General features: G+C 63.5%; 50 protein-coding genes and 4 pseudogenes (1 of these 54 running past the window's edge). 40 read left to right on the top strand and 14 right to left on the bottom strand.

Annotated features, from left to right (window positions below; genetic code table 11):
* From ACI2KG_RS17215 to ACI2KG_RS17205, 3 genes are all read left to right on the top strand, one after another.
* Positions 1–558: the 3' end of an MFS transporter gene (locus ACI2KG_RS17215; protein WP_404662683.1), read on the top strand. Its footprint begins 792 nt before the window's first position; 558 of the gene's 1,350 nt are visible here — the last part of the coding sequence; the start codon falls outside the window, past its left edge; its stop codon occupies positions 556–558.
* Between the two features lie 22 nt (positions 559–580).
* Positions 581–1,843 (top strand): gallate dioxygenase, encoded by a 1,263-nt coding sequence (locus ACI2KG_RS17210; RefSeq protein ID WP_404662682.1) that lies wholly within the window; start codon positions 581–583, stop codon positions 1,841–1,843.
* A 229-nt stretch (positions 1,844–2,072) separates the two neighbouring features.
* The gene (locus tag ACI2KG_RS17205; protein ID WP_404662681.1) at positions 2,073–3,320 is read left to right on the top strand and encodes an OprD family porin; all 1,248 of its coding nucleotides are present in this window, start codon (positions 2,073–2,075) and stop codon (positions 3,318–3,320) included.
* 6 nt (positions 3,321–3,326) lie between these two features.
* Here the strand turns inward: ACI2KG_RS17205 and ACI2KG_RS17200 are convergent, their stop codons facing one another.
* Complete coding sequence (locus ACI2KG_RS17200) at positions 3,327–4,529, bottom strand: LysR family transcriptional regulator (RefSeq protein ID WP_404662680.1); 1,203 nt, start codon at positions 4,527–4,529, stop codon at positions 3,327–3,329.
* Between the two features lie 155 nt (positions 4,530–4,684).
* On the opposite strand from ACI2KG_RS17200, the gene galB reads away from it, so the two are divergent.
* From galB to ACI2KG_RS17185, 3 genes are read left to right on the top strand one after another with little or no spacing between them, the layout of a single operon-like run.
* Positions 4,685–5,419: a 4-oxalmesaconate hydratase gene (gene galB, locus ACI2KG_RS17195; RefSeq protein WP_404662679.1), complete on the top strand. Its 735-nt coding sequence runs from the start codon at positions 4,685–4,687 to the stop codon at positions 5,417–5,419.
* Positions 5,416–6,132 carry a 4-carboxy-4-hydroxy-2-oxoadipate aldolase/oxaloacetate decarboxylase gene (locus ACI2KG_RS17190; protein ID WP_404662678.1) on the top strand — a complete coding sequence of 239 codons (717 nt, stop codon included), beginning with the start codon at positions 5,416–5,418 and terminating at the stop codon, positions 6,130–6,132. Before galB ends, ACI2KG_RS17190 begins: the two co-directional genes overlap by 4 nt.
* Before the next feature lie 2 nt (positions 6,133–6,134).
* On the top strand, positions 6,135–7,217 hold the full coding sequence (locus ACI2KG_RS17185; protein ID WP_404662677.1) for a 4-oxalomesaconate tautomerase: 1,083 nt from the start codon (positions 6,135–6,137) through the stop codon (positions 7,215–7,217).
* A gap of 74 nt (positions 7,218–7,291) precedes the next feature.
* On the opposite strand, the gene ACI2KG_RS17180 is transcribed toward ACI2KG_RS17185, so the two are convergent.
* A complete protein-coding gene (locus tag ACI2KG_RS17180) occupies positions 7,292–7,597 on the bottom strand; it encodes a hypothetical protein (protein ID WP_404662676.1) in 306 nt (101 codons plus the stop codon).
* A 153-nt stretch (positions 7,598–7,750) separates the two neighbouring features.
* Between ACI2KG_RS17180 and ACI2KG_RS17175 the strand changes: the two genes are divergently transcribed.
* Complete coding sequence (locus ACI2KG_RS17175; RefSeq protein ID WP_404662675.1) at positions 7,751–8,092, top strand: hypothetical protein; 342 nt, start codon at positions 7,751–7,753, stop codon at positions 8,090–8,092.
* Positions 8,093–8,221: 129 nt separating this feature from the next.
* On the opposite strand, the gene ACI2KG_RS17170 is transcribed toward ACI2KG_RS17175, so the two are convergent.
* On the bottom strand, positions 8,222–8,455 hold the full coding sequence (locus tag ACI2KG_RS17170) for a DUF3077 domain-containing protein (RefSeq protein WP_404662730.1): 234 nt from the start codon (positions 8,453–8,455) through the stop codon (positions 8,222–8,224).
* On the opposite strand from ACI2KG_RS17170, the pseudogene ACI2KG_RS17165 reads away from it, so the two are divergent.
* Positions 8,402–8,716: pseudogene (locus ACI2KG_RS17165) on the top strand (TonB-dependent receptor); the annotation flags it as partial. The gene ACI2KG_RS17170 and the pseudogene ACI2KG_RS17165 sit on opposite strands and share 54 nt — an antisense overlap.
* 501 nt (positions 8,717–9,217) lie before the next feature.
* Here ACI2KG_RS17165 and ACI2KG_RS17160 read toward each other — a convergent pair.
* Both ACI2KG_RS17160 and ACI2KG_RS17155 read right to left on the bottom strand, forming a co-directional pair.
* Positions 9,218–10,174: an aliphatic sulfonate ABC transporter substrate-binding protein gene (locus tag ACI2KG_RS17160; RefSeq protein WP_404662674.1), complete on the bottom strand. Its 957-nt coding sequence runs from the start codon at positions 10,172–10,174 to the stop codon at positions 9,218–9,220.
* A gap of 16 nt (positions 10,175–10,190) precedes the next feature.
* Complete coding sequence (locus ACI2KG_RS17155) at positions 10,191–11,156, bottom strand: ABC transporter substrate-binding protein (RefSeq protein WP_404662673.1); 966 nt, start codon at positions 11,154–11,156, stop codon at positions 10,191–10,193.
* 198 nt (positions 11,157–11,354) lie between these two features.
* On the opposite strand from ACI2KG_RS17155, the gene ACI2KG_RS17150 reads away from it, so the two are divergent.
* From ACI2KG_RS17150 to ACI2KG_RS17075, 16 genes are all read left to right on the top strand, one after another.
* Positions 11,355–12,245, top strand: coding sequence for a LysR family transcriptional regulator (locus ACI2KG_RS17150; RefSeq protein WP_400621780.1), 891 nt, complete (start codon positions 11,355–11,357; stop codon positions 12,243–12,245).
* Positions 12,246–12,415: 170 nt separating this feature from the next.
* A complete protein-coding gene (locus ACI2KG_RS17145; RefSeq protein WP_404662672.1) occupies positions 12,416–13,549 on the top strand; it encodes an acyl-CoA dehydrogenase family protein in 1,134 nt (377 codons plus the stop codon).
* A complete protein-coding gene (locus ACI2KG_RS17140; RefSeq protein ID WP_404662671.1) occupies positions 13,546–14,490 on the top strand; it encodes a D-isomer specific 2-hydroxyacid dehydrogenase family protein in 945 nt (314 codons plus the stop codon). The genes ACI2KG_RS17145 and ACI2KG_RS17140 overlap by 4 nt, the downstream gene beginning before the upstream one ends.
* Positions 14,491–14,507: 17 nt before the next feature.
* Complete coding sequence (locus tag ACI2KG_RS17135; protein WP_404662670.1) at positions 14,508–15,302, top strand: class II aldolase/adducin family protein; 795 nt, start codon at positions 14,508–14,510, stop codon at positions 15,300–15,302.
* A 155-nt stretch (positions 15,303–15,457) separates the two neighbouring features.
* Positions 15,458–17,086 carry an ABC transporter substrate-binding protein gene (locus tag ACI2KG_RS17130; protein ID WP_404662669.1) on the top strand — a complete coding sequence of 543 codons (1,629 nt, stop codon included), beginning with the start codon at positions 15,458–15,460 and terminating at the stop codon, positions 17,084–17,086.
* Positions 17,083–18,033 (top strand): ABC transporter permease, encoded by a 951-nt coding sequence (locus tag ACI2KG_RS17125; RefSeq protein WP_404662668.1) that lies wholly within the window; start codon positions 17,083–17,085, stop codon positions 18,031–18,033. The genes ACI2KG_RS17130 and ACI2KG_RS17125 overlap by 4 nt, the downstream gene beginning before the upstream one ends.
* A 1-nt stretch (position 18,034) precedes the next feature.
* On the top strand, positions 18,035–18,964 hold the full coding sequence (locus ACI2KG_RS17120) for an ABC transporter permease (protein WP_404662667.1): 930 nt from the start codon (positions 18,035–18,037) through the stop codon (positions 18,962–18,964).
* Positions 18,961–20,580 carry a dipeptide ABC transporter ATP-binding protein gene (locus ACI2KG_RS17115; RefSeq protein WP_404662666.1) on the top strand — a complete coding sequence of 540 codons (1,620 nt, stop codon included), beginning with the start codon at positions 18,961–18,963 and terminating at the stop codon, positions 20,578–20,580. The genes ACI2KG_RS17120 and ACI2KG_RS17115 overlap by 4 nt, the downstream gene beginning before the upstream one ends.
* Positions 20,581–20,899: 319 nt before the next feature.
* Positions 20,900–22,234 (top strand): LLM class flavin-dependent oxidoreductase, encoded by a 1,335-nt coding sequence (locus ACI2KG_RS17110; protein ID WP_404662665.1) that lies wholly within the window; start codon positions 20,900–20,902, stop codon positions 22,232–22,234.
* A gap of 32 nt (positions 22,235–22,266) precedes the next feature.
* Complete coding sequence (locus tag ACI2KG_RS17105) at positions 22,267–23,367, top strand: LLM class flavin-dependent oxidoreductase (protein WP_404662664.1); 1,101 nt, start codon at positions 22,267–22,269, stop codon at positions 23,365–23,367.
* Between the two features lie 492 nt (positions 23,368–23,859).
* Complete coding sequence (locus tag ACI2KG_RS17100; protein ID WP_404662663.1) at positions 23,860–25,422, top strand: NAD(P)/FAD-dependent oxidoreductase; 1,563 nt, start codon at positions 23,860–23,862, stop codon at positions 25,420–25,422.
* Positions 25,423–25,440: 18 nt separating this feature from the next.
* Positions 25,441–25,935 (top strand): RidA family protein, encoded by a 495-nt coding sequence (locus ACI2KG_RS17095; RefSeq protein ID WP_404662662.1) that lies wholly within the window; start codon positions 25,441–25,443, stop codon positions 25,933–25,935.
* A gap of 34 nt (positions 25,936–25,969) precedes the next feature.
* Complete coding sequence (locus ACI2KG_RS17090) at positions 25,970–28,381, top strand: TonB-dependent receptor plug domain-containing protein (RefSeq protein ID WP_404662661.1); 2,412 nt, start codon at positions 25,970–25,972, stop codon at positions 28,379–28,381.
* Between the two features lie 223 nt (positions 28,382–28,604).
* Positions 28,605–28,958, top strand: coding sequence for a RidA family protein (locus ACI2KG_RS17085; RefSeq protein WP_201200837.1), 354 nt, complete (start codon positions 28,605–28,607; stop codon positions 28,956–28,958).
* Positions 28,959–29,176: 218 nt separating this feature from the next.
* A complete protein-coding gene (locus ACI2KG_RS17080) occupies positions 29,177–29,341 on the top strand; it encodes a hypothetical protein (RefSeq protein WP_404662660.1) in 165 nt (54 codons plus the stop codon).
* Positions 29,322–29,714, top strand: coding sequence for a dihydrofolate reductase family protein (locus ACI2KG_RS17075; RefSeq protein WP_404662659.1), 393 nt, complete (start codon positions 29,322–29,324; stop codon positions 29,712–29,714). Before ACI2KG_RS17080 ends, ACI2KG_RS17075 begins: the two co-directional genes overlap by 20 nt.
* Here ACI2KG_RS17075 and ACI2KG_RS17070 read toward each other — a convergent pair.
* Positions 29,700–29,888 (bottom strand): annotated as a pseudogene (locus tag ACI2KG_RS17070) (hypothetical protein); the annotation flags it as partial. The gene ACI2KG_RS17075 and the pseudogene ACI2KG_RS17070 overlap by 15 nt on opposite strands.
* On the opposite strand from ACI2KG_RS17070, the pseudogene ACI2KG_RS17065 reads away from it, so the two are divergent.
* Positions 29,879–30,145, top strand: a pseudogene (locus ACI2KG_RS17065) (Lrp/AsnC ligand binding domain-containing protein); the annotation flags it as partial. The pseudogenes ACI2KG_RS17070 and ACI2KG_RS17065 overlap by 10 nt on opposite strands.
* A 403-nt stretch (positions 30,146–30,548) precedes the next feature.
* On the opposite strand, the gene ACI2KG_RS17060 reads toward ACI2KG_RS17065, so the two are convergent.
* Positions 30,549–33,596: an aminotransferase class III-fold pyridoxal phosphate-dependent enzyme gene (locus tag ACI2KG_RS17060; RefSeq protein ID WP_404662658.1), complete on the bottom strand. Its 3,048-nt coding sequence runs from the start codon at positions 33,594–33,596 to the stop codon at positions 30,549–30,551.
* A gap of 144 nt (positions 33,597–33,740) precedes the next feature.
* Between ACI2KG_RS17060 and ACI2KG_RS17055 the strand changes: the two genes are divergently transcribed.
* Positions 33,741–34,181 carry an Lrp/AsnC family transcriptional regulator gene (locus ACI2KG_RS17055; protein ID WP_400621727.1) on the top strand — a complete coding sequence of 147 codons (441 nt, stop codon included), beginning with the start codon at positions 33,741–33,743 and terminating at the stop codon, positions 34,179–34,181.
* 117 nt (positions 34,182–34,298) lie between these two features.
* Here the strand turns inward: ACI2KG_RS17055 and ACI2KG_RS17050 are convergent, their stop codons facing one another.
* Positions 34,299–34,853 carry a nuclear transport factor 2 family protein gene (locus ACI2KG_RS17050; protein WP_404662657.1) on the bottom strand — a complete coding sequence of 185 codons (555 nt, stop codon included), beginning with the start codon at positions 34,851–34,853 and terminating at the stop codon, positions 34,299–34,301.
* Positions 34,854–35,008: 155 nt separating this feature from the next.
* On the opposite strand from ACI2KG_RS17050, the gene ACI2KG_RS17045 reads away from it, so the two are divergent.
* On the top strand, positions 35,009–35,368 hold the full coding sequence (locus ACI2KG_RS17045; protein ID WP_404662656.1) for a LysR substrate-binding domain-containing protein: 360 nt from the start codon (positions 35,009–35,011) through the stop codon (positions 35,366–35,368).
* A 6-nt stretch (positions 35,369–35,374) separates the two neighbouring features.
* Here ACI2KG_RS17045 and ACI2KG_RS17040 read toward each other — a convergent pair whose 3' ends face one another.
* From ACI2KG_RS17040 to ACI2KG_RS17030, 3 genes are all read right to left on the bottom strand, one after another.
* Positions 35,375–35,992 (bottom strand): dTMP kinase, encoded by a 618-nt coding sequence (locus ACI2KG_RS17040; RefSeq protein ID WP_404662655.1) that lies wholly within the window; start codon positions 35,990–35,992, stop codon positions 35,375–35,377.
* Positions 35,993–36,205: 213 nt separating this feature from the next.
* A complete protein-coding gene (locus tag ACI2KG_RS17035; protein WP_404662654.1) occupies positions 36,206–37,309 on the bottom strand; it encodes a P1 family peptidase in 1,104 nt (367 codons plus the stop codon).
* 12 nt (positions 37,310–37,321) lie between these two features.
* Entirely contained in the window at positions 37,322–38,686 is a 1,365-nt protein-coding gene (locus ACI2KG_RS17030) for an APC family permease (protein WP_404662653.1), read from the bottom strand.
* A 224-nt stretch (positions 38,687–38,910) separates the two neighbouring features.
* Here ACI2KG_RS17030 and ACI2KG_RS17025 point away from each other — a divergent pair, with 224 nt between their 5' ends.
* Both ACI2KG_RS17025 and ACI2KG_RS17020 read left to right on the top strand, forming a co-directional pair.
* Positions 38,911–39,699 carry a LuxR C-terminal-related transcriptional regulator gene (locus ACI2KG_RS17025; RefSeq protein WP_404662652.1) on the top strand — a complete coding sequence of 263 codons (789 nt, stop codon included), beginning with the start codon at positions 38,911–38,913 and terminating at the stop codon, positions 39,697–39,699.
* Positions 39,700–39,780: 81 nt separating this feature from the next.
* Complete coding sequence (locus ACI2KG_RS17020) at positions 39,781–42,327, top strand: HWE histidine kinase domain-containing protein (RefSeq protein ID WP_404662651.1); 2,547 nt, start codon at positions 39,781–39,783, stop codon at positions 42,325–42,327.
* Between the two features lie 186 nt (positions 42,328–42,513).
* Here the strand turns inward: ACI2KG_RS17020 and ACI2KG_RS17015 are convergent, their stop codons facing one another.
* The gene (locus ACI2KG_RS17015; RefSeq protein ID WP_404662650.1) at positions 42,514–44,157 is read right to left on the bottom strand and encodes an acetolactate synthase large subunit; all 1,644 of its coding nucleotides are present in this window, start codon (positions 44,155–44,157) and stop codon (positions 42,514–42,516) included.
* Between the two features lie 185 nt (positions 44,158–44,342).
* Between ACI2KG_RS17015 and ACI2KG_RS17010 the strand changes: the two genes are divergently transcribed.
* From ACI2KG_RS17010 to ACI2KG_RS16965, 10 genes are all read left to right on the top strand, one after another.
* Positions 44,343–45,224: a LysR family transcriptional regulator gene (locus tag ACI2KG_RS17010; RefSeq protein WP_400621694.1), complete on the top strand. Its 882-nt coding sequence runs from the start codon at positions 44,343–44,345 to the stop codon at positions 45,222–45,224.
* Positions 45,225–45,439: 215 nt separating this feature from the next.
* Positions 45,440–46,405 carry an amino acid ABC transporter permease gene (locus tag ACI2KG_RS17005; protein WP_404662649.1) on the top strand — a complete coding sequence of 322 codons (966 nt, stop codon included), beginning with the start codon at positions 45,440–45,442 and terminating at the stop codon, positions 46,403–46,405.
* Positions 46,406–46,420: 15 nt separating this feature from the next.
* A complete protein-coding gene (locus ACI2KG_RS17000) occupies positions 46,421–47,185 on the top strand; it encodes an amino acid ABC transporter ATP-binding protein (protein WP_404662648.1) in 765 nt (254 codons plus the stop codon).
* A gap of 60 nt (positions 47,186–47,245) precedes the next feature.
* A complete protein-coding gene (locus ACI2KG_RS16995) occupies positions 47,246–48,085 on the top strand; it encodes an ABC transporter substrate-binding protein (protein ID WP_404662647.1) in 840 nt (279 codons plus the stop codon).
* 96 nt (positions 48,086–48,181) lie between these two features.
* Complete coding sequence (locus ACI2KG_RS16990) at positions 48,182–49,477, top strand: NAD(P)/FAD-dependent oxidoreductase (RefSeq protein WP_404662646.1); 1,296 nt, start codon at positions 48,182–48,184, stop codon at positions 49,475–49,477.
* 19 nt (positions 49,478–49,496) lie between these two features.
* Entirely contained in the window at positions 49,497–49,967 is a 471-nt protein-coding gene (locus ACI2KG_RS16985) for an Lrp/AsnC family transcriptional regulator (RefSeq protein ID WP_404662645.1), read from the top strand.
* A 273-nt stretch (positions 49,968–50,240) separates the two neighbouring features.
* Positions 50,241–50,414, top strand: coding sequence for a hypothetical protein (locus ACI2KG_RS16980; RefSeq protein WP_201207070.1), 174 nt, complete (start codon positions 50,241–50,243; stop codon positions 50,412–50,414).
* 116 nt (positions 50,415–50,530) lie between these two features.
* Positions 50,531–51,715 (top strand): MFS transporter, encoded by a 1,185-nt coding sequence (locus ACI2KG_RS16975; protein WP_404662644.1) that lies wholly within the window; start codon positions 50,531–50,533, stop codon positions 51,713–51,715.
* 465 nt (positions 51,716–52,180) lie between these two features.
* Positions 52,181–53,032 (top strand): LysR family transcriptional regulator, encoded by an 852-nt coding sequence (locus tag ACI2KG_RS16970; RefSeq protein WP_404662643.1) that lies wholly within the window; start codon positions 52,181–52,183, stop codon positions 53,030–53,032.
* A 96-nt stretch (positions 53,033–53,128) separates the two neighbouring features.
* Positions 53,129–54,124 carry an aldo/keto reductase gene (locus ACI2KG_RS16965; protein ID WP_404662642.1) on the top strand — a complete coding sequence of 332 codons (996 nt, stop codon included), beginning with the start codon at positions 53,129–53,131 and terminating at the stop codon, positions 54,122–54,124.
* Here ACI2KG_RS16965 and ACI2KG_RS16960 read toward each other — a convergent pair.
* Both ACI2KG_RS16960 and ACI2KG_RS16955 read right to left on the bottom strand, forming a co-directional pair.
* The gene (locus ACI2KG_RS16960) at positions 54,117–55,382 is read right to left on the bottom strand and encodes an ATP-binding protein (RefSeq protein WP_404662641.1); all 1,266 of its coding nucleotides are present in this window, start codon (positions 55,380–55,382) and stop codon (positions 54,117–54,119) included. The genes ACI2KG_RS16965 and ACI2KG_RS16960 overlap by 8 nt on opposite strands.
* On the bottom strand, positions 55,379–56,080 hold the full coding sequence (locus ACI2KG_RS16955) for a response regulator transcription factor (protein WP_201204069.1): 702 nt from the start codon (positions 56,078–56,080) through the stop codon (positions 55,379–55,381). Before ACI2KG_RS16955 ends, ACI2KG_RS16960 begins: the two co-directional genes overlap by 4 nt.
* Positions 56,081–56,276: 196 nt before the next feature.
* Here ACI2KG_RS16955 and ACI2KG_RS16950 point away from each other — a divergent pair.
* Positions 56,277–56,459, top strand: a pseudogene (locus tag ACI2KG_RS16950) (outer membrane assembly protein); the annotation flags it as partial.

The raw sequence follows: 56,459 nt of genomic DNA, 5'->3' as shown, positions 1-56,459 counted from the left end.
TGGCTGACCTATTTCATGGGCCTGTTGGTCATCTACCTGACCATGGGCTGGCTGCCGACTCTGTTGCGCGATGGCGGGTTGTCGATCGAGCGTGCCGCCACCATCACCGGCCTGTTCCAGATCGGTGGCACAGTGGGTGCCATCGTCGTCGGCTGGATCATGGACCGACGCAATCCGAACCGGGTAATCGCGATCGCTTACGCGTTTGGCGGCTTGTGCATCGTCTCGCTGGGCGCCCTGAGCCTCGAATCAAGCTTGCTGGTGCTGGGCGTGACCGCTGCCGGTTTCTGCATGAGTGGTGCACAGACCGGCCTCAATGCTTTCGCCCCGAGCTACTACCCCACGGACTTCCGCGCCACGGGTGTAAGCTGGATGCTCGGTATCGGCCGTTTCGGCGCTATCTTCGGCTCCCTCATCGGTGGCGCTGTACTCAGCCTTGGCCTGGGTCTACCGCTGCTGTTCACCCTCCTCGGCCTGCCGGCTTTCGCCGCCGCCGTGGCGATCCTGGCCAATGGCCGCGCCCGGCGACGTGTGACCGCAGCAGTGACCGCGCAGTAACCCGCATCAGAGGAACATTCGCATGGCTCGCATTATTGGTGGTCTGGCCGTTTCCCATACCCCTACCATCGGCTTTGCCGTAGACCACGACAAACAGGAAGAGGCCGCCTGGGCCCCGATCTTCCAAAGCTTCGAGCCGATCCGTGTGTGGCTGCAGGAAAAACAGCCGGACGTGCTGTTCTACATCTTCAACGACCATATCACGTCGTTCTTCTTCGACCACTACAGCGCGTTCACCCTGGGCGTTGACGACCAGTATGGCGTGGCCGACGAAGGCGGTAACCCGCGTGACTTGCCGCCTGTTGGCGGCCATGCCGCACTGTCGCGGCACATCGGCCAGAGCCTGATGGCTGATGAGTTCGACATGAGCTTCTTCCGCGACAAGCCGCTGGACCATGGGTTCTTCTCGCCAATGTCGGCATTGCTGCCGTGCGATGAAGGCTGGCCGGTACAGATTGTGCCGCTGCAGGTGGGGGTGTTGCAGCTGCCGATCCCCACGGCACGGCGCTGCTACAAGCTTGGCCAGGCCCTGCGCCGCGCCATCGAGAGCTACCCTGAGGACCTCAAGGTGGCCATCGTCGCCACCGGCGGCGTCTCGCACCAGGTGCACGGCGAGCGTTGCGGTTTCAATAACCCACAGTGGGATGCGCAGTTCCTTGACTTGCTGGTAGACGACCCGCAGCGGCTCACCGAAATGACCTTGGCCGAATACGCGACGCTCGGCGGCATGGAAGGCGCCGAAGTCATTACCTGGCTGATCATGCGTGGCGCGCTGTCGGGCAATGTCGAGCGCAAGCATCAAAGCTACTATCTGCCGTCGATGACTGGCATTGCCACTCTGCTTCTGGAGAACCGCGACCAGGCCCTGCCGGCGCCAGTCAACGAACGCCACCGCCAGCACATGGAGCACCAGCTGGCGGGAGCGGAGCTGCTCGAGGGTACCTATCCCTACACGCTGGAGCGCAGTGCCAAGGGCTACCGGCTGAACAAGTTCCTGCATCGCCTGATCGAGCCACAATGGCGCCAGCGCTTTCTGGCCGAGCCCGAGGCGTTGTACCGCGAGGCGGGCCTGACTGACGAGGAAAGCGACCTGCTGCGCCGTCGTGACTGGCGCGGGCTGATCCATTACGGGGTGATTTTCTTCGTTCTGGAAAAGCTCGGCGCAGTGCTGGGTGTCTCAAACCTGGACATCTACGCCGCCATGCGCGGCCAGAGCATCGATGACTTCATGAAAACGCGTAACCAGCAAGTCCGTTACTCGGTGGCCGGCAAGGCCAGCAACTGATCATGCAATAACCCCCTGGGCCAGCCCGGCCCAGGACGCTTCAGTAATACCGAATTCCACAATAACGTTAAAAAGACGGAATCCGCCCCATGCCCCGATACTCCCCACCTCCTGCCTGACCGCATAGCGGCGCCGCCCGGCGTCGTCACCCCGCTTCCCGTTTCAACCTGCCCAGCGTCGGTCCGCCGCTGGCGGGCAGCGCTTTGCCCAACATTGGAGAACAAAAATAATGAAATCCCGTACGCTGTACCCAATAGTTCCTACCCTCGCCCTGGCGACCAGCCTGCCCCTGGCTGCGTCGGCCGAAGGCTTCATCGACGATGCCAAAGCCGGACTGACGCTGCGCAACTTCTACATGAACCGCGACTACACTGGCACCGCTAGCCAGGGCAAGGCAGAGGAATGGACCCAGAGTTTCATTCTTGATTTCAAGTCGGGCTTCACTCCCGGTGTAGTCGGTTTCGGCGTCGACGTCCTTGGGCTGTACAGCATCAAGCTCGATGGTGGCAAAGGCACCGCGGGCACGCAATTACTGCCGGTCCACGATGACGGGCGCCCGGCGGACGACTTCGGGCGCACAGCAGTCGCTGGCAAGATGCGTATTTCCAGAACCGAACTGAAAGTCGGCGAGTGGTCGCCGGTATTGCCCATCCTGCGTGCCGACGATGGTCGTTCGCTGCCGCAAACCTTCCAAGGTGCGCAGGTGACCTCCAACGAGCTGGCAGGGCTCACCCTTTACGGCGGCCAGTTCCGCCAGAACAGCCCGCGCAACGACGCCAGCATGCAGGACATGAGCCTGTTCACCCGCACCGCGTATACGTCCGACCGATTCGACTTCGCCGGCGGTGAATACCGCTTCAACCAGGAGCGGACCCTCGTCGGCGCCTGGTACGCCCAGCTTGAGGACATCTACCAGCAACGCTACCTGCAGGTACAGCATCAGCAACCGCTGGGCGACTGGGTGCTGGGCGCCAACCTTGGCTATTTCTGGGGTGAGGACGCTGGCAGCGCCAAAGCCGGTGAGCTGGACAACCGCACCGCCTCCGGCCTGTTCTCCGCGAAGATCGGGGGCAACACCTTCTATGTCGGTTTGCAGAAGGTCATGGGTGACGACGAGTGGTTCCGCGTCAATGGCGCCAGCGGCGGTACCTTGGCCAACGATGCCTTCGGCTCGAGCTATGAAAGCGCTCAGGAGCGCTCGTGGCAGGTGCGCCACGACTTCAACTTCGTGGTCCTCGGTATTCCCGGCCTGACATTGATGAACCGCTACATCCACGGCGACAATGTGCACAACGCCAGCACCCGCGACGGCACCGAATGGGGCCGTGAAAGCGAACTGGCCTACGTGATCCAGTCCGGACCGCTGAAATCGCTCAACGTCAAATGGCGCAACTCCAGCCAGCGACGCAACTGGGGCAGCACCAACAGCTTCGACGAAAACCGGTTGATTGTCAGTTATCCGCTGAATCTGCTGTAAGGCGCTTCAGAGGGCATTGGCCTGCTCAACGATCACTTCGCGAATGCAGGCCATCAGCGCAGCCGCCACGGGGGACTGCAGGCATCCAACGCGCTGCATCAGACCAATGGCGCGCTCCGTGCCGTGAAGCGCCAATGGCAGACGTTGCAGCTCACCGGTGACAATCTCGTGGGCCAATTGATGCGCGGAAACGGCAGCAACCATGTCCGAGTTCAGCAGCAGCCCCCGGATAACCGCGAGATCGCCCGTCTCCACTACTGGCCACGGTGCCGCCAGGCCCGCTGCGGCAAAGCAGCTGTCGAGCTGAGCGCGCGCCGGCGAGCCGGCCCTTGGCAACACCCAGCGTGCTTCACTCATGTTGACCAATGCAACAGGCTTGCCCAGCATCGGGTGCCCGCGCCGCGTCAACAGGGCCATCTCCTCGGTAATCAGCGGCTCGCTGGTCAAGTCAGTGGCATAGTCGCTGGGTCGCAGTGCGCCCAGCACAAAGTCGACATCGCCCGCCCGCAATTCGGTTGCCAGGAGGTTAAAGGGGCTTTCATTGGTGAGCACTCGAACCTGCGGATGCGCGCTGGTGAGGCGCAAGATGGCTTCGGGCAGGATGCGTGAGCGGCCCAGCGGGAGCGCACCTACGTGGACCACACCACGCAATGTGCCCTGCATGGCGCTCAAATCAGTTTCAATCTGGCGCAGCTCGTTCAATGCCCGGCGAATGGCAAACAAAATCTCCTGGCTCGCACGGGTTGGCTGCAGCCCCCGGGGTGTACGTTCAAACAGCGTCTGGCCACATCCCCCCTCGAGTACCTTCAATGCCGTGCTGATCGCCGGCTGGCTCAAGCCAAAGTGGCGAGCCACGGACTGCATGTGGCGGGCCTCATATAACTTCACGAAGATTTCCAGACGACGTGCCTGGAACAGGTAGATGGGTTCTGTCTTGGGAAGGCCAAGCAACATCGGTACGCTGTCCAGCTCCGCCAGGACGCGTCGAGCCCTCGGCAGTATGGCCGCTCCGTAGGCTGTCAGGAGCATGCCATTGGCGTGACGTTCGAACATTGGCGCATTCAGACGCGCCTCAAATTCCGAAATAGCCCGGGTAACGACTGATTGAGCGCGATAAAGCTGTTCCGATGCGCGAGAAACGCTACCGATATCTGCGACTTTTACAAAGGCGCGAATCTGCATGAGATTCGGCAGTTCTGCAACATTCATGGCATTTGAGCTGCATTCAGGTCATTACCACGACTATGCCAAGTGCTGGTCCTGCATGGCAATAAATAAAACGTATAGGTCACTAACCTCAACGCATTGGTGCGTATCGGTACCCGATGACATCCTGCAACTCCCCCACGCAGGAGCCAAACACAATGAATTCCTCACAAAAAACCGCCTTGGTGGTCAGCGCCCACTCCGCCGATTTCGTCTGGCGCGCCGGTGGCGCCATCGCCCTGCACGCCGAGCAAGGCTATGCCGTGCACGTAGTCTGCCTGTCGTTCGGTGAGCGTGGCGAATCGGCCAAACTGTGGCGCAAAGGCGAGATGACCGAAACCAAGGTCAAGGACGCGCGACGCGATGAGGCCCTGGCGGCCGCCGAGATTCTTGGCGCGAGCGTTGAATTCTTCGACATCGGCGACTATCCGATGCGCGCTGACAAGGACACCCTGTTCCGCCTGGCCGATGTCTACCGTCGAGTACAGCCGGAATTCGTGCTCAGCCACTCGCTGAAAGACCCGTACAACTACGATCACCCATTGGCCATGAACCTGGCACAGGAAGCACGCATCATCGCTCAAGCCGAAGGCTACAAGCCCGGTGAAAAGATCGTAGGCGCCCCGCCAGTGTATGCGTTCGAACCGCACCAGCCAGAACAGTGCGAATGGCGCCCGGATACGTTCCTCGACATCACCCCGGTGTGGGACAAGAAGTACGCCGCTATCCAATGCATGGCCGGCCAGGAACACCTGTGGGAATACTACACCCGTGTCGCCCTGCAGCGTGGCGTACAGGCCAAGCGTAACGTCGGCATCACCAGCGCCCGCAACATCGTCTACGCCGAAGGCCTGCAGAGCGTGTTCCCGCGGGTGACGGAGAAACTGGCATGAGCACATTGATCGGCAAGACCGGCATCGTTGTCCGTAATATCCCTCGAACCGATGCTCAGGTGGTCGACGCCCTGGGTCGCCTTGGTGTGGCGACGATCCACGAAGCACAGGGCCGCAAAGGGCTCCTGGACCACGGCGTGCGGCCCATCCAGCAGGGCGTGGCCGTAGCCGGCAACGCCGTCACCGTTCTGGTCGCCCCGGGTGATAACTGGATGTTCCATGTTGCCGTGGAGCAGTGCCGTCCCGGTGACATCCTGGTTGTCGCGCCAAGCTCTGCTTGCAGCGATGGCTATTTCGGCGACCTGCTGGCGACCTCGCTGCAGGCTCACGGCGTGCGTGGCCTGATCATCGACGCGGGCATCCGTGACAGTCATACGCTGCGGGAAATGCGCTTCCCTGTGTGGTCGAGGGCGGTCAATGCCCAAGGCACAGTCAAGGAAGTGCTTGGCTCGGTCAACCTGCCGATCGTGTGCGCCGGCCAACTGGTCAACGCCGGTGATATTGTCGTCGCCGACGATGACGGTGTGGCCGTGGTTCGCCACGACGAAGCGCAGGCAGTATTGGTCGCCGCTACCCAGCGTGGCGAACTCGAAGAGCACAAGCGCCAGCGTCTGGCCGCCGGGGAGCTGGGCTTGGACATCTATGAAATGCGTCCGCGCCTGGCTGCCAAAGGCTTGCGTTATGTCGACTCGATAACCGACCTGGACGCCTGACCATGGTACAGACCCGCATACCTTGCATGCTGATGCGCGGCGGCACGTCAAAGGGCGCCTACTTTCTGCGTGACGATCTGCCTGAACCCGGCCCGCTGCGTGATCGCGTGCTGCTGGCAGTGATGGGCTCGCCTGATGCGCGGCAAATTGACGGGATCGGCGGCGCCGATTCGCTGACGAGCAAGGTCGCCATCATCAGCCCGTCAAAACGCGATGATGCCGATGTCGATTATCTGTTTGCCCAAGTGCTGGTTGACGAAGCCCGGGTCGACTACGGCCAGAACTGCGGCAACATACTGGCCGGGGTCGGGCCATTCGCGATCGAGCGTGGCCTGGTCGCGCCCAGCGGGACGGCAACGCCGGTGCGTATCTTCATGGAAAACACCGGCCAACTGGCGGTCGCGCAGGTACCGACCCCCCACGGTGAGGTGGAGTATGCCGGGGATACCCGCATCGATGGTGTTCCGGGGCAGGCTTCAGCGCTGGTCGTGACGTTCGCCGACGTCGCCGGCTCGAGTTGCGGCTCGCTGCTACCCACCGGTAACCCACGCGACCTGGTCGACGATATCGAAGTCACCTGTATCGACAACGGCATGCCGGTGGTGCTGCTACGCGCCGAAGACCTGGGCGTTACGGGCTACGAGTCGTGCGCTGCGCTGGAGGCAGACAGTGCACTCAAGGCGCGGCTGGAAAATATCCGGCTGCAACTGGGGCCCCGCATGAACCTGGGCGACGTGCGACAACGCAACGTACCGAAAATGTGCCTGGTTTCGCCCCCGCGCAACGGCGGTAGCGTCAACACCCGCTCCTTCATCCCGCATCGCTGCCATGCATCCATCGGCGTATTCGGCGCGGTGAGTGTGGCCACTGCGTGCCTGATCGCCGGCTCGGTCGTACAGCCTGTGGCGAGGGTCACTGGTGGAGCGCAGCAGCGCCTTGCAGTCGAGCATCCCTGTGGCGAGTTCACGGTGGAAGTCAGCCTGGAAAATGGCCAGCTCGGCGGCTGCGGCCTGGTACGAACCGCCCGCCTGCTGTTCGATGGCTACGTGTGCATCGCCCCCTCCATCTGGACCGGTCCCGCATAGCAGCTACTCGGAACACCCAGCGCCCTGATCCGGCCGGCTTGGCTGGAAAAGCGGAAATCTATCGTTGCATCGAGCTACTCGATAGCGTCATGCCCAGCAACCAGCTTAAGCAGCTCCGCAATCAACCCTTGCGCATCAAGTTCATACCCCTCACGCCAACGGTACGACCAATCTTCAGGAGATCCGTCCTCTTCCCACTCGGCCAGTGCAAGACCATTGACGATCTCCATCTCAAACCAGAGTACCTGCCCGCCTTCAGCGTCTGACACCAGGTTTGGGTTTTGCCAGACGAATTCAGTCTGCGCCACGAAGTGCGACCAACTCATCAGATTTTGAGGTGCTTCTTGAGCCAGCACCCTTAGCGCCGAGACTGTCAGCACAGGTTTCCTCCAGAGACAACGAAAATACTGCCAGGCATTCTGCCAGAGAACGCACGACATGCGCGTCGACTCACGAGGGCGTTGCGCTTACTGAACCGAACTCACCTAGCGAAATCCAAAACGTCAATGCTCAAAATGGACGGAGCCTCGACTGTGTTGATTAGATTGGCCGCCCTTTCGTTGGCAATACTGCTGACTGCCTGCACTCAGTACCGCTACATCAACCCACAGACACCGGAAGGCCTGGCTTGCCTGAAAAAGCTTGATGCCAAGGTGAATGCCTGTGAAAGCGATGTTAAAAATCAGCAGGACAATTTCGATTCGCTGCACGAGACACAGGCACGTTCCACGCAGCAGTGCGAGCACTTCGATACCGCCAACACGCCTTATGCTTGCCCTCCACCTCCGAGTCCGACCAAGGTAGCCAATTACTGTCGCTCTGGTTATGGCGAGAAGTTTGTGGCGTGCGGCGGCAGGATTGAAAAGGTCGAGTAGAAGCGTCGTCAACCTTCTTGGAACAACTCGAGAACCTCGCTGATCCTCCACGCCTTGCGCGCTCCGCTTGCCGGGAGGACGGAACCATTTCAGGCCAGGGCCATGCATGCCCTGGCCTTGCCGATGAAATCAGTTCATCAATCCCAGCTCAGCATCATCCATCAGCGCTTTCGCTAGCGCGGCCAAGTAATGCGCAGCCCAGATCATCATCGGCTTTTCATCCATCAACCCGACAATCGTCAGTTCCCGCACGTAACCCATCCATTGCGAAGACTGCTCTTGGGCGCTCTTGCAAGGTATGCCGGCCTCAAATGGATACTGGGTGCCAACTGGACCCTCGGCGACTTCGCCGCCAACCTGCAGACCACCCGCTACCGCAAGGTCGAGACCTGGCAACAGAATGCCGCCAATGACCGCTCATTCGGCGCCAAGTGGATCACCGACCTCGATCTGTCTTACCTGCTGTTCGACAGCCTGACGCTCAGCATCGGTGGCACCAACATCTTCAACGTTCGCCCTGACAACAATGGCATCACCCAGGCGGCCTACAAGTACAACTACAATTCCCCGCCTTTCCATCCTGGCGGCGGCTTCTGGTACACCAAACTGGCATACGATTTTTAACGCCCCCCGCAGGTGTTCAAGGCGAATGCCGTAGATGAATTGATCTGCTGCGTGGGCCTCTTCGCGGGTAAACCCGCTCTCATAGAACAAACTCTAACTTATTGATTTGGTGAAACTTGTGGGAGCGGGCTTGTCCCGCGAACACCGGCAAAGCCGGTGCCAGACACCGCGTTGCCTGCTTCGCGGGACAAGCCCGCTCCCACAATGGCCATTGTTCTCTGCGAGACAGCGCAGCCCGCAAGGGCTGGGTAATCTCCCACAGGGACTTGCGCTGGCTTCGAGTTGCCGCCATACCTGTGGGGGGCGGCTTTAGCCGCGAACACCGGCAAAGCCGGTGCCATCCACCGCGCCGCCTGCTTCGCGGGTGAACCCGCTCCTACAATGGACCGTGCAGGCTTCAGGTTCACGCGATCATTGTGGGAGCGGCTTTAGCCGCGAACACCGGCGCAGCCGGTGCCATCCAGGCATCAACACTGATAGCGCGGTGCGGCGCTCGGGCTTTCACTGCCCCTGCGGCTCATACAGGCTCACCGCTTTGGCATCCACGGCCTTGGGCAGCAACCCCTCGCGGTAGAAGGCATCGGCAATGCGTTGCTGTTCAGCCAGGTTCTCCAACCTCACCGGCTGCACGTCGTAACTGCGCCGAGCGTTGGCCTGTTGCACCGTGGCACTGTCCAGGTTGCCCCACAGTGGGCCGAGGATGCGCGCGGCCTCCGCCGGGTTGGCCTTGGTCCAGGTACCGACTTCGCGCAAGGCCAGGTAGACCTGCTGTAACACCTCGGGGTGGGCCTTGGCGTATTCGCTGCCGGCCAGGTAGTAACGCTGGTAGCTGGCCAGCTCGCTGCCATCGGCCAGGATGCGCGCATTCTGCTGGCGCTGGGCACTGGCCACATACGGGTCCCAAGTCACCCAGGCATCGACCTTGTGGTTTTCGAAGGCGGCGCGGCCATCGGCGGGAATCAGGTAGGCGGGGGTGATGTCCTTGAAGGTCAGGCCGGCCTTGGCCAGGGCCTGGATTAGCAAATAATGGCTGCCAGCGGCCTTGGTCACCGCCACGCGCTTGCCTTTGAGGTCGGCCAGGGTCTTGAGCGGCGAGTCCGCAGGCACCAGGATCGCTTGGGCAGTGGGCGATGGTGTCTCGCGGGCGAAGTACGTCAGCCTGGCGCCCGCCGCCTGGGTGAACACCGGCACGGTGTCGGCGACATCTGCCGACAGGTCGACATTGCCCAGGTTCAGCGCTTCCAGCAGCGGCAAGCCGCTGGGAAACTCGTGCCAGCTGACACGAATGCCCTCGGCCTGCAGGCGTTGTTCAAGGCTGCCGCGGGCCTTGAGCAGGGTCAGCAGGGTCGAGGACTTCTGGTAGCCGATACGCAAAGTCTGCTCGGCGTTGGCCAGGCTTGGCAGCAAAGCGCTGGCCAGCAGCGCCAGCGCTAGCTGGCGCAGGGGTTTGAATGGCATGAAAAGGTCTCCGGAGTCAGGGTTGCGCGGCCAGCTTGGCGGCGCCTGGAAGGGTGAAGCCAGTGGCGAAGGTGGGTGCCACGTCGAGGCGTTGGTTCATCAGGCCATGGGCGTGATAGAAGTCGGCGGTTTCCTGCTGTTCGGCCACGGTCTGCGGGTCGATTGCCTGCCAGCGCAGCTGGCGGCGCTCGAACTGCAGGCGGGCGGCGTTTTCGGGGAAGCCGATGATTGCCGCCAGGGTTTTCGAGTAACTGTCCAGGTGCTGGTTGGCCCACACCTGCGCCGCGGCCAGGCGGTTGAGGTAGTCCTGCAGTGCCGCACGCCGCGCAGGTTCGTCCAGCGCCTTGTCATTGGCAGCGAGGAAGCTGTTGCCGCTGGACAAGCCGCGGCCGTTGACCAGTACCCTGCCCTGGCCGCTCAGCTCGGCCAGCGCGGTGTAAGGTTCCCAGGTCGCCCAGGCGTCCACCGAGCCGTTGGCCAGGGCGATCTTGGCGTCCACCGGCCCGAGAAAACGCAGCTCCACGTCTTTTTCGCTCAGCCCAGCCTGGTCCAGTGCCTTGAGCACCAGGTGATGACCAATCGAGCCACGGCCGGTGGCAATGCGCTTGCCCTTGAGTTCGGCCGCACTGTGCAGCGGCGCGTCAGGCTGCACCAACAGCGCTGTACCGTAGGGGTCCGACTTGTCCACGGCGATTGCCTTGACCGGGGCCCCCGAGGCCAGCACGAACAACAGCGGTGCATCACCGATGATGCCGGCATCGATCGCCCCGGCATTCAGCGCCTCGGCGAGCGGCGCGGCCGCAGGGAATTCGGCCCAATGAATGTCGTAGGGCAGGTCGCGCAAGGCGTCGGCAGCCTCCAGCTGGGCGCGCATGTTGCCCTTCTGGTCACCGATGCGCAGGGTCAGGCGCTCGGCGGCGCTGGCTTGGCCCACCAGCAACAGGGCCGCAGCAAGGGTCAACAGTTTCGTTCGAATGGACATGGCGCTCCTCGGTGGCTTGGCGGGCGGCATCATGCGGCCCGGCCAGGCGACTCTAGCGAGAACGGCAAAATAAATTAAATTAGTTTTAGGAATAACCTAATATGCGTTTTCATCCTTAGAAATCATGCAGATGGCATTTCCCGCCATTGCGATTATGCTGATACCTTATTTTTACGTTCCATCCTGTGAGCGCCGATTATGAAGATCGATGATATGGACGCCTTCGTCGCGGTCATTCGTTGCCAGTCAACCAACCTTGCCGCCGAGGCCCTGCAACTGACGCAGCCGGCCATCACCCGTCGGGTGCAGAACTTCGAGGAAGACCTCGGCGCCACCCTGCTCGACCGCAACACCAAACCCCTCAAACCTACCCCCATGGGCCTGCGGGTGTACGAGCAGTGCAAGGCGATCCTGCGTGAGATCGACTCACTGCGCGAACTGGTGGCCAACGATGGCGCACCGTCGGGCACCCTGCGCCTTGGCGTACCGCAGACCCTGGGGGATGTGGTACTGCTGGATGCCCTGGCACAGATCCGTGAGGCCTACCCACAGCTGCGCACCCAGGTCAGCAGTGGCTGGGGCAGCAGCCTGATCGCGCGCATGGAGAACGGCGAACTGGACGCCGCTGCCGCGTTGTTCCCGCCCGGCAAGATCTTCCCCGAGGGCATCGCCAGCCAGTCCATCGCACGCATGCCGCTGAAGGTGGTGGCGGCCAAGGGTAGCGCGGGCAAGCGCAGCTACAAGCTCAAGGACTGCTATACCCGCGGCTGGGTGCTCAACCCCGACGGCTGCGGTTTCCGCGCAGGGCTGCAGCGAGCGCTGAGCGAACAAGGGCTGAGCCTGTCAATCAACCTGGAAACCTTTGGCACCGAGTTGCAACTGGGGCTGGTCGCCAACGGCCAAGGCCTGGGGCTGGTCCCGGAACCGTTGTTGCAAGCCAGCCGGCATCGCGATGCACTGGAGGTGCTGAATGTCAGCGATTTCAAGCCGCATGTGGATCTGTGGTTGTTCCATCCGCGCTACCTGGGCAACTTGCAGGAGCCGGTGGGACTGTTTGGCGAAGTGGCCGGGCACCGGTTGCTGGGCTGAGCCTGCCGGGGCTGCCAGGCAGCTCTGGCGTTAAATGCAAAAAGCGCATAACAGCAAAAACACTAAATATAAAAATCAAATAATTAGCTTAGAACTAAAAAGACTTTTACAGCCTTCATCCATACGAATACGGTCTTAGGCAACACACCGTCATTCAGGGATGAAACCCCATGAGTCACCCCTCCGACAGCGCCCTCGCCGAGCTGACGCAGGCCCTTGCGGCCAATGCCGAACGCTACGACCGCAGCGCCCGGTTCCCCCAGGACAATTTCGACCTGCTGCACCGCCACGGCCTGCTCGCCTTTACCGTGCCGCACGCCCTGGGTGGCGGCGGCGCCGGCCTGGCCAGTGCGCGCCGGGTTATCGGCGCCGTCGGCAAAGGCGACCCGGCCACCGCACTGATCCTGGTCATGCAGTATCTGCAGCACTTTCGCCTGCAGGACGAAGCCCGCTGGCCCGAGCACCTGCGCCAACACGTGGCCCGTGATGCCGTACAGCACGGTGCCCTGATCAATGCCCTGCGCGTCGAGCCTGAACTCGGCACCCCGGCCCGCGGCGGCCTGCCTGCCACCGTGGCACGGCGCACCGCCGAAGGCTGGCGCCTGAGCGGCCGCAAAATCTACTCCACCGGCAGCCACGGCCTGACCTGGTTCCTGGTCTGGGGTCGCAGCGATGACAGCGACCCGTTGCTCGGCGGCTTCCTGGTTCACCGTGATACCCCGGGCATCACCATCATCGACGACTGGGACCACCTGGGCATGCGCGCCACCTGCAGCCACGAAGTGCGCTTCGATGATGTGCTGATCCCCCTCGACCATGCCGTCAGCGCGAGCCCTGCCAGCGCGCCGAAAGCCGAACTCGACGGCGAAAGCCTGCTGTGGATGGCCGTGCTGGTGCCAGCGGTGTATGACGGCGTGGCCCGCGCTGCCCGCGACTGGCTGGCGGGCTTCCTCCAGCAGCGCACGCCCTCCAATCTGGGCGCCCCCCTGGCCAGCCTGCCACGCTTCCAGGAGGTGCTGGGCCGCATCGACACCCTGCTGTTCGCCAACCAAAGCCTGCTCGACTCGGCTGCCGCCGGGCAGGTTGCCCCTGCGCATGCCGGGCAGCTCAAGCACCTGGTCAGTGCCAATGCCATCCAGGCCGTAGAACTGGCCATCGAGGCCGCCGGCAACCCCGGGTTGTCCCGGCGCAATCCGCTGGAGCGGCACTACCGCGATGTGCTCTGCAGCCGTATCCACACGCCCCAGGACGATGTGGTGTTCGGTCAGGTCGGCCGCGCGGCGCTGTCAGAGGTGCAGGCATGAGCCATTCGATCATTGCCAGCCAGCTGGACGCCCAGGTCAACCAGCAATTGCGCGAGCACCTGCCGGACCATGAAGTCATCGACATCGCCTATGGCCAGCTAGCCCTGGAGGTCCCTGCCGACGTGTTCATCCTGCGCCCCATCAACGTGCGCGGGCAGCGCGTCGACACCCCGCCAGCAGGCTGGCCGTGGGGCTTGAAATGGGTGCAACTGGTGTCTTCGGGCATCGACTTCTACCCCGACTGGGTGTTCAAGGGTGCACACGTGACCAGTGGCAAAGGCGCCAATGCCGAGCAAGTGGCCGAGTTTGCCCTGGCCCTGGTGTTTGCCGCCGCCAAGCAGTTGCCCGGGCTGTGGGTCAAGGATGCCGACTGGCGCCTGACCCCGCTGGCACCGCTGCGCGGGCGCACCCTGGGCATTCTCGGCTTTGGCAGTATCGGCCAGAGCCTGGCGCGCAAAGCCGTAGCCCTGGGCATGCGGGTACTGGCCCTGAGCCGCCCCGGCCAGGTCATCGCCGAAGTGCCAGGCGTGGAGCGCGCCGCTGACCTGCGCCAGCTGTTCGCCGGCAGCGACCACCTGGTGCTGGCTGCCCCGCTCACCCCGGCTACCCGTGGCCTGATCGATCGCCAGGTGCTGGCCCATGCCCGCCCCGGCCTGCACCTGATCAACATTGCCCGCGGCGGCCTGCTTGACCAGCAGGCGCTGCTCGAGGCCCTGGACAGCGGCCTGATCGGCCGCGCCAGCCTGGATGTCACCGAGCCCGAGCCATTGCCCGCTGGCCATCCACTGTACCAGCACCCACGGGTATTCCTGTCGCCACACACCTCGGCCATTTCCGAGGATGGCTACCCGGCTTTCCTAGAAGCCTTCATCGCCAACTTCCACCGCTACCGCGAGCAAGCCCCCCTGGCCAACCTGGTCGACACCGCACGCGGCTACTGATTACCGGAGAGCACACCATGAGTTCACTGTCTGCCATCACCCCTCGCTCCGACAATGTGCGTAGCCGGGTCAGCGCCGAGGAATGGGAGGTGCGCGTCAAGCTGGCCGCCGCCTACCGCCTGGCAGCCCTGTTCCGTTGGACCGACCACATCTACACGCACTTCTCCGCCCGCGTGCCGGGACCGGACGAGCACTTCCTGATCAACGCCTTCGGCCTGCTGTTCGACGAAATCACCGCCTCCAACCTGGTCAAGGTGGACGTCGACGGCACGATCATCGACGACCCGCTGGGGCTCGGCATCAACCAGGCCGGTTACGTGATCCATAGCGCCATCCACCGCGCCAGGCCTGACCTCGCAGCCGTGCTGCACACCCACACCCGCGACGGTGCGGCGGTGTCGGCACAGCGCGACGGCCTGCTGCCGATCTCCCAGCACGCCCTGGCTTACTACAGCCGGGTGGCGTACCACGACTACGAAGGCGTGGCGCTGGACCTGGACGAACAGCAGCGGCTGGTGGCCAACCTGGGCGACAGCAATATCCTGATCCTGCGCAACCACGGGCTGCTGACCGGTGGGATCAGCGTCGAGCATGCGTTCCGCGAGCTGCATGGGCTGGAGCGCGCCTGCAACATCCAGGTGGCCGCCCAGGCTGGCGGCAACGAGCAGCTGCTGCATGCGCCCCAGGCGGCGATTGCCAAGGTGCACGAGCAGTCGAAGCGGTTTGCCGATGGTAGGGGCGAAGGTATCCAGCGGCATTGGGATGCGTTGATCCGGCAACTGGACCGGGAGGGCCGGGGTTACCAGGACTGACTGGCCGCTCTTCACTCCTGTAGTGGCCCCTTCGCGGGTAAACCCGCTCCCACAGGTGCTGTGCCGCATTCGGAGCCTGTGTGTTCCATGTGGGAGCGGGTTCACCCGCGAAGAGGCCACCACAGGCAACACACCCCTCACTGAAGGAACGCCCCATGCCCCCATTTCATCTGGCCAGAAACCTGTTGGTCGCAGCTACCCTGGCGTTGAGCCTGGCCGGCTGCTCTCCCTCGGACCAGAGCACCTCCAGCAAAACCCTCAACATCGCCTTCTGGGGCGACAACACCACCCTGGTCAGCGTCGACCCTTTCCAGGTCTACTGGCTGGAGCACCGCGTGCTGCTGCGCAACGTCGCTGAATCGCTGACCGACCAGGACCCGCAGAGCGGCCGCATCATCCCTTGGCTTGCGCAAAGCTGGGAGGTCAGTACCGATGCCCTGAGCTACACCTTCCACCTGCGCCAGGACGTGACCTTCAGCAACGGCGAGCGCTTCGACGCCCACGCGGTGAAAACCGCCTTCGACAGCAACAAGGCCTTCGCCACCCAGCTGCCAGCCACGTTCGGCGCCACCTACCTGGCCGGCTACGACCACGCCGAAGTGCTGGACGATTTCACCGTGCGCCTGGTCCTGGCAAAACCCAATGCCGGCTTCCTGCAGGCCACCTCGACCACCAACCTGGCCATCCTCGCCCCGGCTTCCTACAAGCTGACGGCTCAGGAACGCTCGCTGGGCAAGATCATCGGCACCGGCCCGTTCGTGCTGGAACACTACACGCCGGAAGTCGGCGCGCGGTTGGTCAAGCGCGCCGACTACGCCTGGCCCTCGGCCAACGTACGCAACCAGGGCCCGGCGCACCTGGACGCCGTTGAAATCAGCTATATCGCCGAGGAAAGCGTACGCAACGGCCTGTTCCTGCAGGGCAAGGCCGATATCCTGTGGCCACGCAACCCGTTCTCGGAAGTCGACCTCAAGCTGTTCCAGGCCAAGGGCGCGACCATCCAGAGCCGCTCGTTGCCAGGCCCGGCACTCAACCTCTACCCCAACACACGCAATGACCGCCTGCTCGGTGACCGCCAACTGCGCCTGGCCTTGCAGAAGGCCATCGACCGCACCAGCTACGCGCACACCGTGTACAACGCAGAGTTCCCGGTGGTAAGCGGCGTGTATGACGTGACCACCCCCTACTTCAAGGCCCAGGCCGACAAACTCGCCTACGACCCGCAAGGTGCCGAACGCCTGCTGGACGCCGCCGGCTGGCACAAGGGCGATGACGGTTACCGACACAAGGACGGCAAGCGCCTGACCCTGCGCTACAACCTTACCCCCGCCGAAAGCGCCGGTGATGTACTGGTGCAGGACCAGCTGCGAAAGGTCGGCATCGACCTCAAGCTGAACGTGCTGACCCGCGCCGAGTGGGTGGCGGGCAATGCCTCTGGCAACTACGACCTCACCTCCACCTACATGACCCGCGCCGACCCGATCATCCTGCAGACCATCCTCGACCCGCGCGCCGCCAACAGTGCCACATTGGCCACCAACACCTACGAGCCGCACACCCTGGTAAAAGCGCAAACGCTGTTCGACAACGGCATCACCGCCACCCGCGACGAGCAACGCGCCCAGGCCTACGGCCAGCTACAGGACCTGCTGGTCGACCAAGCCTCGGCGTTCCCGCTGTACGAACGGGTCTGGCAGGCCGCCACCGCGCCGCGGGTCAAGGACTTCCGCTGGACCGCCGAAGGTTTCGCGCTGCTCAGCGACATCCAGGTTGGCCAGCCATGAAACGCTACCTGATAGGCCGCTTCGGCCAGGCGCTGCTGGTGCTGTGGGGCGCCTACACCATCACCTATTTCATCCTTTACCTGCTGCCAGGCGACACCCTGGCGATCATGCTGAGCGCTTCGGGCATGGAAGCCGACGGCCTGTCGCCCGAGGACCTGACCAAGGCCCGTGCCTACTACGGGCTCGACAAAGGCTTGTTCGAGCAGTACGTCGACTTGCTGTGGCGCGCCTTGCACGGTGACCTCGGGCAGTCGCTGTCACTGGGCCGGCCGGTCACTGCGCTGCTGGCCGAGCGCCTGCCGCAGACCCTGGCGCTGGCCGGTACGGCGATCGTGCTGTCGCTGCTGGCGGGGGTCGGCCTGGCCTACCTGACCGCCTACGTCCAATGGCGACCGCTGAAGACCCTGCTGGCGCGCCTGCCTTCGCTGGGCTTTTCGGTGCCGGTGTTCTGGATGGGGCTGCTGCTGATCCAGGTGTTCGCCTTCGCCCTGGGCTGGTTCCCGGCCACGGGCAGCCAGGGCCTGGCCAGCCTGGTACTACCGGCAATCACCCTGGCGATCCCCAGCGCCGCCGTATACGCCCAGGTGCTGCAACGCGGTTTCCAAGGGGTGTGGCAAGAGCCTTACATCACCACCGCCTTCGCCAAGGGCCTGAGCCGGGCGCAGGTGCAGGCGCGCCATGGCTTGCGCAACGCGGCCCTGCCGCTGCTGACCCTGGTCGGCTTGCAGGTGGGCAATACAGTGTCCGGCGCGGTCCTGGTGGAGACCATCTTCTCGCGCAATGGCGTTGGCCGCCTGGCCCAGGAAGCCGTGCTGCGCCAGGACATCCCGGTGGTGCTGGCGATCGTTGCGGTGTCGGCCGCAGCCTTCGTGCTGGTCAACCTGATCGTCGACCTGCTCTACCCCTACCTCGACCCACGCATTACCCACGCCGCCAAGGTGAGCTGAAATGAGCATCGATTTACCCCTGCCCCAGATCGACAGCGCGCCTGGTGGACGCCGGCATGCCAGCGCTGAGGCCAGCCCCGCCAGTAGCTGGAAGCGTCGCACGCGCCTGCAGCGTGCACGCCAGGCGCTGGTGCCGCTGCTGCGCCGCCCCGGCTTCAGCATTGCCCTGCTGATCGTGCTGTTCGCCCTGCTGTGCGCGCTGGTCCCCCACTGGCTGACCAGTTTCGACCCCTATGCCACAGCGCCTGCCGCCAAGCTCAGCGCGCCCGGCGCGGCGCACTGGTTCGGCACCGACGAACTGGGCCGTGACCTGTACACCCGCGTGGTATACGGTGCGCGCCTATCGGTGCTCGCCGCCCTGCTCGCAGTGGCCATTGCCCTGGTCGGCGGCCTCGGCCTGGGCGTACTGGCCGGGTTTGCCGGCGGGCGCGTCGACGCCGCGTTGATGCGCCTGATCGACGTCCTGCTGGCCCTGCCTGGCCTGCTGCTGGCCCTGGCCATCGTCACCGCCATCGGCTTCGGCACGGTACCGGTTGCCGTCGCCGTGGGCGTCGGCATTATTCCGGGGTTCGCCCGTACCACCCGCGCCGAAGTGCTGCGCATCAAGACCCTACCCTATGTCGAGGCCGCGCGGCTGGGCGGTGCCAGTTGGGTGCGCACACTGCTGCGCCATGTGCTGCCCAACGCCTGGGGCCCGGTGGCCGTGCTCGCCACCCTGGACTTCGGCGCGGCGATCCTGGCCACTGCCGGGCTGAGCTTTCTCGGCTTCGGCGCGGCGCCACCGGCCGCGGAATGGGGCACGCTGATCGCCAACGGCCGGCACTTCCTGATCACCGCCCCCTGGGTATCCCTGCTGCCGGGGCTGTTCGTGGTCGCGGTGGTGTTCAGCCTCAACCACCTGGCGCGCAGCGCCGAGGAGCAAGCCCGATGAGCCAGCCTGCGTTGATCGAAGTACGTGACCTGAGTGTCAGCTACGCCTCTGCCGGGCAACGCACGCAAGCGCTGAGGCAGCTGTCGTTCAGCCTGGCCCAGGGCGAGACCCTGGCCATCGTCGGCGAGTCGGGGTCGGGCAAGTCGACCCTGGCCAGCGCCCTGCTCGGCCTGCTGCCGGGCAATGCACGCATCGACCAGGGCCAGCTGTGGGTCAACGGCATCGAGGTGACCCGGGCCAGCGAACGGGCCAAACGCCAGCTGCGCGGGCGCACCATCGGCCTGGTGCCGCAGGACCCGATGGTCAGCCTCAACCCGACCCTGGCGATTGGCAAGCAGATTGCCGAAGCGCTGTCGCTGGCCCATGGCCGGCGTTATTCGCCGGTGGCTGCCGAGGTGCTCGAACTGTTGGCCCAAGTTGGCCTTGACGACCCGGCGCTGCGCGCTCGCCAGTACCCCCACGAGCTGTCCGGGGGCATGCGCCAGCGGGTGCTGATCGCCATCGCCCTGGCCGGCCAGCCGCGGCTGATCATCGCCGACGAGCCGACCAGTGCGCTGGACGTTACCGTGCAGCGGCGCATTCTCGACCACCTGCAACAGCTGGTGGCCGAGCGTGGCATCTCGCTGCTGATCATCACCCACGATCTGGGGATGGCCTGCGACCGTGCTGACCGCCTGCTGGTGATGAAACAGGGCCAGCTGGTGGAACAGGCCTCGCCCCGGCAGATTCTCTGGGGCGCGCAGCAGCCCTATACCCGCGAGCTGCTCAAGGCAGCGCCCGCTTTTGTGCCGCGGCAAAGGCCGGGTGGCCTAACGGACCAGGCGCCGCTGTTGCGCCTGAGCAACGTCGGTAAACGCTTTATCCTGCCTGGGCAGGCTGGCGATTTCACTGCGCTGCACGACGTGAACCTGGCGGTGCAAGCTGGGCAGACTTTGGCCATTGTTGGTGAGTCGGGGTCGGGCAAGAGTACCGCGCTGCGGATTGCCCTGGGGCTGGAGAAACCCAGCCAAGGGCACGTCGAGTTTGCCAGCGAAGATGTCAGCGGCTACAGCTGGCGGCAATTCCGCCCGCTGCGCCGGCGCATTCAGCTGGTGCAACAGAACCCGTTTGCCGCACTCGACCCGCGCTTCACCGTGTTCGACAGCATCGTCGAACCGCTGGTGTCGTTCGGCCTGCTCAAGGGCGAGGCACTGGAACGCAAGGCTCGCGAACTGATTGCCAAGGTGCATTTGCCGGTGCACTTTCTCGACCGCCTGCCGCGGGAATTGTCGGGTGGCCAGCGCCAGCGGGTGGCGATAGCCCGGGCGTTGGCCCTGGAGCCCGAAGTCCTGCTGCTCGACGAGCCGGTGAGTGCGCTGGACGTGTCGGTGCAGGCGCAGATTTTGGCGCTGCTGAACGACCTGCAGCGCGAGCTGGGGATGGCTTACGTGCTGGTCTCTCATGACCTGGCGGTGGTGGCCAGCATGGCTGACCAGGTGTTGGTGCTGCGGCGCGGGCAGGTGGTCGAGCAAGGGCCGGCGGTGCAGGTGTTCAGCGAGCCGGCAAGCGCCTATACGCGGGAGCTGATTGCGGCGATACCGGGGCATTCGCGCAGTGTGCTGCCGGTGGCGGTGTAGCCGGCCAGGTTGCTTGCGCTTTTTTGTAGGAGCGGCCTTGTGTCGCGAAAGGGCCGCAAAGCGGCCCCGGGATTCTTGCATTGATGCTGTATCCCCGGGGCTGCTGCGCAGCCCTTTCGCGACACAAGGCCGCTCCTACAACAGCATAATGCATAAATAGAATATTGATCTTTGCTATATATTTTTATTTGGCATAATTAGCTTAGAACTACAAAGCCTTTCACAACCGCCACCCCCCCGCGCTAACGTCACCCTCAACAGTCCGACCCCACACCTGGCGGAGGCCGTCCACACCGACCGTAACCCACAGGTATTCCCGATGAGCAAGCGACAGATTCACCTCGGCGCCATGATCCACGGCGTTGGCCACGGCTGGGGCGAATGGCGCCACCCCGAGGCACTGGCCGACGCCAGCGTCAACTTCGGCTTCTACAAGCACCAGGCGCAACTGGCCGAAGCGGCCAAGTTCGATTTCGCCTTCATCGCCGACAGCCTGCACATTCACGCCCGCTCCAGCCCGCATTACCTCAACCGCTTCGAACCGCTGACCATCCTCTCGGCATTGGCCGCCGTCACCGAGCATATCGGCCTGGTGGCCACGGTCACGGTCAGCTACACCGAGCCCTTCCAGGTCGCCCGCCAGTTCGCCTCGCTGGACTTGATCAGCGGCGGCCGTGCCGGCTGGAACGTGGTCACCTCGTGGCTGTCGGGCACCGCCGACAACTTCGGCAAGGCCGAGCACCCGCCCCATGCAGTGCGCTACCGCATCGCCCGCGAACATGTCGAGGTGGTGCAGGGCCTGTGGGACTCGTGGGAAGACGACGCTTTTACCCGCAACAAGCAGAGCGGCGAATTCTTCGATCCGGGCAAGCTGCACACCCTCGGCCACCAGGGCGAGTTCTTCAAGGTCAAGGGCCCGCTCAACATCCAGCGCTCGCGCCAGGGCCAACCTCTGATCTTCCAGGCCGGCGTGTCGGAAGACGGCCGTAATTTCGCCGCGCAGAATGCCGATGCGATCTTCGTCAGCCCCGAGTCGTTCAGCGATGCCCAGGCTTACTACCAAGACCTCAAGCAACGCGCCGCAACCCATGGCCGCGACCCCCAGGAATTGTTCATCCTGCCGGGCATCCGCCCCATCGTTGGCCGCGACGAAGCGGAAGTGGAGCGCCGTTACCAGCAGGCAGTCGAGCTGGTGAGTATCGAGGACGCCCTGGTCGCGCTCGGCCGCCCGTTCAACGACTACGACTTCAGTCAGCATGACCTGGATGCGCCGTTCCCTGACCTGGGCAGCCTGGGCGACAACAGCCACAAGGGCACCGCCGACCAGCTGAAGCAACTGGCTCGCGACGAGGGCCTGAGCCTGCGCGCAGTGGCGCTGCGCTTCTCGCGCCCACGGCGGGACTTCACCGGCACCCCGGAACAGGTGGCCGATGCCTTGCAGACGTGGTTCGAGAACGAGGCCGCCGACGGTTTCATCATCAACTCGTTGCTGCCCGACGGCCTGCAGTACTTCACTGAGCTGGTGGTGCCCCTGCTACAGGCCCGCGGCCTGACGCGCAGCGAATACACCGGCAGCACCCTGCGCGACAGCTTTGGCCTGAGCGTACCGACCAATCGCAACACCCAGCGCCGCGAGCAAGCCGCCGTCGCCTGAACACGCCCCCGATTGAAAAGGAGTTCCACTGCATGAGCCTCGAATTCATCGGCCTGATCGGCCCCCAGGAAAGCAGCGAGTCACAGGCCCCACGCGGGCCATTGGTTGACCTGGCGTTCATCAAGGCCTTCGCCCAGGCCCAGGAATATGGCGGTTTCGACAAAGCCTTGCTGGCGGTCAACACCAGCGCGCCCGATTCGATGATCCTGGCCAGCTACGTTGCCGCGCTAACCGAGCGCATCGGCCTGCTGGTCGCCCACCGCCCCGGTTTCCAGGCACCCACCTTCGCCGCCCGCCAGTTCGCCACCCTCGACCAGCTTAGCAGCGGCCGTGCCTCGATCAATGTGATTACCGGCGGCGACAGCGGCGACCTGCAACGTGACGGTGACTTCCTCGACAAGGATGCCCGCTACGCCCGCACCGACGAGTACCTGGATGTGCTGCGCAACACCTGGACGCAACAGCAACCGTTCGACCACCACGGCGCGCACTACCGGGTGGAAGACAACCTGACCCTGGTCAAGCCGGTGGGCCAGTTGCCGGTTTACTTCTCTGGTGCCTCGGATGCGGCGGTGGAGGTCGCGGCGAAGCATGCGGACGTGTACATGATGTGGGGCGAGCCGCTGGAGCAGGTGCGCGAGCGCATCGCCCAGGTGCGCAAGGCCGCCGCCCGCTACGGGCGGGAAAAACACATTCGTTTCAGCCTGTCGTTGCGGCCGATTCTGGGGGCTACCGAAGAGGAGGCCTGGGCCCGCGCCGAGCGCATCCTGGCCGACGCCCAGCAGCGCATCGGCATACGCCAGGGCAACCGGCGCGAGAAGAACTTCGGCAAGAGCAATATCGGATCCGAGCGCCTGGTGCAGCTGGCCAGCCAGCGCAAGGTGCACGACACCCGCCTCTGGACCGAGATCGCAGCCCTTGGGGGCGGCGCCGGCAACTCCACCTCGCTGGTGGGCACAGCGGAGCAAGTGGCTGAGGCTGCACTGGCGTATTACGAGCTGGGGGTGAGCACGTTCTTGTTCCGCGGTTTCGACCAGTTGCGCGATGCCGTGGAGTACGGGCAGGCGCTGATTCCGCTGATCCGCGCCCGCGTGGCGCAGCTAGAGACCGACCGCAGCACCAAGCGCGCCTGACCCGCACCGGCCTCTTCGCGGCTAAAGCCGTTCCCACAGGTACAGTGTCAACTCCACGCCAGCGCAGTCCCTGTGGGAGATCCCCTGCGCGCAGGGATCACCACCCGCGAGCCCGCCGCATTCGGTGTGGGAGCCGCGCTTGCCGGCGATGGGCCGCGCAGCGGCCCCAAGGATTCAAGTCAATCACAATCCATCAGAATGGTGTCGCCTGCATTGGGGCTGCTTCGCAGCCCATCGCCGGCAAGCGCGGCTCCCACAGAAGTCGCGTTAAAATTATACTTATGCATTTAGGCATTCATTTATTATTATTAATTAACATACTTACCTTAGAACAAAACAGCCTTTCACAGCGTGATGAAAGTCCATTAGGTTCTACTCACCGACCCCAACATGGCGGAGGCAAATGGATTTGTGCCAGCCGCCGTCGAGCCCTTCACTGGGGCAGCCCACCCGTTGCGCACATCCGGACCTTACTTTCTCGGAGCACGCGACATGGGATTGTCCCGTAGAGATCTGATCGCCCGCCTCGCCGCCATTGGCGGCTATTCGGCGGCCCTGGGCGCGCTGGGCAACAATGCCCTGGCCGCCACCTTCGAACCCCTGCAACTGGCCGCCAATGGCGGCAACGGCAAGCGCGTGGTGATTGTCGGCGCCGGTATTTCCGGCCTGGTATCGGCCTACGAACTGCGCAAAGCCGGCTTTTCCGTCACCGTACTCGAAGCCCGTGAACGCGTCGGTGGCCGGGTCTGGACCCTACGCCACGGTGACCGCATCGAGCACAACGACGGCTGCACGCAAACCGTCGGGTTCGATCCGGGCCACTTCTTCAACGCCGGCGCCGCACGCCTGCCCAGCCACCACCTGACCATTCTCGGCTACTGCCGCGAGCTGGGCGTGGAGCTGCAGGTGCTGGTCAACAGCAGCCGCAACGCCCTGGCCCAACCCGACCTCGCCCGCCCGCCACTGCTGCTGCGCCAGGCGGTCAACGACACTCGCGGCCATTTCAGCGAACTGCTGGCACGCAGCGTCAGCCGCAACAGCCTCGATGCCGAACTCGACAGCGGCCAGCGCAAAGCCTTGCTGGAGTTCCTCAAGGTTTATGGCGACCTCGACAGCCAGCAGCAATACCGCGGTTCGGTGCGCGCCGGCTATACGCGCTTTGCCGGTGCCGGCGACCAGACGCCGATCCAGCGCCAGCCGGTGCCGCTGGACCAACTGCTGGACAGCAACTTGCTGCTGCCGCTGGTGTTCGATGAGATTCCCGAATTTTCCTCGACCATGTTCCAGCCGGTCGGCGGCATGGACCAGATCCCCAAGGCGTTCTACCGCCAGGTCAAGGACAGCGTGCGCCTGGGCGCCGAAGTGCTTGGCGTGGAGACCGGCGAGCAAGGCGCCAAGGTGGTGTGGCGCGACCGCAACAGCGGCAAGCAACACGTGGAGCTGGCCGACTACGCCATCGTCACCCTGCCCCTGCCACTGCTGGCGAAGCTGCCAAACAACTTCAACGCGCCGTTCAGGCAAGCCATCGCCAGCGCCGAGGGCGACAAAGCCAACAAGGTGGCCTGGCAGTCACCGCGCTTTTGGGAGACAGACTTCCAGATTTACGGCGGGCTCAGCTACATCAACCACGAGGCGCGCACCCTGTGGTACCCCAGCGACCACCTGAACAGTGCCCAGGGCGTGCTGGTGGCCACCTACAACACCGGCGCCGTGGCCCAGCAGTTCGCGGGCAAATCGCTGGAGGCGCAAATTGCCTCGTCGCGCCAGGCGGTGGAGTCGCTGCACCCCGGCCACAGCCACAAGCTGGGCCGGCCGGTGGTGGTGAACTGGTCGAAGATCCCGTACAGCGAAGCGCCGTGGATCGTCCACGACGAGGTCGCCCAACCGGGCTACGACGTGCTCAACCAACCCCAGGGCCGCACCTGGCTGGCCAGCGACGCCCTCGCCCATGGCGGGGTCGGTATCTGGCAGAACAGTGCTGCCGAATCCGCCCGCCGGGTGGTGGGCCTGATTGCCCGCCATGCCAGCCAGTCCCCTCGCGGCGCTGCCGCCTGACCTGCAAGGAACCCTGCCATGCCTCGTCTTCTTCTGCTTGCCGGAGCACTCATGTCGCTGACCCTGAACGCCCACGCCGACGGCATCAAACGGGTCGCGCCACCTGGCTCGAACTTCCCCATCTCGCAGCTTGTTACGGTTCCGGCCGGCAGCCAGCTGACCTTCGTCAGCGGCACCCTCCCGGACGTGGCCGACCCCAAGGCGCCCAAAGGTAGCATTGCCGCCCTGGGCAACACCGAAACCCAGACCCGCTCGGTGCTGAACAAACTGCGCACGGCATTACGCAGCCAGGGCCTGGACCTGGGCGACATCGTCCAGTTGCGGGTATTCCTGGTGGGCGACCCGGCCAACGGCGGTGCCCTCGATTTCGCCGGGCTGCAAGCGGCCTACACCGAGTTCTTCGCCACCGCAGAACAACCCCGCACGCCGACCCGCACCGCTATCCAGGTGGTGGCGCTGCCACTGCCGGGCGCTCTGGTGGAAATCGACGCGATCGCGGCCAAGGCGCCGTGAGCGCGCCCGCCCTGCCAGACAAGGAACTGCGTGCATGAAGCAAGCTTTTAAAGCTGCCCCCTTTTTCAGCGTGGCCTTGGTCGCCGCGCTGCATCCCGCCCCGACCTTGGCCGAAGAAGCCGCCGCCCAGGCCCTCGGCACGGTGATCGTCACCGGCAACCGTGGCAGCGAAAAGCGCACCGTCACCACCAGCCCGGTGCCCATCGACGTGATCAGCGCCAAGCAGCTGCAGGAAACCGGCAAACCCGGCCTGATGGAAGCCCTCAGTGCCAGCGTACCGTCGCTGACCCTACCGGAAAAAACCGGCTGGGACGCCAGCGGCATGGCCCGCGCACCCAGCCTGCGCGGGCTCAACGCGGCCCAGGTGCTGGTGCTGGTAAACGGCAAGCGCCGCCACACCAGCGCCACCCTGAACATCAGCGGCATCAACGCCGGCGCGGCGCCCAGCGACCTCGACCTGATCCCGATCAGCGCCATCGACCATGTCGAAGTGCTGCGTGACGGGGCCGCGGCCCAGTATGGCTCCGACGCCATCGCCGGGGTGATCAACGTGATCCTCAAGGCCGACACCAGCGGCACTGCAGTGACCACCGCCGGCCAGGGTTACGACGGCAAGAAACAGACCGTGCAGCAAAGCCTGAACAAAGGCTTCGAGATCGGCCGCGACGGTATCCTTCAGCTGGCCCTCGACGCCCGTAGCCAGAACGACGACAACAAGGCCAGCGCCAACGGCTACAGCCAGGCCGAAGCGCTGGACCGTGCCGGCAAGGTCACCTACGGCGGCTATGGCACGCCGAAGATCAACCTGCTGACCCTGGGCTACAACGCCGAGCTGCCGCTGGAAGACGACCTCACTCTGTATTCGTTCAGCACCTGGTCGTACCGCAAGGCCGAGCAAGGCCAGAACTTCCGCCTGCCGACCATCGTCAACACCATCACCACCGGCCCCAACGGGCGCCCGTCCGGCTACACGCCCACCTGGTACATCGAGGAATACGACTACCAAGCTGCGGTCGGTGCCAAGGGCCTGGCCGGTGACTGGGACTGGGACCTGTCCAGCACCTACGGGCGCAACCAGGCCGAACAGGGTACCTGGAACAACCAGAACCCGTCGTTGGGCGAAGCCACGCCCAACCATTTCGAATCCGGCACCTGGGTCAGTTCGCAGCTGACCAGCAACCTCGACCTGCACCGCAACTTCGAGGTGGGGCTGGCCAGGCCACTGGACTTCTCCTGGGGCCTGGAGCAGCGGCGCGACACCTACCAGGTAAAGGCCGGCGACTGGGCCAGCTGGGCAGACGGCGGTTACTGCGCGGCGCCCGGCAACTGCGCCGCATCCGGCGCCCAGGTCACCAACGGCATTTCCCCGGCCGAGGCCGACAGCGCCAGCCGCAACAGTTACGCCGGCTACGTGGATGTCGGTTTCAACCCGCTGCCGCAATGGTACTGGGGCGCGGCCCTGCGCTACGAGCACTACGACCGTGGCATCGGCGCCACCCGCAGCGGCAAGCTGACCACCCGCTACGAGCTGACCCCGGAACTGGCGGTGCGGGCCACGGTGAGCAACGGCTTCCGCGCGCCATCACTGGCCAACAGCCTGTTCAGCGCCCGCTCAACCACCTACGGCGTGGTCGATGGCGTGTACCAGTCGATCAACTACGGCGTGCTGCCGGTGGACTCGGCCGCTGCCCAGGCCTTGGGCGCCGAACCCCTGAAGCCGGAGAAGTCGACCAACTACAGCCTCGGACTGACCTGGCAGCCCAGCGAGCGCCTGGCCTTCACCGCCGACGCCTACCTGATCAACGTGCGTGACCGCATCACCCTCACTGGCACCCTGCTCGGATCAGAGGTAACCCAGACCCTGCTGGCCAACGGCATCGATTCGACCTCGGGCGGCCAGTACTTCACCAACGGCGCCGACACCCGCACCAAGGGCCTGGACCTGGTGGGCAGCTACGACCAGGACCTGGGCAGCGCCGGTACCGTCAAATGGACAGCAGCTTTCAACTGGAACGACACCGAGATCCTCGCCTACAAGGACAGCGTGAACATCCTCGGCACCTCCTACGAACTGATGAACCGCCAGGCGCGCAACTTCCTTACCGATGTACAGCCGCACACCAAGCTGATCCTCGGTGGCAACTGGCGGCTGGACCGCTACCGGATTAACCTGGGGCTGACCCGCTACGGCTCATGGCGCGAGGTGAACGCCGCCAATGACCGTTCGCTGGACCGTGAGTACAAGGCACGCTGGATCACCGACCTGGATGTGGGTTACCAGCTGACCAAGGACCTGGAGCTGGCAATAGGCGCCCGCAACCTGTTCGACGTGTACCCCGAGCGCCAGGCACCGAGCAGCAAGACCATGACCAAGGGCTATGGGGCCTATTCACCGTATGGGTTCACTGGGGGCTACTACTTCGGGCGGCTGACCTATAACTTCTGAAATCGCGGGGGCCCCCACAGGGCCCCTGCCCATTGCGCCATTGTTGTCTAAAGAGCAAGAGCTGGTGCATTACTACAGAACCTCAAGCCTCACGGAACACGTTGTTTTGCCGCCATTAATAGCCAAAATCCTGCCTTCAATCAGCTAATTCAACTGGCTGCCTCTCGATACACTTTCGAGCTTCGCATTCATCACGACAACAACCACAAGGTAACCCGCAACCATGGCTATCCAGCGTCTGCACAGCAACAAGCGCCTAAGCAACACCGTGATCCATAACGGTGTCGTCTATCTGGCCGGCCAGCTGGCCAACAACCATGAAGCCGATATCCGCACGCAAACCGCCGAAACCCTGGCCAATATCGATGCGCTGCTGGCTGAAGCCGGCAGCGACAAGTCGAAGATCCTGTCGGTCACCATCTACCTCAAGGACATCATCAACGACTTCGCCGGGCTCAACGAAGTCTGGGAAGCCTGGGTGGCAGAAGGTCACGCCCCGGCTCGCGCTTGCGTTGAAGCGGCCATGTTCAAGCCGAGCCTGCTGGTGGAAATGTCCGTGGTAGCCGTGCAGGGCTGATCGCCTGAGAACCTGAAAAACAAGGCCACAGTCTTGTCTACAAAAGGCTGTGGCTTTGCGCGCAGGTTCAGCACGTAGGCGCAGGTGAAGCCCCTGCCCACGGGCAACGGCATGATCTTCACCTATCCGCGTAAGTGCGCCCCCATCACCGCCCCAGTTTGCCCAACGGCGCTTGATTGAGGGTTCAAACCCTACCTGGATGATTACGAGGAAATTACATGTCAAAGCTGGTGTACTACGTAGCTGCCACCCTGGATGGTTACATTGCCACGCAACAACACACGCTTGACTGGCTGGAGAACTTCACCCTTGGAAATGACGCAACAGCCTACGATGATTTCTATCAGACGGTCGGCGCGGGTCATGGGCTCGCGGACCTTTGAGTGGATCCTCTCGAACTCACCTGATGACTGGCCCTACCGCGATGTGCCCGCGTTCGTTGTGACCAAGCGCCACCTGACGCTTCCTGCCGACCTCGATATTACCCTGGTAAGCGGGGATGCCAGCGCCATCGCCGCCAAGGCCAGAAACGCAGCCAAAGGCAAGAGCGTCTGGCTGGTAGGTGGCGGCCAAACCGCGGCAGGGTTTGCCGAAGCTGGCGAACTGCAACAATTGTTCATCACCACCATTCCCGTCTTTCTCGGCAGCGGCGTGCCTGTATTGCCCGTTGATCGGGCGCTTGACGTCGTGCTGCGAAAACAGCGAACGCTACAGAGCGGTGCCATGGAGTGCATCCTGGATTTACAAACCTCTTAACGCGTGCACGGCCATTGCACTGCTGCCACTCTGCAGATGCTTCTTAAGAAAAGCCCGGGTGCGATCCTGCACTGGATTACTCAGAATTGCACCCGGTGCCCCCTGCTCCACCACCACCCCGCCATCCATGAACACGATCTGGTCGGCCACCTCGCCGGCGAGATGAAATCGATGCCAATATCATACGGGCGATCATCCTGGTTTCACTCAAGCGCACACCGGCACTGGGGCTGCTTGACCTGCTGGCACAGAACGCCCAGGTAAAACGGGTTTCATCGGTCAGCGGGCAACTTGACCTGGTGATCGAGGTTGAGGCGCGAACGATTGATGACTTGAACCGGGTACGTGATGCCGTGGCCAGTCATGATTCGGTAGATGACATTACTACGGCGGTGGTGTTGCGGCGGGATATCGACAGGCAGAAGACATAGTGCCAGCCCGTGAAAGTGCCGGGGCTGCTTCGCAGCCCATCGCCGGCAAGCCAGCTCCCACAGGGACTGCGCTGGCTTCTAGTTAACACAGTGCCGGGGCTGCTTTGCAGCCCATCGCCGGCAAGCCAGCTCCTACAGAGACTGCGCTGGCTTCTAGTTAACACAGTGCCGGGGCTGCTTCGCAACCCATCGCCGGCAAGCCAGCTCCCACAGGGACTGCGCTGGCTTCTAGTTAACACAGTGCCGGGGCTGCTTCGCAACCCATCGCCGGCAAGCCAGCTCCCACAGAGACTGCGCTGGCTTCGAGTTAACACTATACCTGTGGGAGCTGGCTTGCCGGCGATGAGGCCAGCGCAAACAGAGCAAGGCAGTTGCGGCCACACGGCCACCACTGTGTTCTTCGCTACTTCAGCGCGGCGGTGAAGCTGTCCTTCAGCACTTCCAGCAAGAAATCGGCATTGGCCCGGCTGAAAATCATCGATGGGCGCATTTTCAGTACGTTGTCATGCGGCCCTTCGGTGCCAATCAGCACGCCGCGCTCTCTGGCGCCATCCGCCACTTTCCTGGCCAGGGCCGTGGCCGGGGCTTTGGTTTTGCGGTCAGTGACCAGCACGATGCCGAGGAACAGGCCCAACCCGCGCACATCGCCAATTACCTCGAACTGCTGCTGCAGCTTGCGGAACCCCTCAAGCAGGTAGTTACCAACGTTCAAGGCGTTCTCTTTCAACTGGTCGCGCTCGATTGCATCGAGTACCGCCAGACCTACCGCGCACGACACCGGGTTGCCGGCGAACGTGTTGAAGTACTCCATGCCATTGTTAAAGGCATCGGCAACCTCACGGGTGGTCACCACCGCCGACATCGGGTGGCCGTTACCGATCGGCTTGCCCATGCTGACCGCATCCGGCACCACGCCCTGGGTCTCGAAGGCCCACCAATGGCTACCGACGCGGCCAAAGCCGACCTGCACTTCATCGGCCAGGCACAGCCCGCCTTCTGCCCGCACCATGGCGTACACCTCCTTGAGGTATTGCTCGGGCAAAAACACCTGCCCCGCCACGCTGGGGATCGACTCGGCGAGGAAGAACCCGGGGCGCTTGCCGGCCTTGCGCATGGCAGCCAGCTGCTCTGCCACCGACTCGGCAAAGCGCTTGCCGTGCTCGTCCAGCGGCCAGTCCTCGGGGGCGTAGTAGCTCTCAGGGACCACGGCCTCGTAAACGTGCGCCGCCCTGCCCTTGCCGGCTTTGCGCTTGTACTTGTAAGGGCTGAGGTCGATGAGCTCCTGGGTGGTGCCGTGGTAAGCCCAGTCCAGCACGATCGCCTGGTCACTGCCGGTGTAGTTGCGCGCCATGCGCAGCATCAGGCTGTTGGCTTCACTGCCCGAACAACCGAACGACGCTACGCAAAGGCCCTCTGGCAGCGTGCCGGTCAAGCGCTCGGCGTATTCGACGATGTTGTCGTGCAGGTAACGGGTATTGGTGTTGAGCAACGCAGCCTGGTGTGTCAGGGCTTCAACCACGTCGGGGTGACTGTGGCCCAGGTGGCAGACGTTGTTGAAGCAGTCCAGGTAGGCTCGCCCGAAGTTGTCGATCAGCCACACGCCATCGCCCCGTACGAACTTGATCGGGTCGGTGTAGGAAATGGACAGGTTCGGCAGCAACAGTTCCTTGCGTTTGGCAATGATCCGGGCCTTGGTCAGGCCCTGCTGGTCGTAGGTTTCTGGCGGGATACCGGCCAGTGCCGAGGCATCCGGGAACAGGTCCGCCCACACGTCGCGGTACTCCGGCTCACCTACGCCAATTACCTCGCTGGCGGTCAGCCCGGTATCGGTGGTCATCTGCAGGTGCAGGTGCGGAATCCAGCCGCCGTTTTCGTGGTCTGCGCCCATGTAGCCGACCAGGTCGCCGGCTTCAAGCGTGTCGCCCGCCTGCAGGCGGGTGAGCGCCTCATGGGCCATGTGCCCCCACAGGGTCAGGAACGGCGGGCAACCTGGCGGCGTATGCTCGATCATCACCAGGCCACCGTAACCCAGTGGATCGGGCTCGACCTCGACGCTTTTGACGGTGCCGGCGACGGGTGCGTACAGCGGCGTACCGGCAGGCATCACCAGGTCCACCCCTACATGCAGGGTGCGCCGTTGCCCCTTGATAAAACGCGACTCGAAGGCGCTGTCGGTGTAGATGGTGCGCAGTTCACCCCATGGCCCGATGGCCAACGGCACGTTGTGCGCAGCCGAGTATTCGTTCCACCAGCGGGTTGCGTCGGCCGGGCGCTGCTGGGCGGAGGCAATGGTCATCTCATGGCTGGCGTCGCCAAACGGTGCGATAACCTTGTTCAGGATGGCCGCTGACGGGCGCACCAGGTCGGCAAAGGTTGTGTGATTGGCGGCGATCCAGCGACGGACATCGCCGGCGCCGTCGATGGCATCAAAACCACAGGCCTTGCGCAGAATGCCAGTGGCCAGCCGTGGGTTCATCGCATCCAGTTGCTCCAGCAGGCGCCAGGCAGGCGCCTCGCTGATGGCCAGGTAGGGGTTGTCGTCGGTCTGATCCTGGCGGGAAGCAGAGAACGTGACGCTGATAACCAGGCGCATGGCGATCAGGTCGAACAGCACATCCAGCTCTTGTGCCTGCAGCGGGTACGTTTCATGGAAACCGGCCACCAGCGCGGCAGCCGCGCCGATCGGGTCGTCCATGTCGAGGATGGCATACGCACTGGCAATCGCGACCTCGGCAATCAGTACGGTGTGCACGGCATCGCCGAAGTCGATGAATCCGGTCACGGTGCTGGTGGTTTCGGCATCGACCAGAATGTTCCAGTCGTTGGCATCGTTGTGGATCACCTGGGCGCGGAGCGCGGCCAGCCTTGGCTGTACGGCCTGTTCGAAGCGGGTAATGAAACGCTCGGCAATCGCCCGACGCTCCGGGCTCTTGATAAAGTGCAGGCGCGAACGGGAGCGTGCGGCATGGCGCAGGTCCCAGTCCAGTTCGCGTACAGCACCCGGGTGCATGAAGCCCTGCAGGGCACGGTCAAGCTCCCCCAGCGCCCGGCCGAAGTTGCTCATCAATGCAAAGCTGCGCCGGGCCTCGGCGAGCGGAGTGCCCGGTAGCCAGCTGACCATGCGCAAGGCGTGCTGCTCACCCGCGGTGCTGGCCACCGTTGGCAGGTAGCCCCCCGCGACGCTGGCCCGCAGGTGCGGCACGCCCAGGTGCGCAACCTGCACCGCCAGGTGCTCGAGCAGCGCGGTTTGAAACGCGCTTTCTACCTGGGGTTCACTGGCGTTGACAATTTTCAGGATCCAGCCCGCATCTGTGCCGGTTTCCAGCCGGTAGTTGCGGTCACGCTCGCCATCCAGGGGCGTTGCCTTGCCGGTGACATTGAAGAAGTCTTTTGCGAGGCCCTCAGCATCGCTTGCCGAAAACCGAGGTGCCGGGTGGGAAAGGTCTGTCATATCATCACGTTCCGAGCGAGCAATTTGTTTTTTTCAATAGCTTGTCATGCACCACCGAAACCGACACCCTGCATACGGTCGGGATCAACAGGCATTATGCCGGTTCTGACCGGCATAAAGACGGCGGGCTTATTGGGTGGTGCAATGCGTGACCTGGACGCAAAAGATCGTGAAATTCTTGAAGTACTCTCGAAGGACGCGCGCATCGCGCTCAAGGCGCTGGCTGGCCGCATCGGCCTTTCCAGAAGCGCCACGACCGAGCGCGTAGCCAACCTTGAGCGCAGCGGGATCATTCGCGGTTACCGCGCCGACATCGGCGAAATAGACGCCAACGTGATACGTGCGATCTTGCTGGTGACGTTGCAGCGCACACCGGCCATGGGGCTGCTCGACCAACTGGCCACCGATGCGCGCGTGCGGCGGGTTTCCTCGGTGAGCGGGCAGCTCGACCTGGTCGTTGAGGTAGAAACGCGCACTATCGACGACCTCAACCAGGTACGTGACAGCGTGGCACGGCACGAATCGGTGGATGACATTACCACCTCGGTGGTACTGCGCCGGGACATCGACCGTCAGGGTGCTTGAGCAGCCGCAACGGCCCTGCGCAACCTATCAAGCCAGTGCGACCATTGTGGGAGCTGGCGTGCCCTAATGCCAGTCAGTTAAGAAAAGGCGAGGTGTTCGGCGGGCTTTCAGCATCGCTTATGCGATCGAGCGCCGCCCGCGCGGCGCTTCGCGGCACAAGGCCGCTCCCACATCTGTTTCGGGCCAGTTTCTTCTGTGAGATCTCCCGCGCCCGCCTTGTTTGTTCCATTTGATATCGGCTGCGCCACTGCTCTTCATCAATCTCAAGCCATGCACCCAGGGGGCGCGCGCCAAAGGCACAGGAATAATTGGCCCGAAATAGCGCCACAGGGGGCGCCCCTCTTCAACTGTGAATACGGCGGTCGACAGCCGCGTCTTCGCTTGTTGCCTCGGCAAATGGTGCTTCTCGCGATAGCGCACCACGGCACCGTCTGGCCAGTGCGCGAGGGTTTCCAGCCCGTTGAGCTCAATGCTCAGACCGGGCTGAGCGCCTGCGCGTTGGGCAAACAGCGACGCGACCTCGGCAAGGCCGATCTGGGCACCGCCAGGTGTGACCATTTTAAAATCACGGTGAAAGCGCTCGAGCATGGCTGCAACAGTGCCCTCAGCGCGGGCAAACTGCGCCTCGATCAAGACATGCAGGTCAATGACTTCTTTCAGATAACGGTCCATGAAGTTCCTTTGCTTTGGTGGGTGGGCGAATCCGCAGCCAGATCAGGGCGACCAGGCAGGTTGCCTGCAAGCCCCCCACCAGCATGAATGTACTCTGATAGGCCTGCCGTGCCCCGATTTGCGAAGACAGCAAGCCGAACACCAGGCTGACCGCCGTGACGCCCAGGCAGAAACTCAATTGCCGGTTCAACGCCCAAAGGGTACTGCCCTGGCCGAGTGCCGAAGGGGCCAAGGCAGAAGCCAGCCGCTTCGAGCGCCAGCCCCGCTTGCAGGCTGATAGCGCCGAGGCGTTACTGGCCATGGCCTTGCGCGGGCTTGGTGTCGCGCTGCTGCCGGGCTGGCTGGTTGACGATGCCATCGCCCGGGGTGAACTCGTCAGTGTGATTGACCCTGGCCACTTCGCACGGCAACCGATTCATGCGCTGTATCGCAACAGCATGTATGTGCCGGCGGCAATACGGGTTTTCATCGACCTGCTGACTGCGCGATGGAACGATCAGGAAAGCGTTCGGTAACAGCACTCACGCGTTGCGCAGTACTGCCTGTATCTCGCCAACCACCTGCCGCTTTGCCTGGTCGACAGTGCCTTCATTTCGGCACAGCACCCAGCCATGCTCGGCAACCGCCCGCTCGAATGCTGCAGTGCAGGCAACCTGTTCATCCAGGCTGTGAATCACCGTACTGCCCAGCCCGCGGTTGCGCGCCGCAGCCCGTGCCCATGAGATTTCAGGGGCGGTGACCACACCGACATGCAGGTCTGGCACTTGCACGCCGCGCTCAAGGTTCAATTGCAAGATCTGCGCAAACGGCACGCTACGGCGAAATGCTGCGTCAGAGGGGTACCAGCGATCGATCAGGATGATGCTGTCTGCGGGCTGCCTGGGCAGTACCTTGCGAGAAATCCAGGCACGGCTTTCTGCGAACCGTTCGCAGACCTGGTATTCCAGCGCCTGGCAGGGGTTTCTGGCGAGCCTGTTGACCAACACCATGGTTTCGCTGCGGTAGGGGTCGTTGTTTCTCTCGCAAAGGCGGACCACCTTGTGCCCGTCCAGCCTCAGTGCTTGAGTCACGGCCTCCAGCAGTGTGGTCTTGCCGGTGCCCTTGGGGCCATCGAGGGAAACAAACAGGGGGTGATTCATCGTTCAATACCAGTAGGCTCAAGCGCGGGATGAGACCATTTATTGCGGCTTGCCATCAAGCGCCTGTCGAATGGAGTACATATGTTCTCCACAGGCGAAAGGCGGCATAGGCCGCCTTCGCCGTAGGCGGCTTTAGCCGCGAACAGCGGCGCAGCCGGTGCCATGCACCGCGTTGGATGCTTCGCGGCTAAAGCCGCTCCTACATTGACCGCGTCAGCTTTGGGCCTGCCAGCCCATTTGCTTGAGCGCCGTGAGCAAGCGCTCACCCTCAAGGCCTGGCACTTCGCGCCCGTCGTCAGCCAGCATCGTGCGCCCCGCCAGGATCGCATTGACGATGGCCTCCTCCACCGCCTCGGCTGCGGCTGCGAACAACGGCGAGATATGGTCGTTGTTGACCATCGCCACCTGCGCCGTCGTTGGCAGGTCGCGGCGGTTGTAGTCGGCCGGCGCCAGCCCGGTGTTACCGGTCGAAAACGCCAGGAAGATATCGCCGCTGGAGTCATCGGTACCGCCCCCTGTGCGGGCAATGCCCAGCGCCGCCCGTTGCGCCAGGCGCTGGCACTGGTGCGGCAGCAACGGTGCATCGGTGGCCAGCACTACCACGATCGAGCCCATGCCCGGGGTGCCCTGCTGATCAAAGGGCGAAGGCAGATCGAGCAACACCCGGCCCACCGGGTAACCATCCACCCGCAACTCACGACGCTGGCCATGGTTGGCCTGGACAAAAGCACCTACCGTCCAGCTTCCCTCCCCGGCCGACAGCTCCCGCGACGCCGTCCCGATGCCGCCCTTGAATTCATGGCAGATCATGCCGGTACCCCCGCCAACCGCACCCTCGCCCACTGGCCCGCTGCCGGCTGCGCCCAACGCCTGCTGGACCAGGTCGGCATTTACATGCTGGCCCCAGATGTCGTTCAGCACGCCGTCATACGTTTCCATCACCACCGGCATGCACCAGTAGGTCGAAGCATCAGCCAGGTTCGCGTGCTCATGGGCAATCAGCGCATCGCGCACTATGCCGACACTGTGGGTGTTGGTGGTGGCAATGGCGGTGGTCAGCAGGCCCGCTTCCCGAACCCACTCAAGGCCGGTGGCATCGCCATTGCCGTTGAGCACATGGCAGCCGGCAAAGCATGGCTGATAACGCGCCGGGCCTTCTCGCGGCTCGATAATGCTGACCCCGGTGCGCACCGCTTTGCCGGCGTGGGTGGTATTCAGGGTGGCGTGACCAACCCGCACCCCCGGTACATCGGTAATGGCGTTGTGTGGGCCGGGCTGGCCAAGGCCCAGCGTGATACCAAAATCGCGTGCTCGCATCTTGTCTCTCGCTCAAAGTTTCTGAAAGGCTGGGCTCAACTTGCCATAGGTGCCGTACAGCAACACCGAGGTAAGCAGAATGCCAACGATGATGAATATGTCCCGCGCCGAAGCCGTGCTCAGCAAGGTCGTCAGCAGGTACCCGGCACCGATCACCGCCCCCAGTGCCGGCAGCGGCCACAGTGGCATGCGGTACGGGTGTTCATGGTCACGGCGCACTACCCGGCTGAACAGTGCACACAAGCCCACCACCAGGTACACGCAGAGGATCAGCAGCACGGTGAATGACGTGAGCTCCGCCAGGTTGGAACTGAAGGTCAGTGCCGCAGACGGCACAGCAAGGAACAGTGTGGCCAGCCACGGCGACTCCCACTTGGGGTGGATCCGGGTAAACGCACGGTTCAGGGTCGGCATCCACAACGCGTCGCGCCCGCTGCTGTAGATCACCCGCCCACTCTGGATCACCAGGGCGATGATGGCGTTGAATACCGAAAGGAAGATCCCGGCGCTTACCAGGCGCGACAGGGTTTCGTTGCCATGCACGGTCAGCAGGTAGCCAATCGGATCGGGGCTGGCCAGCATCGCTTCCAGCGAGGGCGCGCCGATCAGCAGCGCCACCAGCGGGATCACCTCGATGGCCACCACCAGTACCAGTGACCACAACACGGCTTTGGGAATGCCGCGCCCGCCGCACTTCATGTCTTCAGCCAGCAGCACGGCGCCGCCATAACCGTTGAACGAGAACAGCGCGGTGCCAATCGCACCCACCACCAGCGCCCAGGGCGCCGCGTGCAGTAGGCCGTTATCGAGTACCAACGGGCTGACCAGGCTGCTGACCGGTTGCTGGGCGTGACCGAAGCCCAGCACCACGATCACCATCAACGCCGCCACTTCAAGCAGCAGGCAGATGCCGGTGACCCACGCGTTCAGCTTGATGTTGAGGATGCCCAGCAGGTAACCCAGGGCCACGATCACCAAGGCGACTGTCTGCCCGTCAAGCTGGGTGCCCAGCGCCGCGTTCAGGTAAGTGGCGGCCCCGGTGGCCAGTACCGGTGGAATGAACACCAGCATTGCCAGCACGGTTAGAAAGGTGGCATAGCCGGCCATGCCGCCAAACACCCGCTTGGCAAACACGTATTCACCCCCTGCCGCACTGTGTGCACGGCCCAGTTCGGCATAGCAGAGCGCGAACATCAGCGCCAGCACACCGCCGAGCATGAAGGCCCATATGACCCCGGTGCCGGCCTGGGCGATGGCAAAGGGCGCGATGACGAACACCGAACTTGCGGGGGTGACCGAAGAAACGGTAATGGCAACTACATCAGCGACGCTGAGTGTGGGTTTGAGTTCTGGAGCGGGTGCACTACTGGACGTCATTTGTTCATCCTCACGTTATTGTTGGTGTCAGGAGGCAGAACCAGGAAGCGAAGCGTGGCGGGCTCGACGGCCCGCTTGATGGGTATGGAATCTATGCGGCGGTAGCTGGCCGGACAATTCCCACTAAGGGGTACCCCCGGTTGACAGCGGCGGTGAATCAGGCGCCAATGCCCCAGGGCTGCGTTGCAGCCCCTGCTTGCTCTACCCCTTCCAAGGATGCTGTCGTGGACATTCTCTTTCATGAAGTTGCCGGCCACACCGCCTTGGCCCGGGCGATCGAGCACATCGGCAGCCCGCGCTTCTGGCGCCAGCTGATCCTGGTACTGCGGCATTGGGTACCGTTCGACAACGCCCTGGCGATTCACTTTCCGGCCCAGGGCGCACCGCACGTGCTGGAGGAATACGACGCCGCACCGGCACCCGTGGCCGGCGAGTTGTACCTCGACGGCTTGTACCTGCTCGACCCGTTCTACCAGGCCGCCCGCGAAGGCCTGGCCAGTGGTTGCTATCACCTCGAGGAAGTGGCGCCGGACCATTTCTGGCAAACCGACTATTACCAGAACTACTTCCAGGACCATGTGCTGGTGGATGAAGTGCAGTTTCTGCTGCAGTTGCCTGCCGGTGTGCTGTCGCTGTCGCTGGGCATGCGTCGTGCCTTCGACGCAGCAGAGCTGGGCAAGCTGAACCTGGTCAGCGCCTGGGTGCTGGCCCTGCTCCAGCAACACTGGGCCCGCAGCGGCCAATCGCTGCCGGTGCAGCCACCAGTTGGCGATGCCCTGGCCAGGTTCGGCCAAGGCTTGCTGTCCGAGCGTGAGCTGGAAATTGCCCGGCTGATCCTGCGTGGTTACTCGTCAAAAGCCATGGCGCAACGGCTGGGCATCTCACCGGAAACCATCAAGGTGCACCGGCGCCACCTGTACGCGAAACTGAACATCTCGTCGCACCCGGAGCTGTTCTCGATGTTCATCCGTGAGCTGGGGTTCTCTGATGACCGCGGGGATAGTTCTGTGTAGGCACAAGGCAGGCAAGGCCTGCTAGTCTGTCGGACGATGGCCGCCTGCTGGCAGCCTCTTCCCCCCTTACAGGCACGGCCGATGACCTCCGATACCCCAATAAACCTGACCAACTGCGACCGGGAGCCGATCCAGATCCCCGGTAGCATTCAGCCCCATGGCTGCCTGCTGGCCTGCGATGCATCGGCGACAGTGGTCTTGCGGCATTCGGTCAACACCCCGCAAATGCTAGGCGTAACCGGCGATATCAATGGCCTGAAGCTGCAGGCGGTGTTGGGAGATGAGGTCGCCCATACCCTGCGCAACGCGCTGGCCCGCACCCGGGAGGCCTCACGGCCCGCGCTCAGCTTCGGCGTCAAGCTGCCCAACGGCCAGGCCTTCGATGTCGCCGCCCACCTGTTCAAAGGCACGGCGATCCTCGAATTCGAACCCGCAGGCGCCAACATCGCCGAGCCCGTCGAACTGGCCCGTACACTGATCGCCCAACTGCGTGAAATCGACAAGACCGGCAAGCTGTTCCGCGACGCTGCGCGGTTTATCCGCGCCGTGCTCGGTTACGACCGGGTGATGATCTACCAGTTGGGTGCGGACGGCGCCGGCAAAGTAGTCGCAGAGGCCAAACGCAGCGACCTGGAAAGTTTCATGGGCCAGTACTTCCCGGCCTCCGATATCCCCCAGCAAGCGCGCGCGCTGTACTTGCGCAACCCGATCCGGGTGATTTCCGATGCCCAGTTCAAGACGGTGCCCCTCGACCCGGTGCTCGACCTCTCCGGCGAGCCGCTTGACCTCTCCTACGCGCACCTGCGCAGCGTCTCGCCTATTCACTATGAATACCTGAACAACATGGGCGTGGGCGCCTCGATGTCGATTTCGGTGATCGTCGACGGCGAGTTGTGGGGGCTGATCGCCTGCCACCACTATGCACCGCGCACGCTGGCCATGGGGCTGCGGGTAGCGGCGGAAATGTTTGGCGAGTTCTTTTCGCTGCATATCGAAACCCTGCGCAGCCGGCAAAAGCTTGAAGCCGCCGTGCAGGTGCACAAAGCGCTGGACAGCCTGCTGCGTGACGCCAACCAGGCCGCTGACATCGACGGGTTCTTCCATGCCCGCCTGCCCCGGCTGATGGCGCTGATCCCCTGCGACGGCATCGGCATGTCACTGCAGGGCCGCTGGGCGTCCGTCGGGCTGGCCCCACCGAAGTCGGCCGTGCCTGATCTGCTGCGCCTGGCCGACATTGTCAGCGACGGCCGCACCTGGGCGTCCAACCGCCTGTCGACGGTACTGCCGGCAGCCAAGGCGTACTTCACCGACGTGTCTGGCGTGCTGATCATTCCGATGTCGCAGCACCCCAGGGATTACCTGATCTTTTTCCGCAAGGAGGTGGTCGAGACGCTCGACTGGGCCGGGGACCCGAGCAAGACCTACGACAGTGGCGCGCTGGGCGACCGCCTGACACCGCGCAAAAGCTTCGCCCTCTGGAAAGAAACCGTTCAACAGCAATCGCTGCCGTGGTCCGAGCAGGACCGCCAGTTTGGCGATGCCATCCGCACCGCCATCGTCGAAGTGGTGCTGTACAACAGCGAACTGCTGGCCAGCGAACGCGCCAAGGCAGAAGTGCGCCAGCGCATCCTCAACGAAGAGCTCAACCACCGGGTCAAGAACATCCTCTCGCTGATCGGCGCGCTGGTTGCCCACCCGACTTCGGAAAGCCAGACCCTGCACGACTACGTGGCAACATTGAAAGGCCGCATCCAGGCACTGTCCCTCGCCCACGACCAGGTGGTACGAGGGGACGGTGGCGGGCGCCTGGCCAAACTGCTGGAGGCCGAGCTATTGCCCTACCGCACTGCCGCTGGCGTGATCGAACTGCAAGGCCCGAACGTGATTCTGGATGCCCGCGCTTATTCGGTCATGGCCCTGGTGCTGCACGAATTGGCCACCAATGCCGCCAAGTACGGCGCGCTGTCGCGGGCCGGCGGCACGCTTTGCGTAGGCTGGAGCATTGAAGCAAGCGGCGCCTGCGCCATTACCTGGCGTGAATGCGGCGGCCCGACGGTACGCCCGCCCAGCCGCACTGGCTTCGGCTCGGTGCTGATCGACCGCAGCATCCCGTTCGACCTTGGCGGCACCAGCGCAGTGGACTATCACCCCGAGGGCTTGCAAGGGCTGTTCAGAATCCCGGCCAAGCACCTCTCCGTGGCCGAAACAGCCGAGCCTGCCGGCATCGCTGCGCCGATCGCGCAGGCCGCCGATGCCTTTGCCGCACGGGCAAGCTTGCGCATATTGATCCTTGAGGACCAACTGGTGATCGCCGTTGGCCTGGAGCAGATTCTCAATGATGCGCAGATCAAGGACGTGATCACTGCCAGCTCCGAGGATGAGGCCATACGGCTGCTGGCTGACCGCGCACCGGATGCCGCCATCCTGGATGTAAACCTGGGCACCGGCACCTCCATATCGGTGGCCGATGAGTTGGTGCGGCGGCAGATTCCATTCCTGTTTGCCACCGGTTATGGCGACGGCATCAGTATTCCCGAGCACCTGCAGCATGTGCCGATAACGCGCAAGCCCTACGATGCCAATGCCATTCTGACCAGCTTGCAAGGTTTGTTGAGGATAGCTTCCTAAGCTTGTATTCAAAATCCAAGCGCTTGCGCAATCCCTGTGCAGGCCTCAGGCAGATACGGTCCCTGTAGGAGCGGCTTTAGCCGCGAACACCGGCGCAGCCGGTGCCCTGTACCGCGTTGGATTCTTCGCGGGCGAACCCGCTCCCACTGGTACGGTGTGGGGTTCCGTACCTGTGGACCTCAGGGTTTACACCGCCAGCGCGCGCTCACGCAGCTCGCTGTTGAGGATGCGGTCGTTTTCGCTGTAATCGACCGGGCAGTCGATCACGTGCACGCCCGGGGTCTTGATGCAGTGCTCCAGCAGCGGCAGCAGGCCTTCGGCGCTTTCCACGCGGTGGCCGTTGGCACCGTAGGCTTCGGCGTATTTGACGAAGTCCGGGTTGCCGTAGTCCAGGCCGAAATCGGTGAAGCCCATGTTGGCCTGCTTCCAGCGGATCATGCCGTAGCCGTCGTCACGCAGGATCACCACGGTGATGTGCATGCCCAAACGGACTGCAGTTTCCAGCTCCTGGCTGTTCATCATGAAGCCGCCGTCACCGCACACCGAGATTACCGGGCGGTCCGGGTGCACCAGGTGCGCCGCCATGGCCGATGGCAGGCCGGCGCCCATGGTCGCCAGGGCGTTGTCCAGCAGCACGGTGTTCGGCTTGTGCGCCTTGTAGTTACGGGCAAACCAGATCTTGTAGATGCCGTTGTCCAGGGCAACGATGCCTTCGGACGGCAGTACGCGACGGATGTCGGCCACCAGGCGCTGCGGGTAGACCGGGAAGCGGTTGTCGTCGGCGCCTTCGGCGATCTGCGCTTCGTTGGCTTCACGAATCGCCATCAGGCGGGTGAAGTCCCAGTGCGCAGTGTCGTTCAGGGCTTCGCTGATCTGCCACACGGCGTTGGCGATGTCGCCGATCACTTCCACTTGCGGGAAGTAAACTGCGTCGACTTCGGCAGAGCGGAAGTTGATGTGAATGACTTCGGTGCCGCCACGAACCATGAAGAACGGTGGCTTCTCGATCACATCGTGGCCGATGTTGATGATCAGGTCGGCCGCTTCGACGGCGCGGTGCACGAAGTCACCGGACGACAGTGCAGCGTTACCCAGGAAGCGCGGGTGGCGCTCGTCGACCACACCTTTACCCATCTGGGTGGTGATGAACGGGATACCGGTCTTGTCGATCAGCTGCTTGAGGACCTTGGCGGTCATCTTGCGGTTGGCACCGGCGCCGATCACCAGGATCGGGTTACGGGCGGCCAGCAGCTTCTCAACAGCAGCTTCAATGGCCACGTGCTCGGCCAGCGGGCGGCGGTGCAGGCTGCGCGGGATCGGCAGCGCGTCGGTCTGCTCGGCGGCGATGTCTTCTGGCAGTTCGAGGTGCACGGCGCCCGGCTTTTCTTCTTCAGCCAGGCGGAAGGCTTCGCGCATGCGCGCCGGGATGTTGTCGGCCGAGGCGAACTGGTGAGTGTACTTGGTGATGGGGTCCATCATGCCGCACACGTCGATGATCTGGAAGCGGCCTTGCTTGGACTTCTTGATCGGCTTCTGGCCGGTGATCATCATCATCGGCATGCCGCCCAGATAGGCGTAGGCGCTGGCAGTAACCAGGTTGGTGGCACCAGGGCCGAGGGTCGACAGGCTGACGCCGGTCTTGCCGGTCAGGCGACCGTAGGTGGCAGCCATGAAACCTGCAGACTGCTCATGACGGGTCAGTACCAGCTTGATCTTCGACTTGCGCAGGGATTCGAGCAGGTCGAGGTTTTCCTCACCAGGAATGCCGAATACATACTCGACACCTTCGTTTTCCAGACATTGCACAACGACATCGGCGGCCTTGGCCATTTGGGGTACTACCTCAAAATCTTTGTGGGATTGCAGATTTATTAAGCTGCGTGACTGAGATGTTGCAGGATGTCTCAGTGGCGCGCATCGTAGGCCCTCTGGTTAATAATAATAAATATATTGTTATGATGCTTAGCATCACAGTTCGTTATGAATGCAACTGGCATGAAAGGTAGTACCCCTCGATGAACCTCAAGGCATTGCGTTGCTGCGTCGAAATCGTCCGGCAAGGCAGCTTCACCAAGGCTGCGCAACACCTGCACATTGCCCAGCCGGCACTGAGCATGGCGGTAACCCGGTTGGAAGAAGAACTGGGCGTGACCCTGTTCAACCGCACCACGCGCAAAGTCATCCTTACTGCCGAAGGTGAGCAGTTTCTGCCGCGCATTGCCTCGGCCTTGCGCGAAATGGATGTCGCCCGGCAGGAACTGCGCGACATGGCCGACCTGAAGCGCGGCGAAGTGCGCCTGGGTATCCCGCCGATGTTCGGCCTGCATTACGTGCCGGGGTTGATGAACGCTTTTCGCAGGTTGTACCCGGGCATTGCCATGACCGTGTTCGAAGGCAGTGCCGAAGACATCGGCCACCGCCTGGAGCAGCGGGAAATCGACCTGGCGCTGCTGGAATCGCGACGGGTGCCGGCGGACAAGGAATCGATCCTGCTGGGCAGCGACGAGATGCTGGCCTGCATGCACCCCGACCACCCGTATGCCGGCAAGGCTTTCCTCACTGCCGAAGACCTGCGCAACACCGACATGGTGGTATTTGACCGAACCTTCGTGCAACGGCACCTGCTGGACGCGTTCTTTGCCGAACATGGGATCACCTATCAGGTGGCGCTGCAGAGCAACTTTGTCTCGCTGGTGGTGCAGGCGGCGCTGGACAACATGGGGGTCGCTACCCTGCTGCGTTCGGTGCAGCAGCGTACACCGGGCATCGTGGGCGTGCCGTTCCGGCCGGCGCAGCAGATGAGCTTCCGCCTGTGCTGGCGGTCGGGGGAGTACCTGTCTTTGGCCAGCAAGCGGTTTATTGATTTTGCCGCGCAAACGCATTACCTGGAGCGTTGATGCCAGCCTGTTCCAGCCCTTTCGCGGCTAACGCCGCTCCTGCAAAGGAATGCGCTTCTGCCGGGTCTTCAATTGCACATGTCATGGATAAGGCCCGGCAAATGCCAAGATAAACTGCTCATTCGTTACATTTCGACAGGTTCTTGCCTGCGCTTCGCCTCCCTACAATGACCTCACAACAACAAACGAGCCCAGCTCCGTGAGGCACGATCCCCATGTACAGAGACCATATCGTCAAACCGCGCGCGACCGACAACCCGGCTTTCATGGGCCTGGTCACGGCCGTTATCTTCGCCCTCGCCCTGTTCTATGGCGTGGGTGACGGCAGCCTGGCCAAGCTGATGGGCCCGATCGTGCTCGACCTGCAGGCACCGCTACTGCGCAACCTCGCCGTGGCGGGCACCCTGACCGTCACCCTGGTGTTGAACCTGTTCATTCTGGGCCGCTTTCCGCTGCGGGCCCAGGTGATCACCGTCTGGTGCGAACTGTTGCTGCTGTTCCTGCTGTTTTTCGACACCTTCGACCTGTCCTACAGCTTCATCGCCAGCAAGGTCGGCTTCATGATCACCCAAGGGGTGTTCACCACCGTCTATGTGTCGACCCTTTCGATCGCCATCGCCTTCGTCCTGGCGCTACTGGGGGCCACTGCGCGGCTGTCGTCCAACGGTTTCGCCATTGCCATTGCCAGCTTCTACACCTCCTTTTTCCGCGGTGTGCCGTTGCTGATTCAGATCTACCTGATCTACCTCGGCATCCCCCAACTGGGCTACATGGTCGGGGCTGTGCCAGCAGGCATCCTGGCCTTGTCGCTGTGCTATGGCGCCTACATGACCGAGATCTTCCGTGCCGGCATCAGCAGCATCCCGCGCGGGCAATGGGAGGCGTCGCGGGCAATTGGCCTGACGCCGTTGCAGGCCATGACCCGGGTGATCCTGCCGCAGTCGATGCGCCTGATCATTCCGCCCACTGGCAACCAGTTCATCTCCATGCTCAAGGACAGCTCGCTGGTATCGGTGATCGGTGTGTGGGAGCTGATGTTCCTCGCCCGTACCCAGGGCCGTGCCGAATTCCGTCACCTGGAAATGCTGATCACCGCCGCCGTCCTGTACTGGGTGCTGTCGATCCTGCTCGAAACCGTGCAGGCCCGCCTGGAAAAACGTTTCGACCGCGCCCATCGCTGATCGAGGAACCTGATGATGAACCAGCCTTTCACCCCCACTGCCGCCCAGGCCGCCGTATCGATCCGCGGCCTGCAGAAATGGTACGGCGAGTTTCACGTGCTCAAAGGCATCGACCTGGAAATCGCCAGCGGCGAGATCGTGGTGGTCTGTGGCCCGTCCGGCTCCGGCAAGTCCACGCTGATCCGCTGCCTGAACCTGCTGGAAGACTTCCAGAAAGGCCAGGTGCTGATCGCCGGCAACCCGCTGAACCGTGATGCAGCCAGCGTGGCCGGCATCCGCCGCCAGGTCGGCATGGTGTTCCAGCAGTTCAACCTGTTCCCGCACCTGACCGTGCTGGAAAACCTGATGCTCGGCCCGCGCCTGGTCAGCAAGCTGAGCGAGGCCCAGGCCCGCGCCCTGGCCCTGGAATACCTCGACCGGGTGCGCATCGCCAGCCAGGCCGACAAGTTCCCCGGGCAGCTTTCCGGCGGCCAGCAACAGCGTGTGGCCATTGCCCGTGCGTTGTGCATGAAGCCGCGCATCATGCTGTTCGACGAGCCCACCTCGGCGCTGGACCCGGAAATGGTCAAGGAAGTGCTCGACGTGATGGGCGAGCTGGCCCAGGACGGCATCACCATGCTCTGCGTCACCCACGAAATGGGCTTCGCCCGGCGGGTCGCCGACCGCATCATTTTCATGGACCAAGGCCAGGTGATCGAACAGGGCCAACCCAACGCGTTTTTCGACAACCCGCGCCATCCGCGCGCCAGGGAGTTCCTTTCGCAGATCCTCAGCCACTGAGGCCTGTGTCTACCGCTGTGCCAACACCACAACAACAATCGCAGACTGGAGACTTACCGAATGAACACAGTCGCACGCTTGTTCGCACTCACCGCCGTTGCCGGCAGCCTGACCCTGATGGCCGGTGCCGCCTGGGCCGGTGCCACCCTCGACCGCATCCACCAGAGCAAGGTGATGAAGGTCGCCACCGCCGCCAACTGGCCACCGCAATCGTTCCTCGGCGAAGACAACACCCTCAAGGGCTTCGACATTGATGTGGCCAACGAGATTGGCAAACGCCTGGGCAGCAAGGTGGCGTTCGTCACCCCGGAATACGGCATCATCACTGCCGGGCGCTGGTCCAACCGCTGGGACCTGTCGGTCGGCTCGATGACCCCGACCACCGAGCGTGGCCGGGTGCTCGATTTCCCCGCCATCTACTACTACACCCCATACGTGTTCGCCGTACACAAGGACGCCGCGGGCGCCAGCGCGGTCGACCTCAATGGCAAGACCATCGGCGTAGAAGCCGGCACCACCTCCGAGGACTACATCAACCGCCGCCTAAAAATCGACGCAGCGGACGTGCCGGCCTTTACCTATGAAGTCGCGCCGGGCGAGGTGCAAACCTACGGCGACAGCATGGGCCCGCTGGACGACCTGCGCATGGGCAACGGCACGCGCCTGGACGCCACTTTGTCGGCACTGCCCACCATCATGGGCGCGATCAAGGCCGGTTACCCGATCGCCCCGGTGCAAGGCAAGCCCGCCTATTACGAGCCGCTGGCCATCGCCACCGACAAGGGCGACGACGCCTTCAATGCCGAACTGGCCAAGGCCGTGGCCAGCATGAAAGCCGACGGTACGTTGAAGCAGCTGTCCGAGAAGTGGTACGGCGCCGACCTGACGCAAGTGCAGTAACCCCGGCCTCGCCTACCAACGCCCTTCAACTGGAGGGCGTACGGCCCTCCCATACCCGCAAAACCTGCAGCGCCCAGTAAAAGGATGACCCAGCCGATGTCCAGCTACAGCAACAACTACTACACCGGGACCATGCGCCCTGCCCCGCAGCGCGCCACTTTAGCCGGCGAAACCCGGGCCGATGTCTGCGTGATCGGTGGCGGCCTGGCCGGCCTTAGCGTGGCCCGTGAACTGCTGGCGCGCGGGCGCTCGGTGGTATTGCTGGAAGCGGCGCGGGTGGCCTGGGGCGCCTCCGGGCGCAATGGCGGTTTCGTGCTGCAGGGCTGGTCCGAGGGGCTGACGGCGATCGAGCGGCGCTGTGGCAAGCAGACTGCGGCGTCGTTGTTCCGGCTGTCGCTGGAGGGCGTCGATATCGTCCGCGACACCATCGCTCACCATCAGCTGCCTGGCTGCGCCGCCACCACCGGCAAGCTCAGCGTGGTGCGCTACGACGACGGCGACAAACTTCAGCGCACCCGCGACCGCATGGCCCGCGACTTCGACTTCAACATGGAGTACCTCGATACCCAGGCGCTGCGCAGCCGCCTGAACACCGACCGGTACTTCCAGGGGCTGCGTGACAGCCATGGTTTTCACTTCCACCCCTTGAACTACTGCCTGGGCCTGGCCGAACTGGTCGAACTTGCTGGTGGCCGCCTGCACGAGCAGTCGCCCATGCTGCGGGTCGAGCGCAAGCACGGTCACCACCGGGTGGTCACCGCCCAGGGCGCGGTCAATTGCAACGATGTGGTGTACTGCTGCGGCGGCTACGGTGGCTCCGAGTTTGGCCAGTTGCGCCGGGCCTTCCTGCCGATTGCCACCTATGTGGTACTGACCGAACACCTGGGTGAACGCCTACATGACGTAGTACGTACTACAGATGCGGTCGGAGACAACCGCCGCGCTTCCGACTACTACCGCATCGTCGAGGGTGATCGCCTGCTCTGGGGTGGCCACATCACCACACGCAACCTGCAGGATGAACAGCGCCTGGGGCAGTTGCTGACCCGTGACATCCTCAGCGTGTACCCGCAGTTGCAGGGTTTGAAGATTGCCAAGGCATGGTCCGGCTTGATGGGCTACGCGCGCCACAAGATGCCGCACATTGGCCCGCTGGGCCCGGGGTTGTGGGCTTGTACTTCATTTGGGGGCCATGGTATGAACACCGCACCCGTGGGCGCACGGGTAGTCGCCGAAGCGGTCTGCGGCGACAGCGACCGCTACCGCCTGTTCGATGCCTACGGCCTTGAATGGAATGGTGGGCCGTTCGGGCCGGCGGCGGCACAAACGGTGTATGCCGGGCTTAAGCTGATGGACCGCTTCCAGGAAGCCCGTGCGCAGTACAACAACTAGCACCTTACCAGGAACCGCCATGGATGCCCTGCCCCCCGGCGCGCTGTTCAAGCTCACCGAAAAAGACCGGCAACTGCTAGGCCTGCTGCAGGCCAATGCCCGCGAACCCACCGCCTCGCTGGCGCGCAAGCTGGGCGTGTCGCGCTCCGCCGTGCAGGAACGCATCAACCGCCTGGAAAACGCCGGTGTGATCACTGGCTACAGCGTGCGCATTGACCAGGACAAGCTGCAGCAGGTAATCAACTGCTTCACCATGACCTCGTGCAGCAACAAGAGCTACACCGACGTGATGACCGCGTTGCGAAAGATGGACTCAGTGCAGGCAGTGTATGCGGTGTCGGGGGAAATGGACTTCATCATCCACCTGACCACCCACACCCTGGGCGAACTGAATGCCGAGCTGACCCGAATCAACTTGATCAAGGGGGTGGCCCATACGGCTTCGCATATCGTGATGGAGACCAAGTTCAGCAAGAAGCTGACGCTTTGATTTCAGCCCGCCTCAAAGCCCTTGTAGGAGCGGCCTTGTGTCGCGATCGGGGTGCGAAGCGCCCCCAGAATTTGTGGATCAGGCGGCTATTGCCGGGGCCGCTTTGCGGCCCTTTCGCGACACAAGGCCGCTCCTACAGGGAATCTGCGTAAAGCAGCATTATGGATGTCTGAAAAATAAGCTGAAAGATGCTTGCTAGAGCGGTTTTTCATTTTAATTAGCCAGCTAATCAAGCTATTCTCGCCCGCGCCAGAACAACATCAAGGAGCAGGCATGAAGATCGAAATCGTACGCAATGAGCAGGACGCAGGCTGCAAGGTGATCATCGACGGGCACCCCGTGTCGTTCGCTGATATCCAGCACGCCCAAGCCTACGTGGACCAGTTGCAGTCCCGTCTTCAGGCCGCTCCGGCAGCCTTCGCCAACCCGGCAACCGAACCCGCCTGACCCCAGCCAGCACGCGGGGAAGCCGTTCAGCTTCCTCGACGTTGCAGCCATGGATTGACTATCATCCCGCCTTGAACGTTTCAGCATGTTTCACGCATGCCTCAATAGGGATACAGATGTCAGTCCAGGAACTACCCCCGCTCCCCAGCAAAAGCACCGTCGCCAAGATGGAAGCCGCCATGGCGCTGGGCAGCTTTGCCATCGGCACCGGCGAGTTCGCCATCATGGGCCTGATGCCCGACATTGCCAGCAACCTGCACCTGAGCGAACCGCAAGTGGGCCATGCCATCAGCGCCTATGCGCTGGGGGTGATGGTCGGCGCGCCGACCTTGGCGATTCTCGGGGCCAAACTGCTGCGCAAGCACATGTTGCTGCTGTTGATGCTGCTGTATGCACTGGGCAACCTGGCCACCGCGTTTGCGCCATCGTTCAGCGGCCTGGTGGCCTTTCGCTTCATCAGTGGCCTGCCCCATGGCGCCTACTTCGGTATTGCCGCCGTGGTGGCGTCGAGCATGGTGCCCAAGGACCAGCGCGCAGGGGCCGTGGCCCGGGTGATGATGGGCCTGACCCTGGCCATGCTGCTTGGCAACCCGGTGGCCACCTTGCTCGGCCAGTACTTCGGCTGGCGCTCCGCGTTCGTGCTGGTCGGGGTAATTGCGCTGTGTACCATCGCCATGGTCTGGCGTTATGTGCCGCAGCGTCACGATGAAGTGCGCAGTGACCCGCGCAAGGAACTGCAAGCCTTCACCCTGCCGCAGGTGTGGATGGCGCTGGCCATCGCCTCGATCGGCTTTGCCGGCATGTTCTGCGTGTTCAGCTACCTGGCGCCGACCATGCTGCAAGTGACCCAGGTGTCCCCACAGTGGATTCCGTTCGGCCTGGCAGCGTTCGGTGTGGGCGGGATCGTCGGTAACATCGCCGGCGGCAAGCTGTTCGACCGTTTGCAGTTCCGCGCGGTAGGGCTTGTGCTGGTGTGGTCGATTGCCGTGCTGCTGTTCTTCACCTTTGCCGCACAGGCATTGTGGAGCCTGCTGCTGGGCATCGGCCTGGTCGGCACCATGATTGCGCTGGCGGCGCCGCTGCAAATTCGTTTGATGGACATTGCCCATGAAGCGCCTAGCCTGGCGGCGGCCTCGAACCACGCGGCGTTCAACCTGGCCAATGCGCTAGGGCCGTGGCTGGGGGGTATGGCGATTACTGCAGGCATGGGCTGGACCAGCACTGGGTATATCGGTGCGGCGACAGCGCTGGTCGGGCTGGGCATTTACCTGGTGGCGCGGCGGATGAAAGGCGGGCATTGAGCTCAGACTTTTGGGGCTGCTTTGCAGCCCATCGCCGGCAAGCCAGCTCCCACACCGACCGCATTGGCCTCAGGCCGTGCGCGGTCCCTGTGGGAGCTGGCTTGCCGGCGATGGGCCGCAAAGCGGCCCCCCCCCCCGCGAGCTGTTCTTCGAACAACAACATCAAGCGTTTCAAGACGCGGGTGTCGATGAGCAATGTGAAGACCGGCACGTTCGTACCGACCCTGACACCTTGAAGCCTTACCGCGATTCCCTGTAGGAGTGCCATCCCCGGCGCCGCCTGCTTCGCGGGTAAACCCGCTCCCACAGGTGCAATGTGAACTCGGACATTGTACTTGACTGTGGGAGGGGCCTTGCCGGGGGCGCCGGACCGATCGGATGGGCTGCAAAGCAGCCCTGATATGCCCGTCATTGGCATAAAGGGTTACCCTACCTATTTCTAGCCTGACCACCGCTGAGCCATTCATGTTCGACTGGGAAGACCTGCGCCATTTCTCCGCCTTCACCTCGGCCGGTTCGTTGTCCGCCGCTGCCAAAGCACTGGGCGTCGACCACGCCACCGTAGCACGGCGCATCGCTTCACTCGAAGCCTCGCTCAAACTAAAACTGGTCGACCGCCGCCCGCGCGCCTATGCCCTCACCGACGAAGGCAGGCGCGTTGCGGAGCTCGCCGAACAGATGGCCACGTCGTCGTTCGCCCTGGAACACTTCGCCAGCGCCGGCCAGCACGCAGTAGAGGGCGAAGTGGTGCTCGCGGCGCCGCCGGCACTGCTCGGCAGTATCGTCGCCCGGCGCCTGGGCGAGCTGTACCAGCGCTACCCGCAATTGCGCCTGAAGCTGGTCGGCAGCAAGTCGAAGGCCTCGCTGACACGCCGCGAAGCCGACATCAGCATCGCCCTGGCCAGGCCGACCGAGCCAACCCTGGTGGTCAGCCTGCTGGGGCACCTGAACTACCGCTTGTACGCGTCGCCAGGCTACCTGGCCGGCGCCACCCCGCGCCGCTACATCGGCTACGACGAGTCCCAGGCCAGCTCGCCACAACAGCAATGGCTCAACCGCCAGGCCGGCCAGCAGCCCTTCGCGCTGCACAGCAACGACCTGCGCATCCAGGCCCAGGCCTGTGCCGGCGGTATCGGCATCGCGTGCCTGCCAGCATTCATGGCGCAGGAACATGGCCTGAAGGAAGCGGGCAAAGCCGAGCAGACCATGAGTATCGAGATCTGGCTGGCGGTGCATGAAGACGTGCGCGCCACGCCACGGATCAAGGCGGTTACCGACTTTCTCCAGCAACAGGTGCGGCCACTGCTGCACTTGTGAATTTTTGCGGATGAAACCTGCAGCAATACAAAATTTTCGCGCAAGGCTGCCAGCGTTAGGCTTACTCCATCACCAGTGCCTTTGAAGGAGACGACCATGCAATACGTAAAACTGGGCAGTACCGGGCTGGACATTTCCAGGTTGTGCCTGGGCTGCATGACCTTCGGCGAACCGGATGCCGGCACCCACCCGTGGACGCTGGGCGAAGACGCCAGCCGGCCGATCATTCGCCACGCCGTCGAGCAAGGTATCAACTTCTTCGACACCGCCAACAGCTACTCGGCCGGCACCTCGGAAATCATCGTCGGCAAGCTGCTGAAAGAGTTCACCCGCCGCGAGGAAACGGTGATTGCCACCAAGGTGTTCTTCCCCGCCAACATGTGGCAAGGCACCAGCCGGCCGAATGAACAAGGCCTGTCCCGCAAGGCCATCATGGCCAGCATCGACGCCAGCCTTGCGCGCCTGGGCACCGACTACGTCGACCTGTACCAGATCCACCGCTGGGACTACCACACCCCCATCGAGGAGACCATGGAAGCCCTGCACGACGTGGTCAGGGCCGGCAAGGCCCGCTACATCGGCGCTTCGTCGATGTATGCCTGGCAGTTTGCCAAGGCGCAGCAGGTGGCAGCCAACAACGGCTGGAGCCGCTTCGTGTCGATGCAGAACTACCTCAACCTGATCTACCGCGAAGAAGAACGCGAGATGATCCCGCTGTGCCTGGACCAAGGTGTCGGCCTGATGCCCTGGAGCCCGATGGCACGTGGGCGCCTGACCCGGCCGCACGGGCAGCAGACCGAGCGCACCCGCACCGACCTGTCCGGGCAGTCGTTCTATGAAAACACCGAAGTCGAAGACGGCCGGGTCATTGATGTGGTCGAGCAGATTGCCGGCGAACGCGGCGTACCCATGGCCCAGGTAGCGCTGGCATGGGTGCTGGGTAAAACCGGCGTTTCAGCGCCTATCGTCGGCGCCTCGAAGCCCGCTCACCTGGACGATGCGCTGGGCGCGCTGTCGTTGCAGCTGAGCGGGGACGAGGTGGCGCGCTTGCAGGCCCCTTACGTTCCGCACGCCGTGACCGGCTTCAAATAGCGCTGGCTTGTGGCAGCTCGATGCGTACCCGCAAGCCTCCGGTGGTGGCGGCCAGCGCGGTGATGCTGCCACCGTGCAGGGCGATGGCCCGCTGGGCGATCGCCAGGCCCAGGCCGAAGCCGTCACCGTTGCTGTCGGTACCCCGGTCGAACGGCTCGAAGATGCGCTGCAGGCGTGCCGGGTCGACGCCAGGGCCATGGTCGCTGACGCACACCTGCAACCACTGCCCACCCGGTGCCGGTGCGGCCTCCACCAACACCGCCGTGCCGGGCGCAGTGTAGCGCACGGCATTGCGGATGATGTTCTCGAAGGCACGGTACAGTAGCTCTTCATGGCCATGCATGAGAAACGCACCCTGCGCCAGCAAGGACACCTGGCACTGTTTCATGCTGGCCTCGAAGCGGGCATCCTCGACGATCTGCGCCAGCAGCTCGACCACATCCACGCTGGCAAAATCGCTGTTGCCCTGGCGGGACTGGGCACGGGCCAGGGTCAGCAGTTGCTCGATCAGGTCATCCATGCGCCGTGACTCGCGCTCGACCCGTTCGAGCATGTCGGGCCGGTCGGGTTGCTGACGCATCAGGCCGATGGCGGCGTGCATGCGGGTCAGCGGTGAGCGCAGCTCGTGGGAAATATCATGCAGCAGGTTCTGCTGCGCCTGCACCAGCGCCTTGAGTTGGCCGGCCATGCGGTCGCAGTCCTCGGCCAGCTCGACGATCTCGTCACGACGCTTGCCCAGCCGTGGCCTTACCCGTACATCGAACCGGCCCTGGGCGACCTGGCCCATGGCCTCACGCAGCCAGGTAAGGGGGCGGGTCAGGTACAGGCTGCACAACAGGGCGAACACCGCACTCATCAATGCGCCCGTCAGAAACGGGCCCAGGTTGCGTGGGCGCGGCGCCATGCCGACACCGGTGGCCACCGACGCCCGCAGCACCAGCGGGCGGCCGTCGCGGTCGATCAGCGCCTGCTCGAAACGCGCCGTGTGCACTGTCCTGCCTGCCAACAATCGGCCCTGATCGTCGTAAAGCCCGACCTGCACATCCGGCGATTGTGGTGACACATCGAGCAATTGCCGGCCGGCCCGTTCGCCATGGCGCTCGAGCATTTGCAGTTCGGTGGCCAGCAGCGAGCGCAACCCGGGGGTATCACCGCGCAGGTCATTGAGCATGAAAGCCCCCGCCCCCACCAGGAAGGTCAGGGTATTGGCCAGCCAGAAGGCCAGAAACAGCTTCCAGAACAGGCGCCGGCGCATCATTCGACGATCAGCATATAGCCCATGCCGCGCACGCTCTGGATCCAGCTGCTGCCGTCGGCACGGGGGCCGAGTTTTTGCCGGATGCTGCTGACGTGCACGTCGATGCGCCGGTCGTAGCGGGTCAGCGGCCGGCCCAGGGCGTTCAGTGACAGGTCTTGCTTGCTGACCAGCTGGCCAGCCTGGCGGGCCAGCGCTTCGAGCAAGCTGAACTCGGAGCCGGTCAGCTCCAGCGTAGCGCTGCCCCAATGCGCCTCGCGCCGGCCTGGCCACATTTTCAAGGCGCCGCTACGCACCTGTTCGGGCGCCTCGGGGGCACTGGCTTCGCCCATCAGGTGCGGCTGCACACGGCGCAGTATCGCCCGCAGACGTGCCACCAGCTCACCGGGAGAGCTGGGCTTGGGCACATAGTCATCGGCACCCAGCTCCAGGCCGGCGATGCGGTCGATGTTGTCACCACGGGCGGTCAGCAACAGTATCGGCACCTGGCTGCGCACACGTACACGGCGTAGCACTTCGATGCCTGAAATACCGGGCAGCATCACATCCAGCACCACCACCTGGAAATTGCCGGACAACGCCTGGGTCTCGCCCTCCTCGCCGGTGTCAACGGCCGTGGCCTGGAAGCCTTCGCGGGCCAGGTACAAAGAGAGCATTTCGGTCAGTTCGCGGTCGTCGTCGACCAGCAGCACAGGGATCATCAGGGCCAGGTATCAGGTTTGCGGGGTAGTAATGATCGCCCCGCAGGCCGGCGCTGTCACCGCCGGCCGGTCGGACTTTACACATCTTTACCCTCGGCTAACCGCGCCGTACACAGCCCGCCCGTATCCTCATCGCCCGCTGCTTGCGGGTTGCCCGCGCTTGCTCCCCTCCAAATCCGCTTGTCTGGAACCCCCGATGAACTACCCGCGCCTGTTGCTCTCCATCCTGCTGCTGAAAGCCACGCTGGCCCATGCCGCACCGTTCAGGATCGCCGACATTCGCATCAACGGCCTGCAGCGGGTTTCCGCCGGCAGCGTGTTCGGTGCCCTGCCGCTGAACGTTGGCGATCAGGCCGATGACCGCCGCCTGGTGGACTCG

Source organism: Pseudomonas sp. NPDC089407, assembly GCF_044900445.1.
GTDB lineage: Bacteria > Pseudomonadota > Gammaproteobacteria > Pseudomonadales > Pseudomonadaceae > Aquipseudomonas.
The sequence above is the reverse complement of the archived record's forward strand: the minus strand, read 5'-3'. Positions and strand labels throughout refer to the sequence as shown.

Bases quoted from the DNA above. Each gene is read 5' to 3' on its own strand.
- ACI2KG_RS17125 (WP_404662668.1), top strand. From the start codon at position 17,083: ATGAAACGCTACCTGATAGGCCGCTTCGGCCAGGCGCTGCTGGTGCTG.
- ACI2KG_RS16965 (WP_404662642.1), top strand. From the start codon at position 53,129: ATGCAATACGTAAAACTGGGCAGTACCGGGCTGGACATTTCCAGGTTG.
- ACI2KG_RS17010 (WP_400621694.1), top strand. From the start codon at position 44,343: ATGAACCTCAAGGCATTGCGTTGCTGCGTCGAAATCGTCCGGCAAGGC.
- ACI2KG_RS16955 (WP_201204069.1), bottom strand. From the start codon at position 56,080: ATGATCCCTGTGCTGCTGGTCGACGACGACCGCGAACTGACCGAAATG.
- ACI2KG_RS17190 (WP_404662678.1), top strand. From the start codon at position 5,416: ATGAGCACATTGATCGGCAAGACCGGCATCGTTGTCCGTAATATCCCT.
- ACI2KG_RS17120 (WP_404662667.1), top strand. From the start codon at position 18,035: ATGAGCATCGATTTACCCCTGCCCCAGATCGACAGCGCGCCTGGTGGA.
- ACI2KG_RS17160 (WP_404662674.1), bottom strand. From the start codon at position 10,174: ATGCCATTCAAACCCCTGCGCCAGCTAGCGCTGGCGCTGCTGGCCAGC.
- ACI2KG_RS17140 (WP_404662671.1), top strand. From the start codon at position 13,546: ATGAGCCATTCGATCATTGCCAGCCAGCTGGACGCCCAGGTCAACCAG.
- ACI2KG_RS17210 (WP_404662682.1), top strand. From the start codon at position 581: ATGGCTCGCATTATTGGTGGTCTGGCCGTTTCCCATACCCCTACCATC.
- ACI2KG_RS17000 (WP_404662648.1), top strand. From the start codon at position 46,421: ATGAACCAGCCTTTCACCCCCACTGCCGCCCAGGCCGCCGTATCGATC.
- ACI2KG_RS17135 (WP_404662670.1), top strand. From the start codon at position 14,508: ATGAGTTCACTGTCTGCCATCACCCCTCGCTCCGACAATGTGCGTAGC.
- ACI2KG_RS16980 (WP_201207070.1), top strand. From the start codon at position 50,241: ATGAAGATCGAAATCGTACGCAATGAGCAGGACGCAGGCTGCAAGGTG.
- ACI2KG_RS17060 (WP_404662658.1), bottom strand. From the start codon at position 33,596: ATGACAGACCTTTCCCACCCGGCACCTCGGTTTTCGGCAAGCGATGCT.
- ACI2KG_RS17015 (WP_404662650.1), bottom strand. From the start codon at position 44,157: ATGGCCAAGGCCGCCGATGTCGTTGTGCAATGTCTGGAAAACGAAGGT.
- ACI2KG_RS17145 (WP_404662672.1), top strand. From the start codon at position 12,416: ATGAGTCACCCCTCCGACAGCGCCCTCGCCGAGCTGACGCAGGCCCTT.
- ACI2KG_RS16975 (WP_404662644.1), top strand. From the start codon at position 50,531: ATGTCAGTCCAGGAACTACCCCCGCTCCCCAGCAAAAGCACCGTCGCC.
- ACI2KG_RS17005 (WP_404662649.1), top strand. From the start codon at position 45,440: ATGTACAGAGACCATATCGTCAAACCGCGCGCGACCGACAACCCGGCT.
- galB (WP_404662679.1), top strand. From the start codon at position 4,685: ATGAATTCCTCACAAAAAACCGCCTTGGTGGTCAGCGCCCACTCCGCC.
- ACI2KG_RS17050 (WP_404662657.1), bottom strand. From the start codon at position 34,853: ATGGACCGTTATCTGAAAGAAGTCATTGACCTGCATGTCTTGATCGAG.
- ACI2KG_RS16990 (WP_404662646.1), top strand. From the start codon at position 48,182: ATGTCCAGCTACAGCAACAACTACTACACCGGGACCATGCGCCCTGCC.
- ACI2KG_RS17055 (WP_400621727.1), top strand. From the start codon at position 33,741: ATGCGTGACCTGGACGCAAAAGATCGTGAAATTCTTGAAGTACTCTCG.
- ACI2KG_RS17035 (WP_404662654.1), bottom strand. From the start codon at position 37,309: ATGCGAGCACGCGATTTTGGTATCACGCTGGGCCTTGGCCAGCCCGGC.
- ACI2KG_RS17085 (WP_201200837.1), top strand. From the start codon at position 28,605: ATGGCTATCCAGCGTCTGCACAGCAACAAGCGCCTAAGCAACACCGTG.
- ACI2KG_RS17095 (WP_404662662.1), top strand. From the start codon at position 25,441: ATGCCTCGTCTTCTTCTGCTTGCCGGAGCACTCATGTCGCTGACCCTG.
- ACI2KG_RS17020 (WP_404662651.1), top strand. From the start codon at position 39,781: ATGACCTCCGATACCCCAATAAACCTGACCAACTGCGACCGGGAGCCG.
- ACI2KG_RS17130 (WP_404662669.1), top strand. From the start codon at position 15,458: ATGCCCCCATTTCATCTGGCCAGAAACCTGTTGGTCGCAGCTACCCTG.
- ACI2KG_RS16985 (WP_404662645.1), top strand. From the start codon at position 49,497: ATGGATGCCCTGCCCCCCGGCGCGCTGTTCAAGCTCACCGAAAAAGAC.
- ACI2KG_RS17205 (WP_404662681.1), top strand. From the start codon at position 2,073: ATGAAATCCCGTACGCTGTACCCAATAGTTCCTACCCTCGCCCTGGCG.
- ACI2KG_RS17090 (WP_404662661.1), top strand. From the start codon at position 25,970: ATGAAGCAAGCTTTTAAAGCTGCCCCCTTTTTCAGCGTGGCCTTGGTC.
- ACI2KG_RS17110 (WP_404662665.1), top strand. From the start codon at position 20,900: ATGAGCAAGCGACAGATTCACCTCGGCGCCATGATCCACGGCGTTGGC.
- ACI2KG_RS17030 (WP_404662653.1), bottom strand. From the start codon at position 38,686: ATGACGTCCAGTAGTGCACCCGCTCCAGAACTCAAACCCACACTCAGC.
- ACI2KG_RS17100 (WP_404662663.1), top strand. From the start codon at position 23,860: ATGGGATTGTCCCGTAGAGATCTGATCGCCCGCCTCGCCGCCATTGGC.
- ACI2KG_RS17150 (WP_400621780.1), top strand. From the start codon at position 11,355: ATGAAGATCGATGATATGGACGCCTTCGTCGCGGTCATTCGTTGCCAG.
- ACI2KG_RS17075 (WP_404662659.1), top strand. From the start codon at position 29,322: ATGGGCTCGCGGACCTTTGAGTGGATCCTCTCGAACTCACCTGATGAC.
- ACI2KG_RS17080 (WP_404662660.1), top strand. From the start codon at position 29,177: ATGTCAAAGCTGGTGTACTACGTAGCTGCCACCCTGGATGGTTACATT.
- ACI2KG_RS16960 (WP_404662641.1), bottom strand. From the start codon at position 55,382: ATGATGCGCCGGCGCCTGTTCTGGAAGCTGTTTCTGGCCTTCTGGCTG.
- ACI2KG_RS17185 (WP_404662677.1), top strand. From the start codon at position 6,135: ATGGTACAGACCCGCATACCTTGCATGCTGATGCGCGGCGGCACGTCA.
- ACI2KG_RS17115 (WP_404662666.1), top strand. From the start codon at position 18,961: ATGAGCCAGCCTGCGTTGATCGAAGTACGTGACCTGAGTGTCAGCTAC.
- ACI2KG_RS17040 (WP_404662655.1), bottom strand. From the start codon at position 35,992: ATGAATCACCCCCTGTTTGTTTCCCTCGATGGCCCCAAGGGCACCGGC.
- ACI2KG_RS17155 (WP_404662673.1), bottom strand. From the start codon at position 11,156: ATGTCCATTCGAACGAAACTGTTGACCCTTGCTGCGGCCCTGTTGCTG.
- ACI2KG_RS17105 (WP_404662664.1), top strand. From the start codon at position 22,267: ATGAGCCTCGAATTCATCGGCCTGATCGGCCCCCAGGAAAGCAGCGAG.
- ACI2KG_RS16995 (WP_404662647.1), top strand. From the start codon at position 47,246: ATGAACACAGTCGCACGCTTGTTCGCACTCACCGCCGTTGCCGGCAGC.
- ACI2KG_RS16970 (WP_404662643.1), top strand. From the start codon at position 52,181: ATGTTCGACTGGGAAGACCTGCGCCATTTCTCCGCCTTCACCTCGGCC.
- ACI2KG_RS17200 (WP_404662680.1), bottom strand. From the start codon at position 4,529: ATGAATGTTGCAGAACTGCCGAATCTCATGCAGATTCGCGCCTTTGTA.